Source organism: Limimaricola cinnabarinus LL-001, from assembly GCF_000466965.1.
Classification (GTDB): Bacteria; Pseudomonadota; Alphaproteobacteria; order Rhodobacterales; family Rhodobacteraceae; genus Limimaricola; species Limimaricola cinnabarinus.
The window spans coordinates 55,000-101,054 of record NZ_BATB01000007.1; the positions used below are offsets into that span (position 1 = coordinate 55,000).

45 protein-coding genes, 1 tRNA gene and 7 pseudogenes (1 of these 53 running past the window's edge) are annotated in these 46,055 nt (G+C 68.9%); 27 read left to right on the forward strand and 26 right to left on the reverse strand.

The genetic code is table 11. The features are described 5' to 3' along the window. The 3 genes from MBELCI_RS04545 to MBELCI_RS04555 form a co-directional block, all read left to right on the forward strand. Window positions 1-617, forward strand: partial view of an ABC-F family ATP-binding cassette domain-containing protein gene (locus MBELCI_RS04545; RefSeq protein WP_021692977.1) — the end only. Its footprint begins 1,231 nt before the window's first position; the window shows 617 of its 1,848 coding nt (coding positions 1,232-1,848); its start codon lies beyond the left edge, outside the window; it ends in the stop codon at window positions 615-617. Window positions 618-790: 173 nt separating this feature from the next. Continuing rightward, a complete protein-coding gene (locus tag MBELCI_RS04550; RefSeq protein ID WP_021692978.1) occupies window positions 791-1,435 on the forward strand; it encodes a MarC family protein in 645 nt (214 codons plus the stop codon). Window positions 1,436-1,451: 16 nt separating this feature from the next. Next, a complete protein-coding gene (locus tag MBELCI_RS04555; protein WP_021692979.1) occupies window positions 1,452-2,030 on the forward strand; it encodes a retropepsin-like aspartic protease family protein in 579 nt (192 codons plus the stop codon). 9 nt (window positions 2,031-2,039) lie between these two features. On the opposite strand, the gene MBELCI_RS04560 is transcribed toward MBELCI_RS04555, so the two are convergent. The 3 genes and pseudogenes from MBELCI_RS04560 to MBELCI_RS22235 all read right to left on the reverse strand — a co-directional run bounded on the left by MBELCI_RS04560 (window position 2,040) and on the right by MBELCI_RS22235 (window position 4,153). Next, entirely contained in the window at window positions 2,040-2,501 is a 462-nt protein-coding gene (locus MBELCI_RS04560) for a DNA polymerase III subunit chi (protein WP_021692980.1), read from the reverse strand. A 4-nt stretch (window positions 2,502-2,505) separates the two neighbouring features. Then, window positions 2,506-3,980 (reverse strand): annotated as a pseudogene (locus tag MBELCI_RS04565) (leucyl aminopeptidase). A 38-nt stretch (window positions 3,981-4,018) separates the two neighbouring features. After that, the gene (locus MBELCI_RS22235) at window positions 4,019-4,153 is read right to left on the reverse strand and encodes a hypothetical protein (protein WP_021692982.1); all 135 of its coding nucleotides are present in this window, start codon (window positions 4,151-4,153) and stop codon (window positions 4,019-4,021) included. On the opposite strand from MBELCI_RS22235, the gene lptF reads away from it, so the two are divergent. From lptF to rsmA, 6 genes and pseudogenes are all read left to right on the forward strand, one after another. After that, a complete protein-coding gene (lptF, locus tag MBELCI_RS04570) occupies window positions 4,152-5,267 on the forward strand; it encodes an LPS export ABC transporter permease LptF (protein WP_021692983.1) in 1,116 nt (371 codons plus the stop codon). The genes MBELCI_RS22235 and lptF overlap by 2 nt on opposite strands. Further along, window positions 5,264-6,352: an LPS export ABC transporter permease LptG gene (lptG, locus tag MBELCI_RS04575; RefSeq protein WP_021692984.1), complete on the forward strand. Its 1,089-nt coding sequence runs from the start codon at window positions 5,264-5,266 to the stop codon at window positions 6,350-6,352. The genes lptF and lptG overlap by 4 nt, the downstream gene beginning before the upstream one ends. Beyond that, window positions 6,349-8,451: an LPS-assembly protein LptD gene (locus MBELCI_RS04580; RefSeq protein ID WP_021692985.1), complete on the forward strand. Its 2,103-nt coding sequence runs from the start codon at window positions 6,349-6,351 to the stop codon at window positions 8,449-8,451. Before lptG ends, MBELCI_RS04580 begins: the two co-directional genes overlap by 4 nt. Before the next feature lie 32 nt (window positions 8,452-8,483). After that, window positions 8,484-9,695, forward strand: coding sequence for a peptidylprolyl isomerase (locus MBELCI_RS04585; RefSeq protein ID WP_021692986.1), 1,212 nt, complete (start codon window positions 8,484-8,486; stop codon window positions 9,693-9,695). Further along, window positions 9,692-10,662, forward strand: a pseudogene (gene pdxA, locus MBELCI_RS04590) (4-hydroxythreonine-4-phosphate dehydrogenase PdxA). Before MBELCI_RS04585 ends, pdxA begins: the two are co-directional and overlap by 4 nt. A gap of 67 nt (window positions 10,663-10,729) precedes the next feature. Beyond that, entirely contained in the window at window positions 10,730-11,575 is an 846-nt protein-coding gene (gene rsmA / locus MBELCI_RS04595) for a 16S rRNA (adenine(1518)-N(6)/adenine(1519)-N(6))-dimethyltransferase RsmA (RefSeq protein WP_021692988.1), read from the forward strand. An 82-nt stretch (window positions 11,576-11,657) separates the two neighbouring features. Here rsmA and MBELCI_RS04600 read toward each other — a convergent pair whose 3' ends face one another. From MBELCI_RS04600 to MBELCI_RS04620, 5 genes and pseudogenes are all read right to left on the reverse strand, one after another. Further along, entirely contained in the window at window positions 11,658-12,395 is a 738-nt protein-coding gene (locus tag MBELCI_RS04600; protein ID WP_021692989.1) for a DUF4167 domain-containing protein, read from the reverse strand. 222 nt (window positions 12,396-12,617) lie between these two features. Next, entirely contained in the window at window positions 12,618-13,484 is an 867-nt protein-coding gene (prmC, locus tag MBELCI_RS04605; protein WP_021692990.1) for a peptide chain release factor N(5)-glutamine methyltransferase, read from the reverse strand. Then, window positions 13,481-14,536 carry a peptide chain release factor 1 gene (prfA, locus tag MBELCI_RS04610; RefSeq protein ID WP_021692991.1) on the reverse strand — a complete coding sequence of 352 codons (1,056 nt, stop codon included), beginning with the start codon at window positions 14,534-14,536 and terminating at the stop codon, window positions 13,481-13,483. The genes prmC and prfA overlap by 4 nt, the downstream gene beginning before the upstream one ends. 31 nt (window positions 14,537-14,567) lie before the next feature. Next, window positions 14,568-14,939 (reverse strand): DUF1499 domain-containing protein, encoded by a 372-nt coding sequence (locus tag MBELCI_RS04615; protein WP_052512676.1) that lies wholly within the window; start codon window positions 14,937-14,939, stop codon window positions 14,568-14,570. A gap of 184 nt (window positions 14,940-15,123) precedes the next feature. Continuing rightward, window positions 15,124-16,272: pseudogene (locus MBELCI_RS04620) on the reverse strand (M20 aminoacylase family protein); the annotation flags it as partial. Window positions 16,273-16,334: 62 nt separating this feature from the next. On the opposite strand from MBELCI_RS04620, the gene mazG reads away from it, so the two are divergent. Continuing rightward, window positions 16,335-17,171: a nucleoside triphosphate pyrophosphohydrolase gene (mazG, locus tag MBELCI_RS04625; protein ID WP_021692994.1), complete on the forward strand. Its 837-nt coding sequence runs from the start codon at window positions 16,335-16,337 to the stop codon at window positions 17,169-17,171. A 75-nt stretch (window positions 17,172-17,246) separates the two neighbouring features. Further along, entirely contained in the window at window positions 17,247-18,389 is a 1,143-nt protein-coding gene (locus MBELCI_RS04630) for a Fe(3+) ABC transporter substrate-binding protein (protein WP_235047565.1), read from the forward strand. On the opposite strand, the gene MBELCI_RS04635 is transcribed toward MBELCI_RS04630, so the two are convergent. From MBELCI_RS04635 to MBELCI_RS04640, 3 genes are read right to left on the reverse strand one after another with little or no spacing between them, the layout of a single operon-like run. Continuing rightward, window positions 18,326-19,735 (reverse strand): ATP-binding cassette domain-containing protein, encoded by a 1,410-nt coding sequence (locus MBELCI_RS04635; protein WP_021692995.1) that lies wholly within the window; start codon window positions 19,733-19,735, stop codon window positions 18,326-18,328. The genes MBELCI_RS04630 and MBELCI_RS04635 overlap by 64 nt on opposite strands. After that, complete coding sequence (locus tag MBELCI_RS22900; RefSeq protein ID WP_021692996.1) at window positions 19,735-20,154, reverse strand: ATP-binding cassette domain-containing protein; 420 nt, start codon at window positions 20,152-20,154, stop codon at window positions 19,735-19,737. Before MBELCI_RS22900 ends, MBELCI_RS04635 begins: the two co-directional genes overlap by 1 nt. 31 nt (window positions 20,155-20,185) lie before the next feature. Beyond that, the gene (locus tag MBELCI_RS04640) at window positions 20,186-20,914 is read right to left on the reverse strand and encodes a GNAT family N-acetyltransferase (protein WP_021692997.1); all 729 of its coding nucleotides are present in this window, start codon (window positions 20,912-20,914) and stop codon (window positions 20,186-20,188) included. A gap of 65 nt (window positions 20,915-20,979) precedes the next feature. On the opposite strand from MBELCI_RS04640, the gene msrB reads away from it, so the two are divergent. Further along, the gene (gene msrB / locus MBELCI_RS04645; protein ID WP_021692998.1) at window positions 20,980-21,390 is read left to right on the forward strand and encodes a peptide-methionine (R)-S-oxide reductase MsrB; all 411 of its coding nucleotides are present in this window, start codon (window positions 20,980-20,982) and stop codon (window positions 21,388-21,390) included. Between the two features lie 8 nt (window positions 21,391-21,398). Here the strand turns inward: msrB and bamE are convergent, their stop codons facing one another. Continuing rightward, window positions 21,399-21,875 carry an outer membrane protein assembly factor BamE domain-containing protein gene (gene bamE / locus MBELCI_RS04650; protein ID WP_021692999.1) on the reverse strand — a complete coding sequence of 159 codons (477 nt, stop codon included), beginning with the start codon at window positions 21,873-21,875 and terminating at the stop codon, window positions 21,399-21,401. 92 nt (window positions 21,876-21,967) lie between these two features. Between bamE and MBELCI_RS04655 the strand changes: the two genes are divergently transcribed. From MBELCI_RS04655 to MBELCI_RS04690, 8 genes and pseudogenes are all read left to right on the forward strand, one after another. Beyond that, entirely contained in the window at window positions 21,968-22,531 is a 564-nt protein-coding gene (locus MBELCI_RS04655; protein WP_021693000.1) for a YceD family protein, read from the forward strand. A gap of 208 nt (window positions 22,532-22,739) precedes the next feature. After that, on the forward strand, window positions 22,740-22,946 hold the full coding sequence (rpmF, locus tag MBELCI_RS04660) for a 50S ribosomal protein L32 (RefSeq protein WP_021693001.1): 207 nt from the start codon (window positions 22,740-22,742) through the stop codon (window positions 22,944-22,946). Between the two features lie 132 nt (window positions 22,947-23,078). Further along, window positions 23,079-24,151: pseudogene (gene plsX, locus MBELCI_RS04665) on the forward strand (phosphate acyltransferase PlsX). Then, the gene (locus MBELCI_RS04670) at window positions 24,148-25,119 is read left to right on the forward strand and encodes a beta-ketoacyl-ACP synthase III (RefSeq protein WP_021693003.1); all 972 of its coding nucleotides are present in this window, start codon (window positions 24,148-24,150) and stop codon (window positions 25,117-25,119) included. The pseudogene plsX and the gene MBELCI_RS04670 overlap by 4 nt, the downstream one beginning before the upstream one ends. A 96-nt stretch (window positions 25,120-25,215) precedes the next feature. Next, window positions 25,216-25,518 (forward strand): integration host factor subunit alpha, encoded by a 303-nt coding sequence (ihfA, locus tag MBELCI_RS04675; RefSeq protein ID WP_021693004.1) that lies wholly within the window; start codon window positions 25,216-25,218, stop codon window positions 25,516-25,518. Window positions 25,519-25,527: 9 nt separating this feature from the next. Beyond that, window positions 25,528-26,064: a MerR family transcriptional regulator gene (locus MBELCI_RS21465; RefSeq protein ID WP_021693005.1), complete on the forward strand. Its 537-nt coding sequence runs from the start codon at window positions 25,528-25,530 to the stop codon at window positions 26,062-26,064. A 67-nt stretch (window positions 26,065-26,131) separates the two neighbouring features. Continuing rightward, a tRNA-Pro gene (locus MBELCI_RS04685) sits at window positions 26,132-26,208 on the forward strand. Window positions 26,209-26,266: 58 nt separating this feature from the next. Next, entirely contained in the window at window positions 26,267-27,343 is a 1,077-nt protein-coding gene (locus MBELCI_RS04690) for a 2'-deoxycytidine 5'-triphosphate deaminase (protein WP_021693006.1), read from the forward strand. Between the two features lie 6 nt (window positions 27,344-27,349). Here MBELCI_RS04690 and MBELCI_RS19165 read toward each other — a convergent pair whose 3' ends face one another. From MBELCI_RS19165 to MBELCI_RS04730, 9 genes and pseudogenes are all read right to left on the reverse strand, one after another. After that, on the reverse strand, window positions 27,350-27,565 hold the full coding sequence (locus MBELCI_RS19165; protein ID WP_021693007.1) for a hypothetical protein: 216 nt from the start codon (window positions 27,563-27,565) through the stop codon (window positions 27,350-27,352). Then, on the reverse strand, window positions 27,559-28,839 hold the full coding sequence (locus MBELCI_RS19170) for a GGDEF domain-containing protein (RefSeq protein WP_021693008.1): 1,281 nt from the start codon (window positions 28,837-28,839) through the stop codon (window positions 27,559-27,561). Before MBELCI_RS19170 ends, MBELCI_RS19165 begins: the two co-directional genes overlap by 7 nt. 131 nt (window positions 28,840-28,970) lie before the next feature. Beyond that, window positions 28,971-29,597, reverse strand: a complete 627-nt coding sequence (scpB, locus tag MBELCI_RS04700; protein ID WP_021693009.1) for an SMC-Scp complex subunit ScpB — start codon at window positions 29,595-29,597, stop codon at window positions 28,971-28,973. Further along, window positions 29,594-30,385 carry a segregation and condensation protein A gene (locus tag MBELCI_RS04705; protein WP_045319706.1) on the reverse strand — a complete coding sequence of 264 codons (792 nt, stop codon included), beginning with the start codon at window positions 30,383-30,385 and terminating at the stop codon, window positions 29,594-29,596. The genes scpB and MBELCI_RS04705 overlap by 4 nt, the downstream gene beginning before the upstream one ends. Continuing rightward, on the reverse strand, window positions 30,385-31,458 hold the full coding sequence (locus MBELCI_RS04710) for a glycoside hydrolase family 3 N-terminal domain-containing protein (RefSeq protein ID WP_369385355.1): 1,074 nt from the start codon (window positions 31,456-31,458) through the stop codon (window positions 30,385-30,387). The genes MBELCI_RS04705 and MBELCI_RS04710 overlap by 1 nt, the downstream gene beginning before the upstream one ends. Beyond that, a complete protein-coding gene (locus MBELCI_RS04715) occupies window positions 31,376-32,323 on the reverse strand; it encodes an SPOR domain-containing protein (protein WP_052512677.1) in 948 nt (315 codons plus the stop codon). Before MBELCI_RS04715 ends, MBELCI_RS04710 begins: the two co-directional genes overlap by 83 nt. Window positions 32,324-32,396: 73 nt before the next feature. Next, a pseudogene (argS, locus tag MBELCI_RS04720) lies at window positions 32,397-34,138 on the reverse strand (arginine--tRNA ligase). A gap of 108 nt (window positions 34,139-34,246) precedes the next feature. Next, a pseudogene (locus MBELCI_RS04725) lies at window positions 34,247-36,252 on the reverse strand (cation:proton antiporter). Between the two features lies 1 nt (window position 36,253). Beyond that, window positions 36,254-37,438: a deoxyguanosinetriphosphate triphosphohydrolase gene (locus MBELCI_RS04730; protein ID WP_021693014.1), complete on the reverse strand. Its 1,185-nt coding sequence runs from the start codon at window positions 37,436-37,438 to the stop codon at window positions 36,254-36,256. Window positions 37,439-37,568: 130 nt separating this feature from the next. Here MBELCI_RS04730 and MBELCI_RS04735 point away from each other — a divergent pair, with 130 nt between their 5' ends. The 5 genes from MBELCI_RS04735 to MBELCI_RS04750 all read left to right on the forward strand — a co-directional run bounded on the left by MBELCI_RS04735 (window position 37,569) and on the right by MBELCI_RS04750 (window position 41,991). Continuing rightward, entirely contained in the window at window positions 37,569-37,892 is a 324-nt protein-coding gene (locus MBELCI_RS04735) for a HesB/IscA family protein (protein WP_045319720.1), read from the forward strand. A gap of 74 nt (window positions 37,893-37,966) precedes the next feature. Continuing rightward, window positions 37,967-39,361 (forward strand): transglycosylase domain-containing protein, encoded by a 1,395-nt coding sequence (locus tag MBELCI_RS20345; RefSeq protein WP_021693016.1) that lies wholly within the window; start codon window positions 37,967-37,969, stop codon window positions 39,359-39,361. Between the two features lie 23 nt (window positions 39,362-39,384). After that, window positions 39,385-40,371, forward strand: coding sequence for a penicillin-binding transpeptidase domain-containing protein (locus tag MBELCI_RS21470; RefSeq protein WP_235047567.1), 987 nt, complete (start codon window positions 39,385-39,387; stop codon window positions 40,369-40,371). Window positions 40,372-40,435: 64 nt separating this feature from the next. Beyond that, entirely contained in the window at window positions 40,436-41,218 is a 783-nt protein-coding gene (gene xth / locus MBELCI_RS04745; protein WP_021693018.1) for an exodeoxyribonuclease III, read from the forward strand. A 440-nt stretch (window positions 41,219-41,658) separates the two neighbouring features. Continuing rightward, window positions 41,659-41,991, forward strand: coding sequence for a DUF7282 domain-containing protein (locus MBELCI_RS04750; RefSeq protein ID WP_145973710.1), 333 nt, complete (start codon window positions 41,659-41,661; stop codon window positions 41,989-41,991). Window positions 41,992-42,020: 29 nt separating this feature from the next. Here MBELCI_RS04750 and MBELCI_RS04755 read toward each other — a convergent pair whose 3' ends face one another. Together MBELCI_RS04755 and dksA are read right to left on the reverse strand one after the other, a co-directional pair. Further along, window positions 42,021-43,220 carry an FAD-dependent monooxygenase gene (locus MBELCI_RS04755; RefSeq protein ID WP_021693020.1) on the reverse strand — a complete coding sequence of 400 codons (1,200 nt, stop codon included), beginning with the start codon at window positions 43,218-43,220 and terminating at the stop codon, window positions 42,021-42,023. Between the two features lie 7 nt (window positions 43,221-43,227). Beyond that, the gene (gene dksA, locus MBELCI_RS04760; protein ID WP_021693021.1) at window positions 43,228-43,650 is read right to left on the reverse strand and encodes an RNA polymerase-binding protein DksA; all 423 of its coding nucleotides are present in this window, start codon (window positions 43,648-43,650) and stop codon (window positions 43,228-43,230) included. 353 nt (window positions 43,651-44,003) lie between these two features. Here dksA and MBELCI_RS21205 point away from each other — a divergent pair, with 353 nt between their 5' ends. Next, on the forward strand, window positions 44,004-44,174 hold the full coding sequence (locus MBELCI_RS21205; protein ID WP_021693022.1) for a hypothetical protein: 171 nt from the start codon (window positions 44,004-44,006) through the stop codon (window positions 44,172-44,174). A 34-nt stretch (window positions 44,175-44,208) separates the two neighbouring features. Here the strand turns inward: MBELCI_RS21205 and MBELCI_RS20950 are convergent, their stop codons facing one another. Further along, window positions 44,209-44,367 carry a hypothetical protein gene (locus tag MBELCI_RS20950; RefSeq protein ID WP_021693023.1) on the reverse strand — a complete coding sequence of 53 codons (159 nt, stop codon included), beginning with the start codon at window positions 44,365-44,367 and terminating at the stop codon, window positions 44,209-44,211. Between the two features lie 170 nt (window positions 44,368-44,537). On the opposite strand from MBELCI_RS20950, the gene MBELCI_RS04765 reads away from it, so the two are divergent. Continuing rightward, window positions 44,538-45,221: a M48 family metallopeptidase gene (locus MBELCI_RS04765; protein WP_045319722.1), complete on the forward strand. Its 684-nt coding sequence runs from the start codon at window positions 44,538-44,540 to the stop codon at window positions 45,219-45,221. Here the strand turns inward: MBELCI_RS04765 and MBELCI_RS04770 are convergent. Further along, entirely contained in the window at window positions 45,218-45,766 is a 549-nt protein-coding gene (locus MBELCI_RS04770) for an RSP_2648 family PIN domain-containing protein (RefSeq protein WP_045319707.1), read from the reverse strand. The two genes, MBELCI_RS04765 and MBELCI_RS04770, sit on opposite strands and share 4 nt — an antisense overlap. After that, window positions 45,763-46,055: pseudogene (locus tag MBELCI_RS04775) on the reverse strand (RlmI/RlmK family 23S rRNA methyltransferase); the annotation flags it as partial. The gene MBELCI_RS04770 and the pseudogene MBELCI_RS04775, both read right to left, overlap by 4 nt.

Below are 46,055 nucleotides of genomic sequence, written 5' to 3' on the forward strand. Positions count from 1 at the left end.
GCTTCGGCCTTGGTGCTGCACAGGCTGACACCGAGGTGGGTCGTCTCTCGGGCGGGCAGAAGGCGCGTCTGTCGCTGCTTCTCGCCACCATCGACGCGCCGCATCTTTTGATCCTCGACGAGCCGACCAACCACCTCGACATCGAGAGCCGCGAGGCGCTGGTCGAGGCGCTGACCGCCTATTCCGGCGCGGTGATCCTCGTCAGCCACGACATGCACCTTCTGTCGATGGTCGCCGACCGGCTCTGGTTGGTGAAGGACGGACGCGTCTCGGCCTATGACGAGGATCTTCCGACCTATCGCAAGATGCTGATTTCGGGCGACAAGCCCGCCGACAAGCCCAAAGCCGAGAAGCCGAAGGCCGAGAAACCGTCGCGCGAGGCGATCCTGTCGCTGCGCTCTGACGCCCGCAAATGCGAGGAGCGGGTGAACAAGATCAACGAGATGCGCGACAAGCTCGCCAAGAAGCTCGCGGATCAGGCGCTCTACGAGGATGGCCGCAAGGGCGAACTCGAGACCTGGAACAAGAAATACGCCGAAGTCATGGAGGCGCTGGGCCGCGCCGAGGCCATGTGGATGGCCGCGCTCGAAAAGCTGGAGCGCGCCGAAGCGGCCTGACGGTTCGGGGGCGCTGCTTCCGCGCCGAAGGCACCCCCAGCGCATCCCAAGGGTCGAGTGACCCGAGGGAGGCGCGTCGTTGGCCGGGGCGCGGGGTTGCCCCGAACCGGCGCGCCCGGCAGGGTGCGCCATGAGAGCGGGTCCGGCCCGCAGGACCGGACGAGGACCCCGACGTGATCGAAATCGCCACGCTCGTCACCGCCTTCACCACGCTGTTCGTGATCGTCGATCCGATCGGTCTCGCGCCGCTCTTCGTGGCGATGACTGCCGGGATGACCCCCGCGCAGCGCCGCGGCGTCGCGTTCCGGGCGCTGGCGACTTCGGCGGCGCTGATGCTGCTTTTCCTGATCCTCGGTGATGCGGTGCTGCGCTTCGTCGGCATTTCGGTTCCGGCCTTCCGCATCGCGGGCGGGGTGCTGCTGTTTCTCACCGCGCTCGACATGCTGTTCGAGCGGCGGCAGGCGCGGCGGCGCGACAATGCCGAGGAAGGCAACGAGGACGATCACGATCCCTCGATCTTTCCGCTGGCGCTGCCGCTCATCGTCGGCCCGGGCGCCATCACCACGCTGATCCTGCTGACCGCCGAGGCCGACGGCCCGCTCGGCTATGCGGCGATCTACGGTGTGGCGCTCACGGTGTTGGCCACGGTGTGGATCGCCTTTGCGCTGGCCAATCCGCTGGCGCGGGTGCTGGGGCCGGTCGGGCTCAATGTCGTCACGCGGGTGCTGGGGATGCTGCTGGCGGCGCTGGCGGTGCAGTTCATCATCGACGGTCTGCACGGATCCGGCTTCGGCCTGCCTTTCCCCGGCGCGAATTGACCCCATATCAAGGGGCATGACCCCCGATAACCTCGTTAGCCTCGCCTATCTCGGACTTCTCGGCGCCGCCATCGCCGGGTGGTTCATCGTGCAGAATCGCGACCGGCTGGGCCAGATCGCCCAGCAGGCCGCGCTCTGGGCGCTGATTTTCATCGGTGTCATCGCCGCCGCCGGGCTGTGGTCGGACATCCGCGATGACGTGGTGCCGCGCCAGACCATGATCGGCACCCAAGGTATCGAGGTGCCGCAGGCGCGCGACGGGCATTACTACCTCACGCTCGACATCAACGGCACGCCGATCGATTTCGTGGTCGACACCGGCGCCACCGACATGGTGCTCGGCCGCGAGGATGCGCGCCGCGCCGGGATCGACCCCGAGGCGCTGAACTATCTCGGCTCCGCCGTCACCGCCAACGGCACCGTGCGCACCGCGCGCGTGACGCTCGACAGCGTGGCGCTCGGTGCGATCGAGGATGAGGGGCTGAGCGCCGTCGTCACCGATGGCGATCTGGCCGGCTCGCTTCTGGGGATGGGCTATCTGCGCCTTTTCGGCCGCATCGAGATCGAAGGCGGAAAGCTGATCCTGACGCGCTGAGCCGCGCTGTCAGCCTTCGGCCTTCTTGGTCCAGCGTCCGTCCTGCTGCGCCCAGTACTGTGCCGCGCATCCCGCTCCGGTGAGCCGTTTCCACTGTCCCCGCGCGGCCTGCACCGCCGCCTCGTCGAAACCGTCGAACAGGATGCAGACCCGCTCGGCGGCCTGCACCTCCTCCGCCTGCGCCTCCGCCCCGTCGAGACAGATCACGCAAGGCAGGCCCGGCGCCGCCTCTCCCTCGGCGGTGAGCAGAATGGGCTGCGCCGCGTCATGCGGCCCGCCGGCGCGGCCATGCGGCAAAAAACTCTCGGGTGGCCCCATGCGCCACAGCGCCGCGTCGAGCCGGTCCATGGCGCGCGCGGCGCGGCCCCTGATCTCCACCCGCCAACCCTGCTTGCCCGCGAGCTTCAGAAGCTGCGGCAAAAGCTCCTCGGCCGGACCGTCGGTCAGGTGGTAAAAGAAGGCCGCGCCCATCGTCTCAGCCCTCGTAGCGGTCGGCCACGAGACGGTTGAGCGCCATCACGCCCCAGCCGGTCGCGCCTTTCGGGGCCAGCGCCGACTCGGATTTCAGCGAGGCGGTGCCCGCGATGTCGAGATGGATCCAGGGCGTGCCGTCCTGCACGAAGCGCTTGAGGAACTGCGCCGCCGTGATCGAGCCGCCCTCGCGCCCCGTGCCGACATTGCGCACATCCGCGATCCGGCTTTCGAGCGTCTTGTCATAGGCGTCGCCCATCGGCATCCGCCATGCGCCTTCGCCCTCGCCCTCGGCGGCCGCGAGGAACGCCTCGGCAAAGCCGTCCTCGTTCGAGAACACGCCCGCGTTCTCATGGCCCAGCGCCACGATGATCGCACCGGTGAGTGTGGCGAGGTCGATCATGCCGGAGGGCTTGAACCGCTCCTGCGCGTACCACATCACGTCGGCCAGAACGAGGCGGCCCTCGGCGTCGGTGTTGATCACCTCGACCGTGTCGCCCTTCATGGAGCGCACCACGTCGCCGGGGCGCGTGGCATTGCCCGAGGGCATGTTCTCGACCAGCCCGACGAGGCCTACCACGTTGGCCTTGGCCCGGCGCAGCGCCAGCGCGCGCATCGTGCCCGCGACGGTGCCTGCGCCACCCATGTCCATGGTCATGTCCTCCATGCCGCCCGCGGGCTTGAGCGAGATGCCCCCGGTGTCGAACACCACGCCCTTGCCGACGAGCGCCAGCGGCGCCTCGTCGCCGCCGCCCTGCCAGCGCATGACCACGACCTTGGAGGGGCTGTCGGAGCCCTGACCCACGGCCAGCAGCGCGCCCATGCCGAGACGCGCGAGGTCGTCCTCCTCGAGGATCTCGACCTCGAGCCCCAGCTCCTGCATCGCCGCGAGGCGGGCGGCGAAATCGTCGGTGGTGAGCACGTTGGCGGGCTCGTTCACCAGATCGCGGGTGAAGGCCACCCCTTCGGCGATCGCCGCCATCGGCCCCGCGGCACGGGCCAGCGCCTCGGAATCGTCGGACATGACGCGCACACGCCCCTCGGGCTCGGCGGTCTCGTCGGGCTTGCGGTGCGCGTCGAAGCGGTAGGCGCGCAGCGCCATCCCGAGCGCCACCTCATCGGCATGGCGCAGCTCCGTGGCCAGCACCGTCAGGCGCCGCGCCCGGCGCTCTTGGCGATGGCACCACCGGCGCGCCGCATCGCCAATCGCCCGGCCTCGGCGTCGTGCTTGACCGCGAGCACGGCCTCGGCGGCGAGACCCGCGGGCACCGCGATCTCGACGATCTCGCCCGGCCTGGCCCGGCCCCAGCGATGGCCCGAGGCCAGCCGCGACAGCGCCCCGCCCATCGCCGCGTCGAGGTCGCGTGCGACCTCGCTGTCGGGACCGTCGACGCCGAGGAATACCGCGACGCGGCCCGTGGCCTCGCTCAGCGCCTGCGCGTCGTAGGGAAGGAAATCGATGCGGGGGGTGCGGGACATGCCGGCTCCTTGGGGATCGTTGGCTTTGGCGGCGGAGCCTAGCCGCCATGCGCGGCATTGGCCAGATCGCGGTTCAACCCGCCAGCCCGCTCGGCTAGGATGCGCACAGGCAGGCGGCCGACGCGGGCGGCCATCAGTTGCGAGGCGGCCGTGGCACGATTCGACAGATACATGCTGTCGCAGCTGTTGATGCTGTTCGGCTTCTTCGCGCTCGTGCTGGTGCTCGTCTACTGGGTCAACAGCGCAGTGCAGCTGTTCGACCAGCTCGTGGCCGACGGTCAGAACCTGTCGGTGTTCCTCGAACTCACGATGCTCACCCTGCCGTCGCTGATCCGGCTGGTGCTGCCGCTCTCGGGCTTTGCCGCCGCGCTCTACGTCACCAACCGGCTGAGCGCCGACAGCGAACTCACGGTGATGCGGGCAACGGGCTTCTCGCCGTTCCGGCTGGCGCGGCCGGTGCTGGTCTTCGGCCTGGTGACGGGGCTCCTGACCGGGGCGCTGACGGTGGTGATCAATCCGATGGCTCAGGCCCGGCTTGCCGACCGGCAATCCGAGATCGCCCGCACCGCCACCGCGCGGCTCTTGCAGGAGGGGCAGTTCCTGTCACCGATCGCGGGCGTCACGCTCTATATCCGCGACATCACCACCGAGGGCGAGCTTCGCGACCTTCTGATTTCGGACACCCGCAACGCGGAGGAGAGCGTCACCTACACCGCGTCGAGCGCCTATTTGGTCGAGACCGCCGCCGCGCCGCAATTGGTGATGATCGACGGTCTGGTGCAGGTGCTGCGCCGCGGAACCAACCGGCTTTCGACCACGAGGTTCGAGGATTTCGCCTATGATCTCGCCCCCCTGACACAGGGCGGCGAAGTGGGACGCCTGCGCACCCAACGGGTCTCCACGCGCGATCTGTTCTTTCCCACCCCCGCCCTTCTCGACGCCACCGAACGCAGCGCGGCGCAGCTCGCGGGCGAGGCGCATGACCGGATCGCCGCCGCCGTGCTGGCCGCCGCGGCGCCGCTGATCGGCTTTGCGACGCTGCTGCTGGGCGGGTTCTCGCGCTTCGGCGTCTGGCGCCAGATCCTCGGCGCGATCGGGCTGATCATCGTGGTCCAAGCGCTCGAATCGCTCGCCACGTCGCTGCTGCGCGGCAACCCGGACCAGTGGCCGCTGATCTACCTGCCCGGCGGCGCGGCTTTCGCGATCGCTCTGATCGAACTCACGCTCGCCGGGCGACCGGCCCGGCGCGGGATCGGGCGGCGTCGCCGCGCGGAGCGGCTCGCATGATCCTGCACCGGTACTATGCCCGCCGCTACGTCGTGGCGTTCCTCGGCACGCTGGGGGCCTTCTTCACCATGCTCGCGATGCTCGATCTCGTCGAGCAGGCACGCCGCCACGGCGGCACCGCCAGCGCGGGCGATCTCGTGGCGCTCAGCCTGCTCAACGTGCCGGCGGATCTCTACGAGATCCTGCCGCTAATCGTGATCATCTCGGGCATCGCGCTGTTTCTCGGCCTCGCGCGCTCCTCGGAGCTGGTCGTGACCCGCGCGGCGGGTCGCTCGGCGCTGTCGGCGCTGACGGCACCAGTGCTGATGACGGTGGTGATCGGCGTGATGACGGTGGCGCTGTTCAACCCGCTGGTCGCCGCGACGAGCCGCGCCTACGAGGCCCGCACCGACATCCTGCGCGGCGAGAACCGCGTCATCACCCTGTCGGATGACGGTCTCTGGCTGCGCCAGGGCGACGACGGCGCGCAGACGGTGATCCGCGCCGTGAGCAGCAATCTCGACGGCACGGTGCTGCGCGAAGCGAGCTTCCTGTCCTACGACGCGTCGGGCCGCCCGCGCGAGCGGATCGAGGCGAACCTCGCGCAGCTGCAATCCGGGCATTGGCTGCTGCGCGGGGTCAAGCGCTGGCCGCTCTCGGCCGACAACCCCGAGACACAGGCCGAGCAGCTGCCGCAGATGACGCTGACCTCCTCGCTCACCGCCACCCAGATCCGCGACAGCTTCGGCGATCCGGCGGCGATTTCGGTGTGGAAACTGCCGGGCTTCATCAAGCGACTCGAGACGGCGGGCTTCAGCGCGCGGCGTCATCAGGTCTTCTTGCAGACCGAGCTGGCGCAGCCCGCCTTCCTGACCGCGATGCTGCTGATCGGCGCGGGTTTCACCATGCGCCACCAGCGCGGCGGCCGCGTCGGGGTGATGGTGCTCGGGGCGATCCTGCTGAGTTTCGGCGTGTACTTCCTGCGCAACTTCGCGCAGATCCTCGGAGAGAACGGGCAGATCCCTCCCGTGCTCGCGGCCTGGATCCCGCCCGTCGCGGCGATCCTGTCCTCGCTCGGCCTGTTGCTACATCTGGAGGACGGATGATCCGCCTGCTCTCTGCCCTTCTGAGCCTTTTGCCTTCACTCGGCGCGGCCCAGGGCCTGGCCCAGCTCGTGGCCGACAACGTCACCGTGACCGCACAGGACACGCTGGTGGCGCGCGGCAATGTCGAGGCCTTCTACGACGGCACCCGCCTCACCGCCTCCGAGATCGCCTATGACCGCAGCGCCGACCGGCTCACCGTCACCGGGCCGATCCTGATCACCACGCCCGGGGGCGAGGTGTTCACCGCCGACGCCGCCGAGATCGACCCCCAGCTCGAATCGGGGCTGCTGCGCGGTGCGCGGCTGGTGCTCGACCGGCAGCTTCAGATTTCGGCGGGCCGCATCGACAGGACCGGCAGCGGCCTCACCGCGCTGACCCGCAGCGCCGCCACCTCGTGTCAGGTCTGCGGCAACGGCCCGCCCCTGTGGGAAATCCGCGCCGCCCGCGTGGTTCATGACGAGGTGGGGCAGCAGCTCTATTTCGATGATGCCAGCTTTCACATTCGCGGCGTGCCGGTGATCTGGTTGCCGCGCCTGCGCCTGCCCGACCCGACGCTGGAGCGCGCCTCTGGGCTTTTGGTGCCGCAGCTGTTTTCCTCGGACACGCTCGGGATCGGGGTGAAGCTGCCCTATTTCGTGCGCCTCGGGGGGCGCCGCGACCTGACCGTGACCCCATGGATCGCCACCAAGTCGCGCAACCTCGAACTGGGCTACCGGCAGACGTGGCGCAGCGGCTGGGTTGCGCTCGACACGCATCTGGCCGAGGACGACACCGAGCAGGGGCTGCGCTACGCCATTCTGGGCGAGGGCGCTTTCTCCCTGCCCCGCGACGTGCGCCTCGATTTCGATCTCGAAGCGGTCTCCGACGATGCCGTCCTGCTCGATTACGATTTGTCGGACGCCGACCGGCTCGACAGCCGCCTGCGCGCCTACCGGCTGCGCGACGGCGGCTATGCGCTGGGCCAGATCACCTATTACGAAAGCCTGCGCGACGGCGAATCGAGCACCTCGCTGCCGCCGCTGGTGGCGCGGCTCGAACGCGAGGCGGTGCTGCGCCCCGGCCCCTTCGGCGGCCAGCTGACGCTGCGCGCGGATGCCGATGCGCTGTGGCGCGACGGGCCGACGCCGGCCGCGGCGCGCGACGTGATGCGCGCCGGGGTGTCCGCCGGCTGGCAGCAGGACCGGCTGGTCGGCCCCGGCGTGATCCTCGGCACCGAGTTGCAGGGCCGCGTCGACGCCTATGTCGTCAGTGACGATCCCTCGCGCGACGCGGTGTCCCCGCGTGCATGGGAGGCCGCGGGCGTGACGCTGCGCTGGCCGCTGATCCGGCAAGAGACCGGCACCGACGCCACGCAGGTGATCGAACCGGTGGCAAGCCTGTCCTACGCGGCACAGCAAGGCACGGCGCCCGCCAACGAGGATTCGCGCCTGCCCGAGTTCGGCGCCGCCACCCTGCACACGCTCGACCGGTTGCCCGGTGAGGATCTGCAGGAGACCGGGCTGAGCGCCGGGCTCGGTCTGCGCTGGAGCCGCACCGCCACCAACGGGCGCACCTTGTCGGTGCTGGCCGGTCAGCTGCTGCGCGACGACGATCTGGGGGATCTGTCCGACGGCGCAGGTCTGGGCCGGGCGCGCTCGGACTGGCTGATCTCGACGCGCGCCGATCTGGGCGAGGATATGGGCCTCGCGCTTCACGCCACCTTCGACAACCAGTTCGACGTGTCGAGCGCCGAGGCCCGGCTCGAATTCGACCGCGACCGGATCGACCTGTCGGGGGCCTATCTGTGGCTCGAGGCCGAAACCGGCGGCGACGAGGTCGAGGCGATCAGCGAGGCCTCTATCGACGCGACGCTGCGCCTCGGGCCGCGCTGGAGCCTCGAGGCGCAGGCCCGCTACGACATCGCCGCCGACGCGCCGGTGCGCGCCGAGATCGGCGCCGGCTGGCGCAACGAATGCGTCACGGTGGACCTTTCCGCATCCCGCCGCTACACCGATACCGAAGAGGTCGACCCCTCCACGAGCTTCGGGCTTTCGGTCAATCTGAACGGCTTTTCCGCCGGTCGGCAGGCCCGGCCCGCGGCGCGGGATTGCGAGGGATGAGACCTGACGATCTGACGAGGATGGGAGCCGGAATGCGGGCTTTGGATTTCGTGGGGGCAGCGGTTCTGGCCATCGCTCTGGCCGCGCCGATGGGCGCGACGGCGCAGGGGCTGTTCGCACCGGCCGTCACCGTGAACGGCAGCGCCGTCACCAATTACGAGCTGGACCAGCGCGCCAAGCTGCTCGAAGCCTTCAACACCCCCGGCGACATCGCCGAGCTGGCCCGGACCCAGCTGGTCGAGGAGAAGCTCAAGCTTCAGGAACTCGACCGCGCCGGCATGGAGCTGACCGAGGAAGGGCTGACCACGGCGATGGAGGAGTTCGCGCAGCGCGCGAACCTGCCGCTCGACGCGTTTCTGGGCCAGCTTTCGGGTCAGGGCATCGCGCGCGAGACGCTGCGCGACTTCGTCAAGGTCAACACCTCGTGGCGCGACTACATCCGCCGCCGCTACGGCTCCGGCATCGAGGTCTCGGAGGCCGAGATCGATGCGGCGCTGGCGCAGACCGGCGGGCCGGAATCGGTCGAGCTTCTGCTTTCGGAGATCATCATCGCGGCCCCGCCGCCGCGCGCGCAGGCCGCGCTGGCCCGCGCCGAGGCGATCTCCAAGCTGCGCTCCACCGCCGCCTTCGAGGCCGAGGCCCGCGAGGTCTCGGCGCTGCCGACGCGCACGCAGGGCGGTCGGCTCGACTGGGTGCCGCTGACCAATTATCCCGCCGGTCTGCACGGGCTGCTGCTGTCGCTCGAACCGGGCGAGGTGACGCCGCCGATCCCGATCCAGAACGGCGTGGCGCTGTTCCAGCTACGCGACATTCGCGAGGCGCCGCAGGCCCCCGCCGCGATCGCCGAGATCGACTATGCCCAGTTCGCCATCCCCGGCGCGGGCACCGCCGAGGCGCAGGCGAACGCCGCGCGGGTCAGGGGTATCGTCGATACCTGCGACGACCTCTACGGCGTCGCCCGCGGCCTGCCCGAGGAGCGTCTCGTGCGCCGCAGCGTCGCACCCTCGGCAATCCCGCAGGATCTGGCGCTCGAACTGGCGCGGCTCGACCGCGACGAGGCGTCGTGGAACCTTGTGAACGACGGCTCGCTCCTGTTCACCATGCTCTGCGCGCGCACCCCTGCAGCGGCCGTCGCCGATGCCGACAGGGAGGCGGCGCGCAACCAGATCACCAGCCGCAAGCTCACCGCGCGGGCCGACCTCCTGCTCGCCGAGTTGCGCGCGCAGGCGCGTATCGCCCCGTGACGCCGATCGCGATCTCTTGCGGCGAGCCTGCGGGCATCGGCCCGGAGATCGCGGCCCGCGCGTGGCAGAGCCTGCGCGGCGAGATCCCGCTCCTGTGGCTCGGCGATCCGCGCCATCTGCCGGATGCCGTGCGTGGCGGGCCGTCTCCGACCCCGCCAAGGCCGTGGCGCTCTCGAACGAGGCGCTGCCGGTGCTGCCGCGCGATTTCGGCCCCCCCGCCATTCCGGGGCGGCCCGCCCCGGCCCATGCCCAGGGCGTGATCGACGCGATCCGCGACGGCGTGGATCTGGTGCGCGGCGGCGCCTGCGCCGCGCTGTGCACCGCCCCGATCCACAAGGCGGCGCTGATCGACGGGGCGGGGTTCGCCTATCCGGGCCATACCGAATATCTCGCGGCGCTGGCGGGGGTGGACGAGGTCGTCATGATGCTCGCCTGCGAGGCGCTGCGGGTCGTGCCCGCGACGATCCACGTGCCCCTCTCGGAGGTGCCCGCAAGGCTCACGCCGGAACTGCTCGACGCCACGATCCGGATCACCCACGCGGCGCTGATCCGCGATTTCGGCCTCGGCGCGCCGCGCCTCGCCATTGCCGGGCTCAACCCCCATGCGGGCGAGGACGGCAAGATGGGGGGCGAGGAGATCAAGATGATCATGCCGCTCCTCGACCGGTTGCGCGCCGACGGCTTCGATCTCGTGGGGCCGATGTCCGCCGACACGATGTTCCACGCCGCCGCGCGCGCGAGCTACGACGCGGCGATCTGCATGTATCACGATCAGGCGCTGATCCCGATCAAGACCATCGATTTCTCGGGCGGCGTCAACGTCACGCTCGGCCTGCCCTTCATCCGCACCTCGCCCGATCACGGCACCGCCTTCGGCATCGCCGGCAAGGGGTTGGCCGATCCGTCGTCGATGATCGCCGCGATCCGCATGGCGGCCCGGATGGCCAAGGCCCGAGAAGCGCGCTAGACGAACGGCGCGCAGGACGCCGGGCCCGCGCGTCGCGAGTATTTTCAGAGCAAGGTAGGACACGCCAATGGCCGCCATCGACGATCTGCCGCCGCTGCGCGAGGTCATCGCCACTCATGGGCTGCAGGCCAAGAAGGCGCTCGGGCAGAACTTCCTTCTCGATCTCAACCTGACCGCGCGCATCGCGCGGGCGGCGGGCGATCTCGCGGGATCGGACATCCTCGAGATCGGCCCCGGACCGGGCGGGCTGACGCGCGGGCTTCTGGCCGAAGGCGCGCGCCGCGTCCTCGCGATCGAGAAGGACCCGCGCTGCCTGCCCGCGCTGCAGGAGATCGCGGCGCGCTATCCGGGAAGGCTGCAACTCATCGAGGGCGACGCGCTCAAGATCGATCCGCTGGCGCATCTGACGCCGCCGATCCGGGTCGCCGCCAACCTGCCCTACAATGTCGGCACCGAGCTTCTGGTGCGCTGGCTGACGCCGCCCGAATGGCCGCCCTTCTGGGAAAGCCTGACGCTGATGTTCCAGCGCGAGGTGGCCGAGCGGATCGTCGCGGCGCCCGGCTCCAAGGCCTATGGCCGCCTCGCGATCCTCGCGCAGTGGCGCGCCAGCGCGCGGATCGTGCTCGACCTGCCGCCGCAGGCCTTCGTGCCCGCGCCCAAGGTCTCCTCGGCGGTGGTGCATCTCACCGCCCTGCCCGAGCCGCGCTTCCCGGCCGATCCGGCGGTGCTGAGCCGCGTCGTGGCGGCGGGCTTCAACCAGCGCCGCAAGATGCTGCGCGCCTCGCTCAAGGGCGTGGCACCGGGGATCGAGGAGCATCTGGCCGCCGCGGGTATTCCGCCGACCGAACGAGCCGAGCAGGTCGGTCTCGAAGCCTGGTGCGCGTTGGCCCGGTCGGTCAAGGCGGCGACTTAGCAGGCCTCACCTGACGACCCGACATGAAAAAGGCGGCACCCTCGGGGCGCCGCCTTCTTTCGATCCGGTCAAAGAGAGTGGCTTACTCGGCGGCTTCGGCCGCGCCGCCCTCGGCGGGCTTGTCGGCCGCTTTCTCGGCGCGCGGCTTGCGCGCGCGCGGCGCGGGCTTTTCGCCTTCGGGCGTGTCACGCTTCACCCGCGGCTTGCGGGTCCGCTTGGGCTTGTCGCCCTCGGGCTGCGCCTCGGCAGGCTGCGCGGGGATTTCGCGGCCCGTGTCCCGGCCACTGTCCCGGCCGGTGTCGCGATCTGCATCGCGGCCAGATTCCCGGCCGCCATCGCGGTTTTCGGGCGTCTCGACGAGGTCGCTCGTGGGCTCTTCATGACGGGCCTCGCGCTGCGGCTGCGTGTCGCGCTGGTTCTCGCGCTGGGGCTCGGACTGCGGTTGTGCCGCCTCCTCCTGCGCGCGCAGCCTTGCGGCCCGCTCGCGGTCGCGTTCGGCCTGACGGTCGCGCTCGGCCTGCCGCTCGCGGTTCTGGGCCTCGACCTCGTCGCGCTTGGCGTCGATTTCCTTTTGCGCCTCGGCCAACATTCTCAGGTAATGCTCGGCGTGCTGGGCAAAGTTCTCGGCGGCGACGCGGTCGCCCGACAGCTGCGCGTCGCGGTGCAGCTGCGTGTATTTCTCGATGATCTGCTGCGGCGTTCCGCGCACCTTGCCGTCCGGGCCCGAGCTGTCGAACACGCGGTTGACGATATTGCCACCCGAGGGACGGTTGTTGTTGCGGTTCTTGTTGCCGCGCGAGCGTGACTTCGATGATCTCATGTGATTCTTCGGTTCCGGCCTGGCTCAGGCGTTGCGCTTGTGCCCCGGTCTGCGCACGCGTGGCGCGCTGCTGCGACGTCGGGGCCTGCGATGATCTGGCAGCGTCTCGGGGCGGGAGGGCGCGCACGCCTTCCTCCGTCCGATGCCAAGGACTAACCATGCGCATGGCCCTTGGGCAAGCAGAAACTACGACAAACGCCCCGAAAGCAGGTTTTTCCGGGCCTAGAAACCCGATTGCGGCAATCCCAGCACGATCACCCGGTCGCGCCCGTCGAGATCGGGGATGAGGGCGATCGGCGCGAAGCCACGCGCCACGGCGAGGCTTCCCACCGCCTCGGCCTGCCCTACGCCCAGTTCCATCACCAGCCGTCCGCCGGGGGCCAGCACCTCGGTCGCCCCGTCGAGGATCGCGCGGTAGCATGACAGCCCGTCCGCCCCGTCGGTGAGCGCGCCCGCGGGCTCCCAATCGCGCACCTCGGGGGCGAGATCCGCCATCTCGGCGCGCGCGATATAGGGCGGGTTCGAGACCACGAGGTCGAACATCCCCTCGACCCGGCTCACCCAGTCGGAGACCGAGATATGCACGCGGTCCGCCAGCCCCAGCGCCTCGGCGTTCTCGCGCGCCACGGCGCAGGCGGCCTCCGAGACATCGACCCCGATGCCGCGCGCGTCGGGCATTTCCGCCAGCAAGGTCAGAAGGATGCAGCCCGAGCCCGTGCCGAGGTCGAGCACGTGGCCGAAGGGTTCGGACAGCGCCGCCTCGATCAGCGTCTCGGTTTCGGGGCGCGGATCGAGCACATCGCGCGTCACCTTGAAGCGGCGGCCATAAAAGGCGCGGCTGCCGGTCAGATGCGAGACCGGCTCGCGCGCGCAGCGCCGCTCGATCAACGCCTCGAAGACGGCGAGCTTTTCGCCGTCCACCGGTTCGGGCAGCACCAGCGTCAGCCGCCCCGGCTCCACCCCGAGGCTGTGCGAGAACAGCCGCCGCGCGTCGCGCCCCGGATCGGGCACACCCGCCTCGGCAAGCCTGCGCGTTGCCGCGACGAGCGCCGCCGCCCCGGTGAGCGGCCCTGACGGCAGCGGGCTCACGCCTCCATCTCCGCCAGAAGCGCCGCCTGCGCCTCGGCTGTCAACGCGTCGATGATCTCGTCGAGATCGCCGCCCATCACTGCGTCAAGCCGGTAGAGCGTCAGGTTGATGCGATGATCGGTCAGGCGGCCTTGCGGGAAGTTGTAGGTGCGGATGCGCTCGGACCGGTCGCCCGAACCGACCTGCGCCCGCCGATCGGCCGAGCGCGCGCCGTCGACCCGCATCCGCTCGGCATCGAAGAGCCGCGAGCGCAGCACCTCCATCGCCAGTTCACGGTTGCGGTGCTGGGACTTCTGGCTCGAGGTGACGACGATGCCGGAGGGGATATGCGTGATCCGCACCGCCGAATCCGTGGTGTTCACGTGCTGCCCGCCCGCGCCCGATGCGCGCATCGTGTCGATGCGGATGTCGTTCGGGTCGATCTTCACGTCCACGGCTTCGGCCTCAGGCAGCACGGCGACCGTCGCGGCCGAGGTGTGGATGCGCCCGCCGCTCTCGGTCTCGGGGACGCGCTGCACCCTGTGCACGCCGCTTTCGTATTTCAGCCGGGCAAAGACGCCTTCGCCCTCGACCCGCGCCACGACCTCCTTGATGCCGCCAAGCTCGGTGGCCTGCTCCTCGATGATCTCGAAGCGCCAGCCGCGCCCTTCCGAATAGCGTTGGTACATACGCAGCAGGTCGGCAGCAAAAAGCGCCGCCTCGTCGCCGCCCGTGCCGGGGCGGATCTCGATCATCGCGGGGCGCGCATCAGCCGCATCACGGGGCAGCAGCGCGAGGCGCAACGCCGTCTCGGCATCCTCCAGCCGCGCCTTCAGCCCCGGAAGCTCCTCCTCGGCGAGGTCGCGCATCTCGGGGTCGTCGCGCATCGCCTGCGCCTCGGCGATCTCGGCGGCGAGGCGCGCGTGCTCGGCGGCGGTTTCCACCACCGGCTTCAGCTCGGCATATTCCCGGCCCAGATCGGCGATCTCGGAGCCCGAGGCCCCGGACGACATCTTCGCCTCGATAAACTCGAAGCGGGCGGTGATCTGTTCGATCTTGTCCTGTGCGATCATGGATCACCCATCCTTCATAGCCCCTGACGCGTCAAGTGGGCGCTCCGCGCCGCGGCAACCGCTCTTCGAGCGCGGCCATCCACGTCTCGACGCGTTTGCGGTTCACGCCCATATCCGCGACGCCAAAGCGCTGACGCGCCCAGATCATCAGCGCGGCACCGCCCGCTTCCGGCACCGCCTTGACGCTGGTGTAATCCGGGAATCCCAGCCACGCCGAGCGGGTGACATAGGTCACGCGCCCTTCCGCCGGGCTTTCGAACAGGACCCGCGTGCGCGGCGTCCCGCGCGCGATCTCGTCAAAGGCCGAGAGCAGCGTCGCCGGATCGGTGTCGAAGATCGGCGGCGCGGCGTTGGCGGGGCCGGTGCGGACCAGCCAGCCGCCCTTGCGCGGCGCCTCGGGCACCCGTTCGACCTCCATCGGATCGACATGCCAGCGCGCGACATCCGATGGCGCGGCGCGGACCCAGACCAGCGGCGCGGCAAGGGAGGCCAAGGCCACGATAGAGATAATGTTCAAAAAATTCATATCGTTGCCTGCCATTCTTTATGTGAGGATCCGCCGTCGGCGCGCCAGTGTCAGCTGCGGGCGGCTGCGCCCGCTCGACCAGCCGCGCGAAGAAGGACGCGCCGTAAGGGGCCGTCTCGTCGTTGAAATCATATTCCGGGTGGTGCACGCCTACCGTCTCGCCATTGCCAAGAAAAAGATAGGCGCCGGGCCGGGCCTCCAGCATGAAGGAGAAGTCCTCGGCCCCCATGGCGCGCGGGCTGTCGGGATCGCTCGCCCGACCGACCTCGCCTGCGATCTCGGCCGCAAAGCCCGCGCGGTCCGCATCGTTCACCGTCGCCGGATAGCCGAGGTTGTAATCGAGATCCGCGCGCACGCCGTAGGCCATGGCCTGCCCCTCGCAGATCTCGTGCATCCGCCGCATCACCATTTTCTGCACACCCTTGTCGAAGCTGCGCACCGTGCCGTTGATCCATGCGGTCGCGGGGATCACGTTGTCGGCGCTTCCCGTATGGATCTGTGTGACCGAGATCACCAGATCCTGCCGCGCGTCGTGGTTGCGGCTGACGATGGTCTGGATCGCGGTGACGATGCCGCAGGCCGCGACCACCGGGTCGGCCGCATCCTGCGGCATCGCGCCGTGCCCGCCTTTGCCGGTCACGGTGATGGTGAAATCATCCACCGCCGCCATGATCGGCCCCGGCGCCGTGCGAAAATGCCCCACGGGCAGGCCCGGCTCGTTGTGCAGCGCATAGACCTCGCCGATGCCGAAGCGCTCCATCACGCCCTCCTCGACCATCACGCCCGCGCCGCCGCCACCCTCTTCGGCGGGCTGGAAGATCAGCGCGACGGTGCCCGCGAAATTGCGCGTCTCGGCAAGATACTTCGCCGCCCCGAGCAGCATGGTCGTGTGCCCGTCATGACCGCATGCATGCATCCGGCCTTTGTTGGCAGAGGCATGCGGCAGGCCCGTCTCCTCATCCATCGGCAGCGCGTCCATGTCGGCGCGCAGTCCGATCACCGGCCCGTCGCCGCGGCCCCGGATCAGCGCCACGATGCCCGAGGTGGCGATACCCTCGTGGATCTCGTCGACGCCGAAGTCGCGCAGCCGCTCCGCGATGAAGCCCGCCGTCTCGTGGCAGTCGAAGCCGATCTCGGGCGTGGCATGGAGCTTGCGCCGCCACGCCTTCATCTCTTCGGCGAAATCGGCGATGCGGTTGACGACGGGCATGGCTGGCGCTCCGGGCTTTGAAATCCTAGCCTTCGGCTTGCCACCGACAGGAGTCATCCGCAATGCCCCAGACCGAGCCCGAGATCCTCGAGACCGACCGTGACGCCGCCCGCGAAATCGCGCGCCTGTCCGCGATCATGCGGGCGCTGCGCGATCCCGATCACGGCTGCCCTTGGGATATCGAGCAGGATTTCGCCTCGATCACGCCCTACACCATCGAAGAGGCCTATGAGGTCGCCGATGCCATCGCGCGCGAGGATTGGCCCGAATTGCGCGGTGAGTTGGGCGACCTGTTGCTGCAATCGGTCTACCACGCGCAGATGGCGACCGAGGCCGGGTATTTCGACTTGGCCGGCGTGGCGCGCGCGATTTCGGACAAGATGATCGCCCGGCATCCGCATGTCTTTGGCGAGGAAAGCCGTGACCGTACCGCCCAAGAGCAGACGCAGGCCTGGGAGGCGATCAAGGCGGCGGAACGCGCGGGCAAATCCGAGACCGGCGTGCTCGACGGCGTGGCGCTCGGCCTGCCGGCACTGATGCGCGCGGCCAAGTTGCAAAAGCGCGCGGCGCGGGTTGGATTCGATTGGCCGCAGACGGCGCAGGTCCTCGACAAGCTGATCGAGGAGGCGCACGAGCTGGTCGAGGCCCGTGATACTTTAGGCGAAGACGAGATCGAGGCCGAGATGGGCGACCTGCTTTTCGTCATGGCCAATCTCGCGCGGCACATGGGCGTCGATCCCGAGGTGGCATTGCGCCGCTCGAACGACAAGTTCACACGCAGGTTCAAATACATAGAGCGTGAACTTCAGAAACGTGGCAAGCGGCCCGTGGAGAGCGACCTCGATGAAATGGATGCGCTGTGGAACGAGATCCGGGGAGCGGAAAAAACTGCCGACTGAAAAACTCGGGTATTGACCCTACCAATTTGCTCGGATTTAAGCGCCGCCAATCGCAACACGCAATTGGAGCGTCACATGACCCTTCGCCCCGTCCTGACCATCGCCGCAGCCCTCGCCGGCACCTCGGCCCTCGCCGACGTCAACGTCTACACGACTCGCCAGCCCGAGCTGATCCAGCCGGTGGTCGACGCCTTCACCGAAGAAACCGGCATCGCCGTCAACCTCGCCTTCGTGGAAGACGGCCTTGTCGAGCGTCTGCAGGCCGAAGGCCAGCGCTCGCCTGCCGATCTGGTGATGACCGTCGACATCGCGAACCTGAGCCAGATCGTCGACGCCGGCGTGACCCAGCCGGTCGAGAGCGACGTGCTGATGGAGGCCGTGCCCGCCAATCTGCGCGGCGAAAACGGCGAATGGTTCGGCGTCACCACCCGCGCCCGCATCGTCTATGCCAGCCAGGAGCGCGTGGCCGACGGCGAAATCACCACCTATGAGGATCTCGCCTCCGACAAATGGGAAGGCCGGATCTGCACCCGTTCGGGCCTGCACGACTACAACCTCGCCCTCGTCTCGGGGATCATCGCCCATCACGGCGAAGAATACGCCAAGGAATGGGCGCAGGGCGTGAAGGACAACCTCGCGCGCAAGCCCGAGGGCAACGACCGTGCGCAGGTCAAAGCGATCTGGGCCGGGGAGTGCGACATCTCGCTCGGCAACACCTACTACATGGGCAAGATGCTCGAGGATGAAGAGCAGACCGAGTGGGCCAACGCGGTGCGCATCACCTTCCCGGCCTTCGAGAACGGCGGCACCCACGTCAACGTCTCGGGCGTCGCGCTGACCCAATCGGCGCCGAACAAGGACGAGGCCGTGAAATTTATGGAGTTCCTCGTCTCGCCGCAGGCGCAGGAAGTCTACGCCGAAGCCAATTACGAGTATCCGGTGCTCGGAGGCGCCCAGGCCTCGGAGCTGGTGCAGGGATGGGGCGAGTTCACCGCCGACGACACGCCGCTGCCGACGCTGGCCGATCACCGTGCCGCGGCGCTGCGGATCATGGAAGAAGTGAACTTCGACGCTGATCGCCCCTCAAGCGAAAGAAAGGCCCGCCTTCATTCCGAAAGCGGGCCTTTTTCGTTCCATTACAGAGACTTGATCAATCAGGCCCCGGCCTTCTCCTCAAGCTCCAGCCACTCGGTCTCGGCGGCCTCCAATGCCGCCTGACGCTCGGTCATCGCCTCGGTCGCCTTGCGGAACTTCACCGGCTCGCGGGTGAACAACTCCGGATCGGCGAGCAGCTGTTCCAGCTTGGCGATCTCCTGACCCAGCCGGTCGATCACCCCGGGCAGTTCTTCGAGCCGATGTTTCTCGGTAAAGCTGAGGCTGGATTTCGCGGCCTCGGCTTTGGACTTGGGCGCGCTTGGGGCCGGTGCGCTGCCGCGCGGCGCGGGGGCGTGGCTCACGGGCTCGGGGGCGTCGTTGAAGGCTCGTTGGCTTTGGTAGTCGCTCCAGCCACCGGCATAGAGCACCGCCTTTCCGTCGCCTTCCATGGCGATGGTCGTGCTCGCCACCCGGTCGAGGAAATCGCGGTCGTGGCTCACCAGAAGCACGGTGCCGTCATAATCGCCCAAGAGATCCTGCAGCAAATCCAGCGTCTCGATGTCGAGATCGTTGGTCGGCTCGTCGAGCACCAGCACGTTCGCGGTCTGCGCCATGATCCGCGCCAGCAGGAGCCGCGCCTTCTCGCCCCCCGAGAGCGACTTCACCGGCGCGCGGGCCTGACCCTCGTCGAACAGGAAGTCCTTGAGATAGCCGATGACATGGCGCGGCGTGCCGCGCACCATCACCTGATCCGAACTGCCTGAGACCGCCATCAGCGGGTCGTTGGTCAGGCTGTCCCACAGCGTCGCCTCGGGATCGAGCCGGGCGCGGGCCTGGTCGAACACCGCGATCTCGAGATTGGTGCCATGCTTGACGCGGCCTTCATCGGGTTCAACTTCACCAAGCAACATCTTGATAAGCGTTGTTTTTCCAACGCCGTTCGGCCCGACGAAGGCGATCCGGTCGCCGCGCATCACGGTGAGGTCAAACCCCTCCACGATGCGCTTTCCGGCGTATTCTTTGCTCAGGCCGAAGGCCTCGATGACCTTCTTGCCCGAGGTCGGCCCCTCGCCAAGCGCCATGGCGGCGGTGCCTTGCCGGCGGATTTGGCCCGCCCGTTCGGCGCGCAGATCCTGCAGCGCCCGCACCCGGCCCTGGTTGCGCTTGCGCCGCGCCGAGATGCCCTCGACGGCCCAGCGGCCCTCCGACTTGATCTTGCGATCGAGCTTGTGGCGCGCCATGTCCTCGTCTTCCCAGACCTTGTCGCGCCAGGCCTCGAAGCCGTCGAAGCCGGTCTCCTGCCGCCGCACCGCGCCGCGGTCGATCCACTGCGTCGCGCGGGTCAGCGCCTTGAGAAAGGCGCGGTCGTGGCTGATCAGCACGAAGGCGGCGCGGGTCTGCTTCAGCTCGGCTTCGAGCCAGGCGATCGCCTCGATGTCGAGGTGGTTCGTGGGCTCGTCGAGCAGCATCAGCTCGGGCGCTCGGCCATCAGCCGCGCCAGCGCCGCGCGGCGCCGCTCGCCGCCCGAGGCGGTGGCGGGATCGCGCTCGGGATCGAACTTGAGCCCTTCGGCGGCCACGGCGAGTTTGTATTCCTCGCCCAGATCGAGGTTCTGCGCGGCCCAGTCGCCCAAGGTGGCGAAGCCCGCGAAATCGGGGTCCTGCTCCATGTAGCCCACCGTCGTGGCGGGCGGCACGGCGCGGATGCCGTGGTCGGGCTCCACGAGGCCCGCCATCACCTTCATCAAGGTGGACTTGCCTGATCCGTTGCGGCCGACGAGGGCGACCCGGTCGCCCTGTTGAACCGCGAGTGACAACCCGTCGAAGACGGGGTCGCCGCCAAAGGTGAGGGAAATGTCGGTGAGCTGAAGAAGGGGTGCGCGTGCCATGCCCGCCAGCTAGAGGGCGGCGCGCGGCTTATCAAGGGCCAAAGGCGAGAGCGCGCAGCGCCCGGGCCCGCACCGGCGGGATCGCGTCGAGATCGACCATGCACAGCACGTGCATCGTGTTCATGCGGCGGTCGATCACCGCGTGGTCGCCCACCACGCCGCCCATCCCGAGATAGCTGCGCAACAAGGGCGGCAGCGCCGCGCGCGCGACACGCGGATCGCCCGGCGACCCGGCAAGATCGCGCGTCTCTGCCGCCCGCCGTCCGGGCCGCAATTCGGGCGCGGCGCGGTGATGCGCGGCCAACCAGGCAAAGGCCGGGGCGTGCGGATCGGGGTCCGTACCGGGAAACGAGGCGCAGCCGAAGAGCATCGTCGCGTGCGTCTCGACCACCAGACGCGTCAGAACCGCAATCGCAAGGCGCAGCGCTTCGCCGTCGCGCGCCTCGGGCGCGATGCAGAACCGTCCGATCTCCATCGACCGCCCCGGCCAGCGTCCCAAGGCCGAAAGGTCATAGGCCTCGGCGCTCGCCGCCTGCGCCACGGCACCCGGATCGAACAGGCGCCAGCGAAACGCACAGAGCGCCCGGCCCTCCCCATCCTCGATCAGAACGTGGCGACAGGCGGCGTCGAACCCGTCGGCCTCGCTGACAGCCCCGCCCAGCGTCACGAAGCAGCGTTCGCGCAAGGCCAAAGCGCGCGCCAATGCCGCGCCTTCGGCCTCGCGTGCCACCATGCGCCCGCGCGACAGGATCACGCTCATGCGTGCCCCCGCTGGCAAGTCGGGCCTTGCTGACTACATAGGGAGACGAGACCACGGAGGATCTGATGGACAAGATCGACAAGACCGACGAGCAATGGCGGGCGGAGCTGTCCGACCTCGAATACAAGGTGATGCGCAAGCACGGCACCGAGCGCGCCTTCAGCCATGACGATTTCCCGAAAGAACCCGGCACTTTCGCCTGCAAAGGCTGCGGACGGCCGCTGTTCGAGAGCCGGACCAAGTTCGACAGCGGCACCGGCTGGCCCAGCTTCTACGCGCCGCTGACGCCCGAGGCGGTCGAGGAGCAGGTGGATCGCAGCTTCTTCATGAAGCGCACGGAGGTGCATTGCGCGGCCTGCGAATCGCATCTGGGACATGTCTTTCCCGACGGCCCCGCGCCCACCGGCCTGCGCTATTGCATGAACGGCGTAGCGCTTGAGTTCAAGCCGGCGACCTCGGACGAGAGCGCGGCCTGAGCCGCGGCTCATTCGTCGTTGATCAGCGCGCTCGGGTCGAAGTTGCCCGCCGCGCCCGCCAGTTGCCGCAGGAAGGCGCCGTTCTCGACGCTATCTTCGGTGACCCGGCGGGTCAGCGGCACGATGCGCCCGTCGCTGAGATCGAAGCGTTCGAGGTTCGACACCGCGCCCGCGGGCGAGAAGCTGATCGCCACGACTTCGCGGCTCACCTCCTCGGGGGCGAAGAAGCCGTAATGGCGAAACACCGAGCGCACGTAATAGAGGTCGTTCTCGCCGATCGCGCCCAAAGTGGTCGGCTGTCCGGCCTTCTGGATCACCGCCTCGCGGTTTTCGCCCAGGGAAATGGTGTCGAGCACCGCCTCGCCCGGCACATAGCCGTGGTAGCGCTCGGTCGGGCTGCAGGCCACGAGCCCCGCAAGCCCCGCGAGGGCTGCGCCGCGGCGAATGCCGCGGCCGATCCTGTCACGGCCGGTATCCATGCCCATCTGCGCCTGCCCCTGCTCTTGCCTCAAGCCTTTGCGGCTTCTAAAGCCGCTTACAACAACCCCATGCATCTCTTCAAGGAAGGAAGCGGACCATGCCCGAGGCGACCCCCCTGCCGCGACACGTGATCCGCCTCGGTGATCTGTCGCAGCGCCGCGATACCGAGACGCTGATCGAGCCCGACGCCCCGGCCCGCGCCGCCATCGCGGCGCGTCTGGAGATACGCGGCCTTCGCAAGCTGCGGTTTCGCGCGGTGCTGACCCCCGAGGACAATCGCGGCTGGCGGCTCGAAGGCGATCTGGGCGCGACCGTGGTGCAGGACTGCGTGGTGACACTCGAACCGGTGACGACGCGGATCGACGAAAAGGTGATCCGCCGTTACCTCGCCGACGTGACCGAACCCGAGGCCACGGAGGTCGAGATGTCCGAGGACGACACGATCGAGCCGCTGCCCTCGGCGCTCGACATCGCGTCGGTGATGATCGAGGCGCTGGCGCTGGCGCTTCCCGACTATCCGCGCGTCGAAGGCGCTGCCGCGGGCGACCACTCGGTGGCCGAGCCCGGCGCCGAACCGATCACCGATGAGGACGTGAAGCCCTTTGCCGGGCTCAAGGGGCTGCGCGACCGTCTCAAGGGGGACGAAGACGCCGCCGACTGATACGTTTCTCTTGCTTTTCGTCGCGACCGCAGTATTTTCGCGGCCTCTTTCCATTCCACGGCTCGACAGCCCGGTTCTTATCGCCTAAGAGCGGCCGGACGTCGCGGGATGGATCCCCTGACCGGGGCCGTGTGCCCACCCGCCAGCCGGGCCGGAAACGTTTTCCGCGCCCACTTAGACTAGAGCCAGATTCCTTCGAGGTTGTGACATGGCCGTTCCGCAGAACAAGATCTCCAAGTCGCGCCGCAACCAGCGTCGGGCCCATGACGGCCTGACCGGCGCGAACCCCAACGAATGCACCAATTGCGGGGAGCTCAAGCGCCCCCACCACGTCTGCCCCTCCTGCGGCAGCTATGCCGATCGCGAAGTGATCGCGCAGGCCGCCGAGACCGAGCTGGACGACGACGCGGCGTAAGCCCGTCGCCGGGCTTTGGCGCGGGACGGGCTCGACCCGGACCGCGCCGCCCCTCGGGGTCTTGCCCGGTTGTCTGTCGCATCGACACCGGCGCGCGCCTGAGATGACCGCGCCCAGAGCATCGGGGCCGCGATGACGGGCTTGTCCCAAGACCGATCCATCACGCTATCCGTCGACGCCATGGGCGGCGATCAGGGTCCGGCCGTCGTGGCCGCTGGCGTGAGCAAATTCCTTTCCTCCGACCCCGCCGCGCAGGTTCTCCTGCACGGTCAGCGCGAGATCCTCGAGCCGCTCTTCGCGGGCTCGGACGTCGCCGCACGGGTCAAGATCGTCCACGCCACCGGCGTCGTGGCGATGACAGACAAACCCAGCAACGTGATGCGCAGCGGCAAGGCCACCTCGATGTGGTCCGCGGTCGACGCGCTGCGCGATCGCCGCGCCGATGCCTGCGTGAGCTGCGGCAACACCGGCGCGCTGATGGCGGTGTCGATGATCCGGCTGCGCAAGGCCGAGGGCGTCAACCGGCCCGCCATCGCCTGCCTGTGGCCCTCGCGCAATCCCAACGGCTTCAACGTCATGCTCGATGTCGGTGCCGACATCCGCGCCGATCAGGACGACCTGCTCGCCTATGCGATGATGGGCGCCTCCTACGCGCGCAACGGCCTCGGGCTCAAGCGGCCGCGCGTCGGCCTGCTCAATGTCGGCACCGAGGAGCACAAGGGCCGGGCCGAGCTCAAGGTCGCCTCCGACATGATCGCCTCGGCCGCCGACAAGGGCGATTTCGACTATGTCGGCTTCGTCGAGGGCGGCGACATCCCCTCGGCCCGCGTCGACGTGATCGTCACCGACGGCTTCACCGGCAATGTCGCGCTCAAGACCGGCGAAGGCACCGCCACGCTGATCTCGGGGCTGCTGCGCGAGGCGTTCCTCTCCTCGATCGCCTCCAAGGTCGCGGCGCTCCTGACGCGCGGCGCATGGCCGGTCTCAAGTCGCGGATCGACCCGCGGCAGGTCAATGGCGGCGTGTTCCTCGGGCTGGGCGGCCTCGTGGTCAAGAGCCACGGCTCGGCCGACGCCACCGGCGTCTGCGCGGCGCTGAGCCTTGCTGCGCGGCTCGCGCGGTCCGATTTCTCCGAACGCCTGGCGCATCGCATCGCCGGCGTCTCGGCCCTGCATCAAGACACCCCGAAGGAGATCGAGGCATGACCATTCGCGCGGTCGTCAAGGGTGTCGGGCACTACCTGCCCGAACGGGTGATGCAGAACGCCGAGTTCGAGAGCTTCGTCGACACCTCCGACGAATGGATCCGCTCGCGCTCGGGCATCGAGCGGCGCCACATCGCCGCCGAAGGGCAGTCGACCTCCGATCTGGCCGCCCGCGCCGCCCGCGCGGCGCTCGCCGATGCCGGGATCGAGGCGGAAACGGTCGACGCGATCATCCTCGCCACCTCGACCCCCGACCTGACCTTTCCCTCCGCCGCGACCATGGTGCAGCGCGAGCTTGGCATGACGCATGGCTTCGCCTTCGACGTGCAGGCGGTCTGCGCCGGATTCGTCTATGCGCTCACCACCGCCAACGCGATGATCCTCACCGGTCAGGCGAAACGCGTGCTCGTGATCGGGGCCGAGACCTTCAGCCGCATCATCGACTGGACCGACCGCACCACCTGTGTGCTGTTCGGCGACGGCGCGGGCGCGCTGGTCCTCGAGGCGGCCGAGGGCGATGGCAGTTCCGCGGATCGCGGCATCCTTTCGGCTGATCTCAATTCGGACGGGCGCCACCGCGAGATTCTCTATGTCGATGGCGGCGTTTCGACCGGCACCACCGGCCATCTGCGCATGGAGGGACGCGAAGTCTTCCGCCACGCTGTCGAAAAGCTCGCCCAGACCGCGCATCTGTCGCTCGAAAAGGCCGGTCTCGGCCCCGAGGACATCGATTGGGTCGTGCCGCATCAGGCCAACATCCGCATCATCCAGGCCACGGCCAAGAAGCTCGGACTGTCGATGGATCGGGTCGTCGTGACGGTTCAGGATCACGGCAACACCTCGGCGGCCTCGATCCCGCTGGCCCTCTCGGTCGGACAGGCCCGCGGCCAGATCAAGCGCGACGATCTCGTCGTCACCGAGGCGATCGGCGGCGGGCTTGCCTGGGGCTCTCTCGTGCTGCGTTGGTGATCGGCGCGGCGTCGCTGCAACAGTGCCATCCATCCACTTGAGATTGACTTGAAATTGCCCCTGCCCTTAAGGTTGCGGAAGTTCAGGGAGATCAAAATGGCGGACAAGACTTTGACGCGGATGGATCTTGCCGAGGCCGTGCACGAAGAGGTGGGGCTGTCTCGCAATGACAGCGCCGAACTGGTCGAGACGGTGCTGGGTCACATCTCGGACGCGCTGGTGGCGGGCGAACAGGTCAAGATCAGCTCTTTCGGCACCTTCTCGGTGCGCGACAAGGCCGCGCGCATCGGCCGCAACCCCAAGACCGGGGAAGAGGTGCCGATCCACCCGCGCCGGGTGCTCACCTTCCGCTCTTCGCATCTGATGAAGGACAAGGTCGCTTCGGGCAACAAGGGCTGAGTCAGGTAAATGGCGAAATCGGCCCACGCCTTCCGCACCATCGGTGAGGTTTCGGAGGTGCTCGACACCCCGGCGCATGTGCTGCGATTCTGGGAGAGCAAGTTCGCGCAGGTGCGGCCGGTCAAACGGGCGGGCGGGCGGCGCTATTACCGGCCCGAGGATCTGGCGCTGCTGTGCGGGATCAAGGCGCTGCTGCATGATCAGGGCATGACCATCAAGGGCGTGCAGAAACTGTTGCGCGAAAAGGGCGCGCGCCATGTCGCCGATCACGGTCTGCCCGCCGCCGCGCCGCACCCCCCCCGCCCGCGCCTCGTCGCTGGCGCCGCGCCCGTCGAGGATGCGGTCCTCGTGCTCGATCGCGAGGAAGACCCGGCCCAAGGGGCCGCGACCGCCCTGCCCCGATCGCGCGCTGCCTCGCCGCTTGCGGCTGTTCTGTCCGCCGATCCGACTCATCTGGCGACGCGCGCGGCGCGGATCGCGCCGCTGCTGCGGCGTCTGGAATCCCTACGCCTGCGCATGATCGCCGCTCGTGATCGCCCGCTCTGAAAACCTGAAATTTTTTGCGCAAATCGGCTTGCTCCCGCCCGCCGTATGGGGCATTAGCAGCCTCAGTCGGGCTATAGCGCAGCCTGGTAGCGCGTCCGTCTGGGGGACGGAAGGTCGCAGGTTCGAGTCCTGCTAGCCCGACCATTTATGACCGCCCGCCGCCTCAAAGCGGCGGGCGTCGTCATGTCAGGAGGAGCCGACCGTGACCGGAGTTCTGCCCCGCCAGGGGATCGCCGCGCTGATCGAAACCGGTGCCATCTCGGCCTCCGAACCGATCGATCCCACCCAGATTCAGCCCGCCAGCCTCGATCTGCGGCTTGGCCGCATCGCCTACCGGGTGCGCGCCTCGTTCCTTACGGGCAATGGCCGCCGGGTCGCGGACCGGATCTCCGAATTCGAGATGCACCGCATCGATCTCGATGGCGGCGCGGTGCTCGAAAAGGGCTGCGTCTACGTGGTGCCGCTGATGGAGCGGCTGGCCCTGCCGGAGGGCATTCAGGCCGTCGCCAACGCCAAGAGCTCCACGGGGCGGCTAGACCTGCTGACGCGTCTCATCACCGATGGCGGCACCGAATTCGACCGGGTGGCCCCCGGCCATGACGGCCCGCTCTATGCCGAGATCTGCCCGCGCAGCTTCTCGGTGCTGGCCCGGCCGGGCATGAAGCTCAACCAGATCCGGTTTCGCGGGGGCCAAGCGGTGCTCGACGACGCGCAGCTTGCTGCGCTGCACGCCCAAGAGCCCCTGGTGACCGGCGAGGCGCTCATTTCCGAGGGGCTGGGCTTTTCGGTCGACCTGTCGCCCGAGCTTGCGGCCTGCGCGGGGTTTCGCGCCAAGCCGCATACCGGGGTGATCGATCTCGACCGCATCGACCATTACGACCCGGCCGAGTTCTGGGAGGTGGTCACGGCGGCACATGGCCGGATCATCCTCGACCCCGGCGCCTTCTATATCCTCGTCAGCCGCGAATCCGTCACCATCCCGCCCGCCTATGCCGCCGAAATGGCGCCCTACCTCGCCATGGCGGGGGAATTTCGGGTGCATTACGCCGGGTTCTTCGACCCCGGTTTCGGCTATGCCGAGGCGCGAGGTAAGGGATCGCGCGGGGTGCTCGAGGTGCGCTGCCACGAGGCGCCGTTCGTGCTCGAACATGGGCAGGTTGTGGGCCGACTGGTCTATGAGCGGATGGCCGAGACGCCCGACCGCCTTTATGGCGCCGGCATCGCTTCGAACTACCAGGGCCAGGGCCTCAAGCTTTCCAAGCAATTCCGAAGCCCCTGAGGCGTCTCAAGAGACCGTGTCGGCGGCGCGCCGGCGTCGAGGACCGGGCCGTGGTGCCCTGCCCTGGGCGGTGTTCGACTCCTCGCAGGGTGAGGCATCCGAGCCTGCTTCGAGGGTTGGCAAGCGCGGCTCGACCCGGTTGCGACCTGCGTTCTTGGCACGGTAGAGCGCGGCGTCGGCGCGCGAGATCGCCGCGTCGAGCGTCTCCTCGCCCGTCAACATCTCGGCGCAGCGATCGAAGCGGTGACCGGCATGGAGCCATCAGGCAGCGACAGTCTGTCCTCGAAGCAACGGCGCACCCGCTCGGCCAGCGCGATCGCCCCGGTCAGCCGCGTGGTGGTGAGGATCAGCAGGAATTCCTCCCCGCCCCAGCGCGCGGCAAGGTCCGACCGCCGCAGCCAGCGCGGCAGCAGATGTCCCACCTCGCACAGCAACCGGTCGCCTGCGGCATGGCCATAGCGATCATTCACCGATTTGAACCGGTCGATGTCGATCAGCACCACGGCGAGGCCGGTCCCCTCGCGCTGCGCGGCGGCGATCGCGCGGCTGGCAAAGACGTCGCAGGCCCAGCGGTTGGACAGCCCCGTCAGCGCATCCGTCACCGAAAGCCGCTCCAGCGTCGCCTGCTGCCGCTGACGGGTGTTTTCCGTGCCGGCCAGCATGGCGACGGTCGAGATCAGCCCCGCGATGGCCAGCACCAGCATCACGGTCGTGAACAGCGGCGCGGCGGTGATCCATTGGGCGGGGTGCAGTTGCAACAGCAGCAGCCCGCCGATCCAGAACCCGCTGAGCGCCAGAAGAAGCTGACGGCGCAGCAATCGCGAGACCGCGCTGTCGGAGAGCAGGAGACGCAGCGCCAGAGGATCGATGTGCCGCCCCACCGTGGCCAGCATCAGCAGCAGCGCGATCAACGTGGTGATGGGGGACATGCCGCCAAAGGCCGGGTGCAGCGCGTAGCTGTACGCGACGATCACCGTGCAGCATACGCCAAAGGCGGCGACGATGGCAGCCATGCCGAGGGCCGATCGGTGACCCAGCAGAATGGCGAGAGCGATCGCGGCGAAGGTGCCGAGAGAATTGAAGCCCATCGCGGTTTCCCCGCGAGGGGCCGAATCCCACGTGAACATCCCGAGCCATTGCCCCACCGGCATCGGGGTCTCGAGCCAGAGCAGTTCGATTCCGCGCAGCCCCAGAAGCGCCGCCGCCAGCGAGGCCAGGGCGAATTCGATCCTGCGGTTCGACGCGCACCGCCCCAGCGCCAGCAAAAGCGCGGTCAGCGCGGTCAGGGGATGGGTGCCGCCCCCCTCCTCCACCGGCAGATACAGCATGCGCAGGTCCAGCAGGTAGCCCGCCAAGGCTAGACAGCAGATCCCCGCCGCGGCGGCGGCGAAGCGAAAACGCAACCGCTCGAACCGGCGGATGATGCGAATCGCGCTTCGGACCTCGCCGAAATTGCGCGCCGAAAGCTGTCGGGCCGTATCGATGGTCATGGTCATGGTCCCGCTCTGGTCGCCGACGCATTGCGGAACGCAACGTTCATCGGTCTCAGGACAAGATGGGCCAATCTACTTAAAGCATCATTGACGAAGTCTCCGACCGGGGTCGGCCCTGCGCCGTCGACATGAGATCAGTCTCCGAAAAGACTGTCCTGCGCCTCGCCCTCATCTTCTTGCCCCCCCGCCTGTGGCGGCGGACGATTCTCGAGCAGGCCCGCCGCGCGCAATTCGCGCAGCCCCGGCAGGTCGCGGGCGCTCGACAGGCCGAAATGGTCGAGGAAGGCTTCGGTCACGACGAAAGTCACCGGCCGCCCCGGCGTCATCTTGCGCCGGCCGAGCCGGACCCAGCCCATCTCGACGAGCTGGTCGATGGTGCCGCGGCTCACCGATACGCCGCGGATCTCCTCGATTTCGGCGCGGGTGCAGGGCTGGTGATAGGCGATGATGGCGAGGGTTTCGGTCGCGGCCCGGCTGAGCTTGCGGGTCTCGATCGTGTGCCGTTCGAGCAGATGCCCCAGATCCGGCGCGGTGCGAAAGGCCCAAGCGTCGCCGACGCGGCACAGCTCGATGCCGCGCCCCTGATACTGCGCGCGCAGATCCTCGATCGCGCCGACCAGATCCGTGCCCTCCGGCAGGCGGCGCGCCATCTCGGCCGTCCCGAGCGGCTCGGCGCTGGCGAACAGCATCGCCTCGATCATCCGGGCGGCCTCGGCGCGCGGCGGCGCGTCGAATTGGGCGGGCTCGGGGCTTTGGGTCATGCGCGGTCCTTCCGGCGGATCTCGATGCGGGAGAAGCTCTCGTTCTGACGGATCTCGATGCGGCCTTCCTTGGCCAGTTCGAGCGAGGCCGCGAAGGTCGCGGCGGTGGCCGAGCGGCGGCGCTTGGGCGCCACGTGCCAGTCCTCGGGCAGATAGGCCAAGATGTCGGCCCAGTCGGCTGCGTCGCCCACGAGGCTGCGCAGCCGGTCGAGCGCCTGCTCCATCGTCATCAGGTCGCGCCGGTCCATCACGAAGGGGCGAAACTCGTCGCGGGTCTTCACGCGGGCATAGGCCTGCATGAGGTCGAACAGGCTGGCGTGATGCACGGCCGAGCGGTGCACGGTCACGGCCTCGATCGCGCCCCGCGCAAAGACGTCCCGTCCGAGCCGGGGCCGCGCCATCAGCGCCGTGGCCGCCTCGCGCATCGCCTGCAGGCGTTCGAGCTGGAACGCGAGATGGGCGGCGAGGTCCTCGCCCGACGGCTCGTCGCCTTTGGGATCTGGCGGCAGCAGCAGGCGCGACTTGAGAAAGGCCAGCCAGGCCGCCATCACGAGGTAATCGGCAGCCAGCTCGATCCGCAGCAGCCGCGCGCGTTCGACGAAGACGAGGTACTGCTCGGCCAGAGCGAGGATCGAGACCTGCCGCAGGTCGACCTTCTGGCTGCGCGACAGCACCAGGAGCAGGTCGAGCGGCCCCTCGAAGCCCTCAACGTCGACAATCAGCGCCTCGGCGTTGCGACGCTCCTCGACCGTGGCGCGCGCGGCCTCGATGTCCCGCCCGCCATCCATCAGGTGTCCTCGCCGGTGAGCGCGCCCAACTCGTCGCGCAGCGCCTCGATATCGGCAAGCTCTGGCATTCGGCGCTGCGCCAGCGCCGCCTCGGCGCGCCGTGCCGCATCCGGCCCCATCGCGCCGCAGGCCGCGACCACGGCCTCCATCTCGTCGCGCTCGCCATTGCAGTGCAGCACCACGTCGCAGCCCGCCGCGATGCTGGCGGCCGCGCGCGCGTCGATGTCGCCCGAAAGCGCCTCCATCGACAGATCGTCGGTCATCAAGAGCCCGTCGAAGCCGATCTCCTCGCGGATCATCCGCATCGCCCGCGCCGAGGTGGTCGCGGGCCGATCGCGATCGACGGCGTCGAGCACGATATGCGCCGTCATGCCCATCGCCATGTCATTGAGCGCCGCGAAGGGCGCGAAATCGCGGTCGCGCAGATCGTCGAGCGGCACCGAGACGCGGGGCAGCGCCTTGTGGCTGTCGACGCTGGCGCGGCCATAGCCGGGGATGTGCTTGAGCACCGGCAGCACGCCGCCCGCCAAAAGCCCCTCAGCGGCGGTGCGGGCCGCCGCGACGACGCCCTCGACCGTGTCGCCATAAAGACGGTTGCGCAGGATGTGATGGGTCTGCGGCTCCACCAGATCGGCCAGCGGCGCGCAGTTCACGTCGATGCCGACCTCGTGCAGATCCGCCGCGATGAGCCTGTGGCGCAGCCATTGCGCACGCAGCGGGTCGGAGGCGCGCCGCATCTGGTCGAGCGCGGGCAGATAGGCGTGCCAGTGCGGCGGTCGCATCCGCTGCACCCGCCCCCCCTCCTGATCGATCAGGATCGGCGCGTCGCGGCCCACCGCGTCCCGCAGATCGCCCGTCAGTCGGCGCAGCTGGTCCGGCGTATCGATGTTGCGCGCGAACAGGATATAACCCCAAGGGTCGGCGTCGCGGAAGAACGCGGCCTCGTCCGGGCCGAGCCGCAGCCTTCGGGCCCGAGGATCGCGGCGGCGGTCATCGCACCACCACGGGAATGCAGGCGGCGTCCTCGGCGACCAGCGCCGAGCAGAAACGCCGCGCCTCGGCGAGATCGGCAAAACCGGTGGCGCGCAGTCGGAAGAAGGTGCGCCCGCCGCTCACCGCCTCCTGCACCAGCCGGTCGTGGCCCGACATCAGCTCGCCGAAGCGGCCCGCGAGGCGCGCCCATTCCTGCCCGGCCACCTCGGGGCTCTCGAAGGCGCCGAGCTGCACGAGGCTGGTGCCGGGCGCGATGTCCCCTGTGCTGACCGCCACGGGGGCGATCTGCGGCTCGGGCGCGGGGGCTGCGGCGGCGGCCATGGCGGTGGCGGGGCGCAGCGCGCTGGGGCGCAGCGCCGGGCGCGCGGGCGCGCCTGACCCAGAGGGGGCCAGCGCCGGGTCGGCGGCGGCGATCACAGAAGGGTCGGGTCCGGCGATGGTGCCCGGCTCGGGCGGCTCCACCGCGCCCAGCGGCGCGGCTCCCGCCGCGAGGCTGTCGGCCAGCGCCGCCACGTCGTCGACCGACATCGGCTTGGTGGGGTCGAACGCTGGCGGCGCTTGCACGAGATCCTCGCCCGCGCGCAGCTCGTCCGCCTCGGCGGTGGGCTGCACCAGCAGGTCGTCTTCGGTGAGGCCCGGCGGCTGCGGCGCCAGAACCAGCCGCTCCTCGGGGCCCGCCGCCTCGCCCATCGCGGCGATGTCGTTCACCGCGAGCCCCTTGTGCAGCGCGATCTCGCCGCCCGGCTCCTTGGGGGCGGCGCGCATCGGGCCCTGCATGGCACGCACCACCGGGATGCCCGTGACGTCACGCATCCACAGCTTGTAGCCCCAGACACCGATGCCCAACACGAGGGCCAGCGACACGATGGCCCCCGCATAGCGGAACATCAGCGCCATCCCGGCCGCCAGTCGGCCGGGGCCCTGTGGATCGCTCGGTTGTGCCATTCCCAGCCTCTCTGCCGCCCCTTGTCGCGGGGCCACCTCCCCCGTCATGCCCGCCATGCGCCGAAAGACGCGCTCAGCGCATCTCCTCGACCGGGGTGACGCCAAGGATACCAAGCCCTTCCCCGATCACAACGCCGACCGCGCGGGCGAGCGAAATCTTGCCCTGCGTCGTGGCCGCGTCGCCCTCCTGCACGAAGCGCAGGCCCGGCTCGTCATTGCCGCGGTTCCACAGCGCGTGCAGCGCCGAGGCGAGGTCGTAGAGATAGAAGGCGACGCGGTGCGGCTCGTGGCCCTTGGCGGCGATCTCCACCAGACGCGGCCATTCGGCGAGGGCGCGCATCAGCGAAAGCTCCGCCTCGTGGTCGAGCTTCGACAGATCGGCCTCGGCCAGCGTCGCGTCATCGACCGCGATGCCCATGGCGTCGGCCTTGCGCAGCACCGAGTTGATGCGCGCATTGGCGTATTGCACGTAGAAGACGGGGTTCTCGCGGCTCTGCTCCAGCACCTTGTCGAAGTCGAAATCGAGCGGCGCGTCGTTCTTGCGGGTCAGCATGTGGAACCGCACCGCGTCCGCGCCGACCTGATCGACCAGATCGCGCAGCGTCACGAAGTTGCCGGCGCGCTTCGACATCTTGAACGGCTCGCCGTTCTTCCACAGCTTCACCAGCTGGATCAGCTTGACGTCGAGCGGCACCTTTCCTTCCGAAAGCGCCGAGACGGCGGCCTTCATCCGCTTGACGTAGCCGCCGTGGTCGGCGCCGAACACGTCGATGAGCTGGGTGAAGCCGCGGCTCACCTTGTCGTGGTGATAGGCGATGTCGGGCGCGAAATAGGTCCACGCGCCATCCGACTTCATGATCGGCCGGTCGACGTCGTCGCCATGCGCGGTGGAGCGGAACAGCGTCTGCTCGCGCGGCTCCCAATCCTCGGGCGTCTTGCCCTTGGGCGGCTCAAGCGTGCCGCGATAGATCAGGCCCTTGTCATCGAGCGTCTTGATCGCGTCCTCGATCCGGCCGGTGCCGTAAAGCGCCTTTTCCGAAAAGAACACGTCCATGGTGACGCCCAGCGCCGCGAGGTCGGCGCGGATCATCTCCATCATCGCCTCGGTGGCGATTTCACGCGCCTCCTCGAGCCAATCTTCCTCGGGGCTGTTGAGCTTGCCCTCGCCCCAGATCTCCCTGAGCTTCTCGCCCACCGGCACGAGATAGTCGCCCGGATAGAGCCCCTCGCCGATCTCGGGCGTCATGCCGCAGGCTCGCGGTAGCGCTCGAAGGAGGAGCGCGCCAGCACGTCGACCTGCGCGCCGCCGTCATTGACGTAGTATTCCTTGGTCACGTCGTGGCCCGCGTAATCCAGCAGCCGCGCCAGCGCGTCGCCGAACACCGCGCCGCGGGCATGGCCCACATGCATCGGCCCCGTGGGGTTGGCCGAGACGTATTCGACGTTGACCTTCTCGCCCTGCCCCATGGTCGAGCGGCCGAAGCCCTCTTGGGTCAGCGCGGCCCGCACGATGCCCTGCCACAGGCTCGGCGCGAGGCGGAGATTGATGAAGCCCGGCCCCGCCACCTCGGCGCTCTCGATGCGGTCGTCGGCGCCGAGCCGCTCGGCCAGATCCTCGGCGATGTCGCGCGGCTTCTTGCCCGCGGGCTTGGCCAGCACCATCGCGGCATTGGTTGCCATGTCCCCATGCGCCGCGTCGCGCGGCGGCTCCACCGTCACGGCGCCGGTCTGCATCCCTTGGGGGATCGCACCGTCGCGTGCCATCGCGTCCAGCGTGTCGAGCACAAGGGCCCGGATATCGGTGAAGAGGTTCATGCGCAGTCCTTTCGGCCAGTCGTGCCGCGAGATCGGCCCGCGACCCTTTACCATGCGGTGCCGCGCGTCAACGCGCGGCACCGCCCGGACCGGTTCGAATGCGCCCGCTCAGGCGGCGCGGGGCGGCTCGCCCTTGGGCTTCTTGCCACCCGTCGACTTCGTGCCGGGCTTCGGCCCCCATGCCTTCACGCCAAGGGCCTTGACCCCGGCCATGCTGCCGCTCTTGCCGGTGGGGCGACCGCTGCCCTTGCCGGCGTTGTTCTTGGCAGCCTGCTTGGCGATCTCGTGGCCCGCGCCGGGATCGGTGCCCTTTTCCTCGCCCGGCGGCAGCATCGAGATGATGCGCACGCCCGGCGCCGCGCGAATGTCGTCATCCTCGCGGATGAACTCGGTCGTGCCTGCGGGCCGACGCGGGCGACGACCTTGGCATGGGGCCGTTTCTCGCGCCATTCCTCGAGGCTGTATTCCTCGGTCAGCCGGGTCACGCGAAAGGTCCAGCCCTCGCGCATCAGCTGCTCGAGCCCGTCATGCGTCTCCTCGGGGCCGAATTCGCGGCCCGTCAGGCTGTTGGAGAGCGCGTGCCGCGCGCTTTCCATCTTCTGCCGGGCGATCTGATAGACGTTGTCGCGCCCGAATTCGGGGCCGAGATCGGTGGCGACCAGCGTGTTGTAGGCGTCGTTCTCGGTCGCCGCGACCACCACGTCGTAGCTCACCAGTTCGAGCCAGTGCTCGGCCGATTCCGACAGGATGTCGCCGGAATAGGTCGGGATGCCTTCCGAGCGCGCGGCGCGCAGGTTGTTGTGGTTCGGGTCCGCGATCAGCACCGGCACCTCGACCTTCTTGAGCGCTTCGGCCAACCCACGGGTCCAGCGCGAGCCGCCGATCAGCAGCACGCCCGGCACGCTGGCGCCCGAGAGGCCGAGAAACCGCGCGAAAGGGGCCAGCGTGAAGCCGTGGATCACCACCGTGAAGGCGACCAGCACGAAGGCCAGCGGCGCGATGTCGGCGCCGTCAGGCACCCCCAGCTCGGCCAGCCTTTCGCCGAACAGACCCGCCACCGCGACGAGCACCACGCCGCGCGGGCCGGTCAGCGCCACGAGAAGCTGTTCGCGCCATGGCACACCCGAGCCGAGCAGAGACAGCACCACGGTGAGCGGGCGCACCAGCAGCACCACGGCAAAGACGAAGAGCACCGCGCGCCAGTTCAGCGCCGTGAGCGTGTCGAATTCGATCGCCGCGGCAAGCAGGATGAACACGCCCGAGACCAGAAGAATCGTCGCGTGTTCCTTGAAGCGGCGCAGCTCGGCATAGGAGGCGAGATCGGCGTTGGCGATGCCGATGCCCATCACCGTGACGGCGAGCAGGCCGCTTTCGTGCAGGATGGTGTCGGACACCGCAAAGACCGCGAGCAGCAGCGAGAACAGCACCGGCACCTTCATGTATTCCGGCACGCGCCCCTTGCGAAAACCCCACGCCACGATCAGCGCGCCGGCGATCCCCAGCAGCAGCGCCACCACGACGCCGAGCACCAGCTCCCACACCGCATGGCCCACCGTGGTCGCGGTGCGCAGCACCAGCACCACCTCGAAGGCGAGAACGGCGGCAAGCGCGCCCAAGGGGTCATTGACGATGGCCTCCCATTGCAGGAGCGCCGCCGGGCGTCGCGACAGCCGCGCGGTGCGCAGCAACGGCGCGATCACGGTCGGGCCGGTGACGATCATGATGCCGCCGAAGACGGCCGAGCTTTCCCACGTCATCCCCGCGCCGTAGCGCAGCGCCAGCGTCGAGAAGAGCCAGCCCAGCGGCGCGCCGATGAAGACGAGGCGGCTCACCCCCTGCGCCACGTCGCGCAAGGACCGCACGTTGAGCGTCAGCCCGCCCTCGAACAGGATGATCGCCACCGCGATGGAGATCATCGGGGCCAGCAGCACGCCGATGTCGCGCTCCGGATTGAAGATGCCGAAGACCGGCCCGATCAAGAGGCCCGCCACCAGCATCAGCACGATGGCGGGCATGCGCAACCGCCACGCGATCCATTGCGAACCGACGCCGATGGCCCCCACCAGCGCAAAGGCCATGATCGGGGTCAGCCCGGCGGCGTGTTCTGCCGTCATCTCAATTTCCACTCCAGGCTCCCGCCACGTTCGTTGTCTCAAGTATGTCCGAGCCGGTCAGCCGCGCGTGCTCTTGCAGCGCGAAGCGATCGGTCATCCCGGCAATGTAGTCCGCGACGATCCGTGCCAAGGCGGTTTCGCCCTTTGCCTCCGCAACGTCCTTTCGCCACTGCTTGGGCAAATTCTCGGGATGCGCCATGAAAAGCGGGAACAGGTCGTGGATCACGCCGGTCACCCGTTCGCGCATTACCACCACCTCGGGCGCGCGGTACATGCGGTGAAACAGGAAATGCCGCAACACCTTCAGATCGGCCCAGAGCCCGGGGGTGAAGCGCACCATCATCCGCCCCGCCTCGCGCACCTGCTGCGCCGATTTCGGATCGGCCTCGGCAAGGTTGGCGCGCGCCACGCCGATCACGTCCTCGACCAGCACGCCGAAGAACCGGCGCAGCGCCTCGTGGCGGCGGCGGTAGTAGTTCAGGCCGGGATATTTGCGGTCCACCTCGGCGAAGCAGGCGTCGAGGATCGGCAGCTCGGCCAGCTCATCGGTCGAGAACAGCTCGGCGCGCAGCCCGTCATGCAGGTCGTGATGGCTGTAGGCGATGTCGTCGGCCAATGCGGCCACCTGCGCCTCGGCGCTGGCATGGGTGTGCAGCTCCAGATCGTGGCGCGCGTTGTAATCGGCCAGTGCGTGGGGAATGTCGCCGGTGACGGGGCCGTTATGTTTGGCGATGCCTTCGAGCGTTTCCCAAGTCAGGTTCAACCCGTCGAAATCGGCGTAGTGCCGCTCCAGCGAGGTGACGATGCGGATCGCCTGCGCGTTGTGATCAAAGCCGCCGTAAGGCGCCATCAGCGCGTCGAGCGCGTCCTCGCCGGTATGGCCGAAGGGCGGGTGTCCGAGATCATGCGCCAGCGCCACCGCCTCGGTCAGCTCGGTGTTGAGCCCGAGCACCCCTGAGATGGTGCGCGCGACCTGCGCCACCTCGATCGAATGGGTCAGACGCGTGCGGAAGTAATCGCCCTCATGCTCGATGAAGACCTGCGTCTTGTGCTTGAGGCGGCGAAACGCGCTCGCATGGATGATGCGGTCGCGGTCGCGCTGAAAGGGGGAGCGGAAGGCGCTCTCTTCCTCGGGGTAAAGCCTGCCGCGCGTGTCGCGCGGGTCTGAGGCATAGGGAGCCATCATCATGTCCGCCAGCTTGTCGTCACTATTCACCTTACCTATATGGATCGAGAGGCCGCCCGCACAGGACATTCGCCCGAATGACCGTGTCGGAGCCGGTCAATGACCCTGCCCATGGATAGGTTCCGACATGCTGACGCTGCCCCCCACTGTTACCCCCCGCGCCTGGGACCGCCTTTCGGAAATCGGCGCGACGGCGCAGGGCAAGGCGCTGCGCGTCGCGGTCGAGGGAGGCGGATGCTCGGGCTTCCAGTACGAGATCGCGCTCGACGAGCCCAAGGAGGACGATCTCGTGCTCGAAGGTTCGGGCGAAAAGGTGGTGGTCGACAGCGTGTCGCTGCCGTTCCTCGCCAACGCGGTGATCGATTTCTCCGACGAGCTGATCGGCGCGCGCTTCGTGATCGAGAATCCCAACGCCACAAGCTCCTGCGGCTGCGGCACCAGCTTCTCGATCTGAAGCGCTGCGGCGGCTTGACGCGGCCCTGCGAACCCCTACCCTCCGAGGGCTGACAGGACCGGAATTCCCAGACCATGACCGACGACAAGACGCCCGACCGTCCCGATGAACTTGCAGACGGGGCCGGACGGGATCCTGCCGCCACGCCGTCGCCGCAGGACGGCGATCTCGCGCAAGCGGCGCGCGCCTTCTGGGCGGCTTTGCTGCGGGCGCTGGGGCGTGGCGGGCGCGGTCTGGGACAGGCGGGCACCCGCGCGTTCGGCCAGGGCCGCGTCGCGGCGCAAAGCCTGACGGCGCGGGCCGCGCGCGGCACAAGCGCGGGCCTCGCCGCCGCGCAGGACCGGCTGCGCGCGCACCGCGTCGAAACCGAATCCGATCCCGACATCGCGCAGGCCGAACCGCGCCCGCCCATCACGCAGCGCGCGGTGCAGGGCTGGCGCGACGCCTCGGCCCGCCGCCGCGCCCGGCTCGACGCGCGCAAGCTGCGTCCCGCCGCCACGGTGCGGGCCTCGCGCTGGATCTGGCGCACGGTGTTCGGCCTCGCCTTCCTCCTGCTCCTTGGCATCGTGCTCGCGGGCGGCATTCTCGTCTGGGCGGTGCGCGACCTGCCGCTGGCCGAGATGCTGCCACCGCTCGAGGAGCCGACCCTCACCGTGCAGGACGAGGATGGCGACACGCTGTTCACCCGCGGTGCCTACCGCGCGGGCTACGTCGCCATCGACGAAATGCCCGGTTACCTGCCGCAGGCCGTCTCCGCGATCGAGGATCGCCGCTTCTGGGATCACCCCGGCGTCGACATCGAAGGCATCGGCCGCGCGATGTGGCGCAACCTCTCCTCGGGCGGCGTGGTCGAGGGTGGCTCGACCATCACCCAGCAGCTGGTGAAGGTGCTCTATCTCGACCCCGATCGCACCTATAAACGCAAGCTGCAGGAAATGGTCCTCGCGCTGGGGCTGGAGCGCCAGCTCGGCAAGGACCGGATCATGGAGCTCTATCTCAACTCCACCTATCTCGGCTCGGGCGCATGGGGCATGCCCGCCGCGGCGCAGCTCTATTTCGACGTGCCGGTCGAGGAGCTGAGCCTCGCGCAGGCCGCGATCCTCGCCGCGACGATCCGCGCGCCATCGGTCATCAACCCCGAGGCCAATCTTGAGCGCGCCCGCGAACGCGGGCTGGTGGTGCTGTCGGTGATGCGCGATCTCAACCGGATCGACGAGGCGCCTACGAGGCCGCGCGGAGCGAGATGGCGAGCCTCGAACCCTCGCCGCCCCCGGCTCGCGCGGGCAGTTATTTCGCCGATTGGGTGCTGGGCGAGGCGCAGGAACTGGCGGGGGCGGTCGACGGCCCGCTCACGGTCTCGGCGACGCTCGACATCGCCCTGCAGGCCCGCGCCGAGGAGATCCTCGCATCCGCCATCGCGGGCCGGGGCGCGGAGGCGGGCGCGAGCCAAGGCGCCATCGTCGCCATGACCCCCGACGGGCGGGTGCGCGCCATGGTCGGCGGCACCGATTACGGCACGAGCCAATTCAACCGCGCCACCGACGCGCTGCGCCAGCCCGGCTCGACCTTCAAGCTGCCGGTGTTCCTCGCCGCTCTGGTGATGGGGGCCGACCCCGACACCCGCCTGCCCGACGAGCCGATCGACATCGACGGCTACAAGCCCGAGAACTTCAACGGCCAATATGCCGGCGTGGTGACCCTCCGCGAGGCCTTCACCCGCTCGCTCAACGCCGCCACGGTGCGGCTGGCGCAGGAGGTGGGCATCGATCAGGTGATCGAGGTGTCGCGCCAGCTCGGCATCGAGGGCGACCTGACGCCGACGCCCAGCCTCGCGCTGGGCACCTCCGAGGTGTCGCTTCTCGACATGACCGAGGCCTATGCCGCGATCCTCGCGGGGCGCGCGCCGATCAACGCCACCGGCATCGCCAGCCTCAGGCTCGGCGACACCGGCGTGGCGCTGTCGGTCTCGGACGCCGATCCCAACGCCGTCGAGCTCAACCGCACCCGCGACCCGATGGTCTCGATGCTGCGCTCGGTCGTCACCGACGGCACCGGCAAGCGCGCGGCCGTAGACGGCTTTGCCGCCGGCAAGACCGGCACCAGCCAGAACAGCCGCGACGCTTGGTTCATCGGCTTCACCGACAAGCTGGTGGTCGGCGTCTGGGTCGGCAATGACGACAACTCGCCGATGGATGCGGTCACCGGCGGCAGCCTGCCCGCCGAGATCTGGCGTGATGTGGTGCTGGCGGCGGGCGGCTCCGGCGCGCAGCAGGCCCCTTCGGCCGAGAGCCAGACGCCCGTGCGAGTACGGCGTGGCACCCAGGTGAGCACGACCAATGGCGACCGGCTGCGTCAGGCCGCGGCCCCGGACCAGTCCTCTTGCAACGTGCGTGCCTGCTCGCGCGCCTACCGCTCGTTTCGCGCCTCGGATTGCAGCTTCCAGCCCTATTCCGGCCCGCGCAAGCTGTGCACCCGCTAGGCGGCTTGTCCGCCCGCCCCCGGCTGTTACAAGCCGGGGGCAAGGATGGCCCAGGGAGGCGCGCATGAAACTCGCCACGTTCAACATCAACGGCATCAAGGCGCGGATCGGCGCGCTGTCGGACTGGCTGCAGGACACGCAGCCCGACGTGGCGCTGCTGCAGGAGATCAAGTCCGTCGACGAGGCGTTCCCGCGCCAGCATTTCGAGGACATGGGCTATATCGTCGAGACCCATGGGCAAAAGGGCTTCAACGGCGTCGCGATCCTGTCGCGCCTGCCGCTCGAGGACATCACGCGCGGCCTGCCCGGCGATGATGACGACGAGCAGGCCCGCTATATCGAGGCCACGGTGATCGGCGACACCCGGCCGGTGCGCGTGGGCTGCCTCTATCTGCCCAACGGCAACCCGGTGCCGGGGCCGAAATACGACTACAAGCTTGCCTGGATGGCACGGCTGCGCGACCGGGCGCAGGCGCTTTTGGCGCTTGAGGAGCCCGCGCTGCTCGCCGGCGACTGGAATGTGATCCCGCAGGCCGAGGATGCGGCGCGTCCCGAGGCGTGGCGCGAGGACGCGCTGTTCCTGCCCGAGACCCGGGCCGCGTTCCGCCGGATCGAGACGCTCGGCTTCACCGACGCCTTCCGCGCGCGGGTGCGCGGGCCGGGGCATTATTCCTTCTGGGACTATCAGGCCAATTCATGGGATCGCAACAACGGCATCCGCATCGATCACCTGCTGCTCGCGCCGCAGGCGGCCGACCTTTTGCGCGACGCCTGGATCGACCGCGAGGTACGCGGCCGCGAAAAACCCTCCGACCACGTGCCGGTCTGGATCGACATCGACGCCTGACAGCCACGACATTCATTGGATTTCGGGCGCGCGGTGCAGGCCGCGCGGCCTTTTCATGCGAACCGCAAGGCTGCGTATCCTGGGGTTCCGGGCGACAATCCACCTCGCCGCACAGGTTGGACCGCGCTCACGCACATACTGAACTGTTCAGTTTACAGATGGGACACCCTATCTCCCTCTCATCGCAACGAGACAGACCGGATCACCCAATGCCCTTCACCACGCAGCTTTCTCCGACCCGCCTTCGGGGCCGCGACCCGCAAAGTTGTAGCGAAGTGTAACGGGTCGGGGCACTGCGACGGATCGCGACAATGCCGCGATGGCCGTGCCCCGCCTCCCCGTCCATATGTTTCTTGCAAGACGCGCCGAGCTTGATCGGCCGCCACGATGAACTCCAAGACGCCCCACCTCCCCGGGGCAACATGAACAAGGAAAAGACCATGAAAAACATCATCCTCGCCGCTCTGATCGCCGCCACTGCCGTTCCCGCCGTGGCCGCCACCGACAACCTCGGCGCCCAGCAGGCCGTTGCCAATTCCGGCCATGTCGAGCTCGACCGTGTGATGAGCACCACCGGCGGCTATGTCGAGATCCTCGACGGTTCCAGCATCGAGACCGGCGTTCTGCTCGGCACCGAAGACGTGCGTGCCGGCCTCGAAACCGACGTTCGCGTGCAGCTGAGCCACCGCCCCTACCGCGACAACGTGTTCGCCGTGCTCTACGACGCCGATGGTCAGATCACCGCCACGCGTGAGCTGCGCGTCCAGAACTAAGCGACCTTAGGGGAATATTTCCCCCTTCTCTACTCCAGAGAAGAATGGCCCGTCATCCTTGCGATGGCGGGCCAATTTCGTGTCACGTCATGCCCATGGAGCCAGTCCATGCGCGCCGTGAAACGCCCCGGCGCCACGCGGTCGATCGCGCCGAGCGCCAGATGCGCGATGCGGCGCGATACGCCCGAAAAATGATAGTTGCGGGCGTTGGCCTGCGCCGCCGCGATGGCGCGCCTGACCCGCGGGCCGCGCCGCTGCGCATAGAGACCCAGCGCCGCATCAAGATCGGGGGCCGCCTCGAGCGCCCGCGCCAGCACCCAGCCATCCTCGATCGCGAGATTGGCACCCTGTGCCAGAAACGGCAGCGTCGGATGCGCGGCGTCGCCCAGCAACGCCAGCCGCCCGACATGCCACCGCTCGGGCACCTCGTGCCGGAACAGGCCCCAAAGCCGCGTCGCCTCGATACGGTCGAGCAGGGCGCGCAGTTCGGGCGCGGCGTCGGCGAATACCGCGCGCAGCCGGGCCGGGTCCTCGGCGTGATCCCATCCCTCGGGTGCCCAGCCCGACTGTTCGCGCACCGCCACGAGATTGAGCCGCCCGCCAGGCAGCGGATAGGTCACCACATGCCGTCCCGGCAGCATCCAGATCCGGGCCTCCGGCGCGGCCTCGACCCCGTTCAGGACGGCGCGCCACGCCACTTGGCCCGTAAATCGCGCAGCCTCGTCTGTGATCAGCGGACGCAGGACGGAGCGAAGCCCGTCGGCGGCAAGGATCAGCTCGTGGCGCGTCGGCTCGCCGGTCTCGAAAATAAGATCACCGGTCTCGGGCCGTGCCGCCCTCACCGCCTGCCCGGTGACGATCCGCGCGCCCGCGTCCCGCGCCGCGTCGGCCAACAGGTCGATCAAGGCGGCGCGATGCAGAAATCTGTAAGGGTATGGCCCCCCATCGAGGGCAAATCGCGCGATGCCGCGCCCGGACCGCCCGTCGGTCGGTCGCACGGCACGCGCGCGGATCGCCACCTTGTCGAGCGCGGGCCCCAGCCCGAGACGCTCGAACACGGCGGCCCCGTTCGGGGTGATCTGCAGACCCGCGCCGATCTCGCGCAGCGCGGGCGCGCGCTCGAAGATCTCGACCCGGTGGCCGGCCCGTGCGAGGCACAGCCCGGCGCTCAGGCCGCCGATTCCCGCGCCGGCGATGGCGATCGCCAGCCGGGACGTTGTGGAGGCCACGCCCGGATCAGTCGTCGCGGTGAACGCGCTCGCGGCGCTCGTGACGCTCCTGCGCCTCGAGGCTCATCGTGGCGATGGGTCGCGCATCGAGACGACGCAGCGAAATCGGCTCGCCGGTGATCTCGCAATAGCCGTATTCACCCTCGTCGATGCGACGCAGCGCGGCGTCGATCTTGGAAACCAGCTTGCGCTGACGATCCCGCGTGCGAAGCTCGATCGAGCGATCGGTTTCCTCGCTGGCGCGGTCTGCGATGTCGGGAATGTTGCGCGTGGCGTCCTTCATGCCCTCGATGGTGTCGCGGCTGTCGGACAGAAGCTCGTTTTTCCAGGCCAGCAGCTTGCGGCGGAAATATTCGAGCTGACGATCATTCATGAACGGCTCGGTCTCGGCGGGCCGGTAGTCGTCGTTAAGAAATGACTCGGCTTTCATGTGTGCTCCCGGTTAAGGGCCAGCGCCGGGTCCCCAAATCCACCCCGCGGCCGGCGTACCCTCATATGCCGCCCTCCTACTCCCTGCGTCACCTCATGTCACCTTGTTTCTGCGCCGCCGTGTCGCTGCGGCAACGCGGGGGCGACGGCTTTGAAAACAGGCGTTTCGCAACATGCGGCACACGCTAGGATAGTGGGGCCACCCTAGCACGGTTCGCGCGGAAAGTGCACCTACCCTGATGCTCCAGCTGCGCGACGCCGCGCCGCGGCGTCCATCGCTGGACACCTGCCCCCCCTTAACGCTAATCACGGCCCTGCGGTCGCGCCGATCGCGGCACGCTCGGAGAACACGCGATGATCCTGCCAATTGCCGGTCTCTTCATCGGAGCCATCCTCGGCGCCTATCGCGCCCGTCGTCATGGCGGCGGTGCGGCCGACATGGCGCAATGGGGCGCGGCGCATGCGCTGGCCCTCGGGATCGTTGGATTGTTCGTGCTGTTGCTGCTCAGCCGGATCGCGGGCTGATCTCGCCCGCGCGGCGGGCCGACGAGGGGCGGGCTCAGCCCGCCCTCTCGCCGCCGCGTCGATCGTTGTCGGACCCACGGGACGCCAGCTGTTCAAGCAGCTGGCGCAGCCTGTCGGACGTCTCCCGTTCGACGGGGAAGGCCCTTTGCAGTGCGGCGTCGCGCACCTGCTTGTCGAATTGATCGAAGTTCATGGTTGCCTCATTCAGTAGGACAACCCCCCTGACACTGTGACAATAGACATACTCCGGATTTGGTTCCCGTCCGGTAAATCACTCTTGACCCAAGCTGTGGCATAGGAGCCGCATGTGACACCCAAGAAACTGTGGTTGTGCGGATATGACCGGGCCACCATATTGCCATGATGCTCAAGCTCTCACCGCTCATTCTCGCCCTGCTCTACGGATTCGCCGTCTATCAGGTGTCGGTCTGGCGCACGCGCCGCGCGCTCGACCGCAAATCGACCGAGCTGGCCGAGCCGCGCCTGCGCGCGGTCTGCGACAAGCTGGCCCGCGCGCTGGAACTGCCGCGCATCAAGGTGCATGTCTACGAGATCGCCCCCGTCAACGGCCTTGCCGCACCGGATGGGCGGATCTTCCTGACGCGCGGCTTTCTGGAACGCTATGCCTCGGGGGCGGTGACCGCCGAGGAGATCGCCAGCGTCGTGGCGCATGAGCTGGGCCACGTGGCGCTGGGGCATTCGCGCCGCCGCATGGTGGATTTCTCGGCGCAGAACGCGCTGCGCACGGCGCTCGCGGCGGTGCTGTCACGGATCATCCCGGGCTTTGGCGGCATGATCGCGGCCGGTCTGGCGCGGCTGGTGGCCGCCCGGATCAGCCGGGTCGACGAATACGAGGCCGACGCCTATGCCTCGGCGCTGATGATCAAGGCGGGCCTTGGCACCGCGCCGCAGAAATCGCTGCTCTCCAAGCTCGACAATCTGGCGGGCGTCGGCGGCGCGACCCCGGCTTGGCTCATGAGCCATCCCAAGACCGAGGCGCGCCTCAAAGCGATCGAGGCCAACGAGGCCAAGTGGCTCAAGGCCTAGCCGCCCGCCTCCACCGCTTTTCCGAACCGGTTCAGCCGCGCCTTGCGCAAGAGCTTGCGCGGGGTCCACGCCTCGCCCGAAAGCCGCGTCGCTTCGGCCACCACCGATGCCACGACCTCGCCCACCGGGCCGGGGCTGGCCTCGTAGAGGCCAAGCAGGAAGTTGTCGGGATCGGCGCGTGACAGTCCTTCTTCGGCGAGAAGGTCGCGGGGAAAATCCTTGGCGTTCATCGTGACGATGACGTCGCAATGCCCCGCCACCGCGCTGGCCAGCACGTGGATGTCGTTCGCGTCGGGAAGCCAGAGGCGGCGCTCCAGATCCGGGACGGCCGCGACCTCAGCGCGCGGGAAGCGCGAGGCCAACACCGCGATCTCGCCGCGCGCGATCGCCTCGCCCTCCGGCCCCAGCCGCGCCGCCGCCCGCGCCCACTCTTCCGAGATCCGCGCGCTCCAGCGCGGCTCGTAAAGACCTTTGGCGGCGCAGCCCAAGAGCAGCTCGCGCATCACCGTCGGGTAAAGGACGCAGGCGTCAAGCAGGACCCTCACAGACGGAACACGAGCGCCTTGAGATAGCCGCCCTCGGCCAGCTGCGGCAGCACCGGGTGATCGGCCCCGGCAAAGCCGGTGTAGCAGATCGCGCCGCGGCGCCCCGCCTTGCCGATGCCGCGCGCGCAGGCGGCCCGGAACTTGGTCAGGTCGGCGGCATGGCTGCACGAGCAGAGCACCAGATAACCGCCCTCCTCGACCAGAGACGCCGCCAGCCGCGCGATCCGCTCATAGGCGCGCAACCCCGGCTCGAGCGCGGATTTCGACGGCGCGAAGGCGGGCGGGTCGC

What these genes read in the sequence shown, in the direction of transcription:
- MBELCI_RS04750 (WP_145973710.1), top strand. Translation starts at nt 41,659, where the DNA reads ATGAAAAACATCATCCTCGCCGCTCTGATCGCCGCCACTGCCGTTCCC.
- lptG (WP_021692984.1), top strand. Translation starts at nt 5,264, where the DNA reads ATGATCCTGCACCGGTACTATGCCCGCCGCTACGTCGTGGCGTTCCTC.
- MBELCI_RS04655 (WP_021693000.1), top strand. Translation starts at nt 21,968, where the DNA reads ATGCCCGAGGCGACCCCCCTGCCGCGACACGTGATCCGCCTCGGTGAT.
- MBELCI_RS04705 (WP_045319706.1), bottom strand. Translation starts at nt 30,385, where the DNA reads ATGGATGGCGGGCGGGACATCGAGGCCGCGCGCGCCACGGTCGAGGAG.
- ihfA (WP_021693004.1), top strand. Translation starts at nt 25,216, where the DNA reads ATGGCGGACAAGACTTTGACGCGGATGGATCTTGCCGAGGCCGTGCAC.
- prfA (WP_021692991.1), bottom strand. Translation starts at nt 14,536, where the DNA reads ATGATCGCACAGGACAAGATCGAACAGATCACCGCCCGCTTCGAGTTT.
- MBELCI_RS19170 (WP_021693008.1), bottom strand. Translation starts at nt 28,839, where the DNA reads ATGACCATGACCATCGATACGGCCCGACAGCTTTCGGCGCGCAATTTC.
- bamE (WP_021692999.1), bottom strand. Translation starts at nt 21,875, where the DNA reads ATGGGCATGGATACCGGCCGTGACAGGATCGGCCGCGGCATTCGCCGC.
- MBELCI_RS22900 (WP_021692996.1), bottom strand. Translation starts at nt 20,154, where the DNA reads ATGGCACGCGCACCCCTTCTTCAGCTCACCGACATTTCCCTCACCTTT.
- MBELCI_RS21465 (WP_021693005.1), top strand. Translation starts at nt 25,528, where the DNA reads ATGGCGAAATCGGCCCACGCCTTCCGCACCATCGGTGAGGTTTCGGAG.
- scpB (WP_021693009.1), bottom strand. Translation starts at nt 29,597, where the DNA reads ATGACCCAAAGCCCCGAGCCCGCCCAATTCGACGCGCCGCCGCGCGCC.
- MBELCI_RS04640 (WP_021692997.1), bottom strand. Translation starts at nt 20,914, where the DNA reads ATGAGCGTGATCCTGTCGCGCGGGCGCATGGTGGCACGCGAGGCCGAA.
- MBELCI_RS04630 (WP_235047565.1), top strand. Translation starts at nt 17,247, where the DNA reads ATGACCCTTCGCCCCGTCCTGACCATCGCCGCAGCCCTCGCCGGCACC.
- MBELCI_RS04765 (WP_045319722.1), top strand. Translation starts at nt 44,538, where the DNA reads ATGCTCAAGCTCTCACCGCTCATTCTCGCCCTGCTCTACGGATTCGCC.
- MBELCI_RS04730 (WP_021693014.1), bottom strand. Translation starts at nt 37,438, where the DNA reads ATGATGGCTCCCTATGCCTCAGACCCGCGCGACACGCGCGGCAGGCTT.
- rsmA (WP_021692988.1), top strand. Translation starts at nt 10,730, where the DNA reads ATGGCCGCCATCGACGATCTGCCGCCGCTGCGCGAGGTCATCGCCACT.
- MBELCI_RS04670 (WP_021693003.1), top strand. Translation starts at nt 24,148, where the DNA reads ATGACCATTCGCGCGGTCGTCAAGGGTGTCGGGCACTACCTGCCCGAA.
- MBELCI_RS04580 (WP_021692985.1), top strand. Translation starts at nt 6,349, where the DNA reads ATGATCCGCCTGCTCTCTGCCCTTCTGAGCCTTTTGCCTTCACTCGGC.
- rpmF (WP_021693001.1), top strand. Translation starts at nt 22,740, where the DNA reads ATGGCCGTTCCGCAGAACAAGATCTCCAAGTCGCGCCGCAACCAGCGT.
- MBELCI_RS04715 (WP_052512677.1), bottom strand. Translation starts at nt 32,323, where the DNA reads ATGGCACAACCGAGCGATCCACAGGGCCCCGGCCGACTGGCGGCCGGG.
- MBELCI_RS20345 (WP_021693016.1), top strand. Translation starts at nt 37,967, where the DNA reads ATGACCGACGACAAGACGCCCGACCGTCCCGATGAACTTGCAGACGGG.
- MBELCI_RS04560 (WP_021692980.1), bottom strand. Translation starts at nt 2,501, where the DNA reads ATGGGCGCGGCCTTCTTTTACCACCTGACCGACGGTCCGGCCGAGGAG.
- MBELCI_RS21205 (WP_021693022.1), top strand. Translation starts at nt 44,004, where the DNA reads ATGATCCTGCCAATTGCCGGTCTCTTCATCGGAGCCATCCTCGGCGCC.
- MBELCI_RS04600 (WP_021692989.1), bottom strand. Translation starts at nt 12,395, where the DNA reads ATGAGATCATCGAAGTCACGCTCGCGCGGCAACAAGAACCGCAACAAC.
- MBELCI_RS19165 (WP_021693007.1), bottom strand. Translation starts at nt 27,565, where the DNA reads ATGTTGACGGGCGAGGAGACGCTCGACGCGGCGATCTCGCGCGCCGAC.
- msrB (WP_021692998.1), top strand. Translation starts at nt 20,980, where the DNA reads ATGGACAAGATCGACAAGACCGACGAGCAATGGCGGGCGGAGCTGTCC.
- MBELCI_RS20950 (WP_021693023.1), bottom strand. Translation starts at nt 44,367, where the DNA reads ATGAACTTCGATCAATTCGACAAGCAGGTGCGCGACGCCGCACTGCAA.
- dksA (WP_021693021.1), bottom strand. Translation starts at nt 43,650, where the DNA reads ATGAAAGCCGAGTCATTTCTTAACGACGACTACCGGCCCGCCGAGACC.
- MBELCI_RS04635 (WP_021692995.1), bottom strand. Translation starts at nt 19,735, where the DNA reads ATGCTGCTCGACGAGCCCACGAACCACCTCGACATCGAGGCGATCGCC.
- xth (WP_021693018.1), top strand. Translation starts at nt 40,436, where the DNA reads ATGAAACTCGCCACGTTCAACATCAACGGCATCAAGGCGCGGATCGGC.
- lptF (WP_021692983.1), top strand. Translation starts at nt 4,152, where the DNA reads ATGCTGTCGCAGCTGTTGATGCTGTTCGGCTTCTTCGCGCTCGTGCTG.
- mazG (WP_021692994.1), top strand. Translation starts at nt 16,335, where the DNA reads ATGCCCCAGACCGAGCCCGAGATCCTCGAGACCGACCGTGACGCCGCC.
- MBELCI_RS04555 (WP_021692979.1), top strand. Translation starts at nt 1,452, where the DNA reads ATGACCCCCGATAACCTCGTTAGCCTCGCCTATCTCGGACTTCTCGGC.
- MBELCI_RS04585 (WP_021692986.1), top strand. Translation starts at nt 8,484, where the DNA reads ATGCGGGCTTTGGATTTCGTGGGGGCAGCGGTTCTGGCCATCGCTCTG.
- MBELCI_RS22235 (WP_021692982.1), bottom strand. Translation starts at nt 4,153, where the DNA reads ATGTATCTGTCGAATCGTGCCACGGCCGCCTCGCAACTGATGGCCGCC.
- MBELCI_RS21470 (WP_235047567.1), top strand. Translation starts at nt 39,385, where the DNA reads ATGGTCGGCGGCACCGATTACGGCACGAGCCAATTCAACCGCGCCACC.